General features: G+C 68.8%; 59 protein-coding genes, 1 tRNA gene and 1 pseudogene (1 of these 61 cut by a window edge). 33 read left to right on the top strand and 28 right to left on the bottom strand.

Going from position 1 to position 53,740, the window contains the following annotated elements; genetic code table 11:
• On the bottom strand, positions 1–11 hold the 5' end (the start) of the coding sequence (carB, locus tag BO64_RS02080; protein WP_496401614.1) for a carbamoyl-phosphate synthase large subunit. The gene continues 3,283 nt to the left of window position 1, outside the view; only the first 11 of its 3,294 coding nucleotides appear in the window; the start codon lies at positions 9–11; its stop codon lies off the left edge, out of view.
• 249 nt (positions 12–260) lie between these two features.
• Here carB and BO64_RS02075 point away from each other — a divergent pair, with 249 nt between their 5' ends.
• Positions 261–485, top strand: a complete 225-nt coding sequence (locus tag BO64_RS02075; protein ID WP_496401613.1) for a hypothetical protein — start codon at positions 261–263, stop codon at positions 483–485.
• Between the two features lie 100 nt (positions 486–585).
• Complete coding sequence (locus BO64_RS02070; RefSeq protein ID WP_496401612.1) at positions 586–993, top strand: cupin domain-containing protein; 408 nt, start codon at positions 586–588, stop codon at positions 991–993.
• A 32-nt stretch (positions 994–1,025) separates the two neighbouring features.
• Here the strand turns inward: BO64_RS02070 and rpoD are convergent, their stop codons facing one another.
• The 6 genes from rpoD to BO64_RS02040 all read right to left on the bottom strand — a co-directional run bounded on the left by rpoD (position 1,026) and on the right by BO64_RS02040 (position 8,022).
• Positions 1,026–2,930: an RNA polymerase sigma factor RpoD gene (rpoD, locus tag BO64_RS02065; protein ID WP_496401611.1), complete on the bottom strand. Its 1,905-nt coding sequence runs from the start codon at positions 2,928–2,930 to the stop codon at positions 1,026–1,028.
• Between the two features lie 427 nt (positions 2,931–3,357).
• Entirely contained in the window at positions 3,358–5,271 is a 1,914-nt protein-coding gene (dnaG, locus tag BO64_RS02060) for a DNA primase (RefSeq protein WP_496401610.1), read from the bottom strand.
• Positions 5,272–5,365: 94 nt separating this feature from the next.
• Positions 5,366–6,226 (bottom strand): RNA polymerase sigma factor SigJ, encoded by an 861-nt coding sequence (gene sigJ / locus BO64_RS02055; protein WP_496401609.1) that lies wholly within the window; start codon positions 6,224–6,226, stop codon positions 5,366–5,368.
• A 10-nt stretch (positions 6,227–6,236) separates the two neighbouring features.
• Positions 6,237–6,782 carry a hypothetical protein gene (locus tag BO64_RS02050; RefSeq protein WP_496401608.1) on the bottom strand — a complete coding sequence of 182 codons (546 nt, stop codon included), beginning with the start codon at positions 6,780–6,782 and terminating at the stop codon, positions 6,237–6,239.
• 13 nt (positions 6,783–6,795) lie between these two features.
• A complete protein-coding gene (locus BO64_RS02045) occupies positions 6,796–7,197 on the bottom strand; it encodes a hypothetical protein (protein ID WP_496401607.1) in 402 nt (133 codons plus the stop codon).
• A gap of 129 nt (positions 7,198–7,326) precedes the next feature.
• Positions 7,327–8,022 (bottom strand): HAD family hydrolase, encoded by a 696-nt coding sequence (locus tag BO64_RS02040; RefSeq protein WP_496401606.1) that lies wholly within the window; start codon positions 8,020–8,022, stop codon positions 7,327–7,329.
• Between the two features lie 182 nt (positions 8,023–8,204).
• Here BO64_RS02040 and BO64_RS02035 point away from each other — a divergent pair, with 182 nt between their 5' ends.
• Positions 8,205–9,314, top strand: a complete 1,110-nt coding sequence (locus tag BO64_RS02035) for a response regulator (protein WP_496401605.1) — start codon at positions 8,205–8,207, stop codon at positions 9,312–9,314.
• Positions 9,315–9,335: 21 nt separating this feature from the next.
• On the opposite strand, the gene BO64_RS02030 is transcribed toward BO64_RS02035, so the two are convergent.
• The gene (locus tag BO64_RS02030) at positions 9,336–9,581 is read right to left on the bottom strand and encodes a DUF1272 domain-containing protein (RefSeq protein ID WP_496401604.1); all 246 of its coding nucleotides are present in this window, start codon (positions 9,579–9,581) and stop codon (positions 9,336–9,338) included.
• 61 nt (positions 9,582–9,642) lie between these two features.
• Positions 9,643–10,074 carry a DUF1330 domain-containing protein gene (locus BO64_RS02025; protein WP_496401603.1) on the bottom strand — a complete coding sequence of 144 codons (432 nt, stop codon included), beginning with the start codon at positions 10,072–10,074 and terminating at the stop codon, positions 9,643–9,645.
• A gap of 77 nt (positions 10,075–10,151) precedes the next feature.
• Here BO64_RS02025 and carA point away from each other — a divergent pair, with 77 nt between their 5' ends.
• Positions 10,152–11,324, top strand: a complete 1,173-nt coding sequence (gene carA / locus BO64_RS02020) for a glutamine-hydrolyzing carbamoyl-phosphate synthase small subunit (protein WP_496401602.1) — start codon at positions 10,152–10,154, stop codon at positions 11,322–11,324.
• A gap of 94 nt (positions 11,325–11,418) precedes the next feature.
• Positions 11,419–13,035, top strand: a complete 1,617-nt coding sequence (locus tag BO64_RS02015; protein ID WP_496401601.1) for a M28 family metallopeptidase — start codon at positions 11,419–11,421, stop codon at positions 13,033–13,035.
• 49 nt (positions 13,036–13,084) lie between these two features.
• Here the strand turns inward: BO64_RS02015 and BO64_RS02010 are convergent, their stop codons facing one another.
• The gene (locus tag BO64_RS02010) at positions 13,085–13,705 is read right to left on the bottom strand and encodes a TIGR02466 family protein (RefSeq protein ID WP_496401600.1); all 621 of its coding nucleotides are present in this window, start codon (positions 13,703–13,705) and stop codon (positions 13,085–13,087) included.
• 132 nt (positions 13,706–13,837) lie between these two features.
• On the opposite strand from BO64_RS02010, the gene BO64_RS02005 reads away from it, so the two are divergent.
• Positions 13,838–14,701, top strand: a complete 864-nt coding sequence (locus BO64_RS02005) for a hypothetical protein (RefSeq protein ID WP_496401599.1) — start codon at positions 13,838–13,840, stop codon at positions 14,699–14,701.
• A gap of 83 nt (positions 14,702–14,784) precedes the next feature.
• A complete protein-coding gene (locus BO64_RS02000) occupies positions 14,785–15,234 on the top strand; it encodes a DUF6152 family protein (protein WP_496401598.1) in 450 nt (149 codons plus the stop codon).
• A gap of 56 nt (positions 15,235–15,290) precedes the next feature.
• Here the strand turns inward: BO64_RS02000 and BO64_RS01995 are convergent, their stop codons facing one another.
• Positions 15,291–15,776: a hypothetical protein gene (locus tag BO64_RS01995; RefSeq protein WP_496401597.1), complete on the bottom strand. Its 486-nt coding sequence runs from the start codon at positions 15,774–15,776 to the stop codon at positions 15,291–15,293.
• 88 nt (positions 15,777–15,864) lie between these two features.
• Positions 15,865–16,086, bottom strand: coding sequence for a flagellar basal body rod C-terminal domain-containing protein (locus tag BO64_RS01990; protein WP_496401596.1), 222 nt, complete (start codon positions 16,084–16,086; stop codon positions 15,865–15,867).
• 96 nt (positions 16,087–16,182) lie between these two features.
• On the opposite strand from BO64_RS01990, the gene BO64_RS01985 reads away from it, so the two are divergent.
• Positions 16,183–16,536, top strand: coding sequence for a hypothetical protein (locus BO64_RS01985; RefSeq protein ID WP_496401595.1), 354 nt, complete (start codon positions 16,183–16,185; stop codon positions 16,534–16,536).
• 4 nt (positions 16,537–16,540) lie between these two features.
• Here BO64_RS01985 and BO64_RS01980 read toward each other — a convergent pair whose 3' ends face one another.
• Positions 16,541–17,803 carry a serine hydrolase domain-containing protein gene (locus tag BO64_RS01980; RefSeq protein ID WP_496401594.1) on the bottom strand — a complete coding sequence of 421 codons (1,263 nt, stop codon included), beginning with the start codon at positions 17,801–17,803 and terminating at the stop codon, positions 16,541–16,543.
• A 356-nt stretch (positions 17,804–18,159) separates the two neighbouring features.
• On the opposite strand from BO64_RS01980, the gene panD reads away from it, so the two are divergent.
• Positions 18,160–18,516, top strand: a complete 357-nt coding sequence (gene panD / locus BO64_RS01975; RefSeq protein WP_423350322.1) for an aspartate 1-decarboxylase — start codon at positions 18,160–18,162, stop codon at positions 18,514–18,516.
• Positions 18,485–18,976, top strand: coding sequence for a hypothetical protein (locus BO64_RS01970; protein WP_496401593.1), 492 nt, complete (start codon positions 18,485–18,487; stop codon positions 18,974–18,976). Before panD ends, BO64_RS01970 begins: the two co-directional genes overlap by 32 nt.
• On the opposite strand, the gene BO64_RS01965 is transcribed toward BO64_RS01970, so the two are convergent.
• On the bottom strand, positions 18,973–19,710 hold the full coding sequence (locus BO64_RS01965) for an SIMPL domain-containing protein (RefSeq protein WP_496401592.1): 738 nt from the start codon (positions 19,708–19,710) through the stop codon (positions 18,973–18,975). The two genes, BO64_RS01970 and BO64_RS01965, sit on opposite strands and share 4 nt — an antisense overlap.
• 98 nt (positions 19,711–19,808) lie before the next feature.
• Between BO64_RS01965 and BO64_RS01960 the strand changes: the two genes are divergently transcribed.
• The 3 genes from BO64_RS01960 (at position 19,809) to BO64_RS01950 (ending at position 21,939) form a co-directional block, all read left to right on the top strand.
• A tRNA-Ile gene (locus BO64_RS01960) sits at positions 19,809–19,884 on the top strand.
• Positions 19,885–19,978: 94 nt separating this feature from the next.
• On the top strand, positions 19,979–21,649 hold the full coding sequence (locus BO64_RS01955; RefSeq protein WP_496401591.1) for a DUF6538 domain-containing protein: 1,671 nt from the start codon (positions 19,979–19,981) through the stop codon (positions 21,647–21,649).
• 101 nt (positions 21,650–21,750) lie between these two features.
• On the top strand, positions 21,751–21,939 hold the full coding sequence (locus BO64_RS01950) for a hypothetical protein (RefSeq protein WP_496401590.1): 189 nt from the start codon (positions 21,751–21,753) through the stop codon (positions 21,937–21,939).
• Positions 21,940–22,005: 66 nt separating this feature from the next.
• Here the strand turns inward: BO64_RS01950 and BO64_RS01945 are convergent, their stop codons facing one another.
• The 3 genes from BO64_RS01945 to BO64_RS01935 all read right to left on the bottom strand — a co-directional run bounded on the left by BO64_RS01945 (position 22,006) and on the right by BO64_RS01935 (position 24,845).
• Positions 22,006–22,356, bottom strand: a complete 351-nt coding sequence (locus BO64_RS01945; protein WP_496401589.1) for a hypothetical protein — start codon at positions 22,354–22,356, stop codon at positions 22,006–22,008.
• 186 nt (positions 22,357–22,542) lie between these two features.
• Positions 22,543–23,949 (bottom strand): hypothetical protein, encoded by a 1,407-nt coding sequence (locus tag BO64_RS01940; RefSeq protein WP_496401588.1) that lies wholly within the window; start codon positions 23,947–23,949, stop codon positions 22,543–22,545.
• A gap of 335 nt (positions 23,950–24,284) precedes the next feature.
• Entirely contained in the window at positions 24,285–24,845 is a 561-nt protein-coding gene (locus BO64_RS01935; RefSeq protein WP_496401587.1) for a recombinase family protein, read from the bottom strand.
• 523 nt (positions 24,846–25,368) lie between these two features.
• On the opposite strand from BO64_RS01935, the gene BO64_RS01930 reads away from it, so the two are divergent.
• Both BO64_RS01930 and BO64_RS01925 read left to right on the top strand, forming a co-directional pair.
• A complete protein-coding gene (locus BO64_RS01930) occupies positions 25,369–25,719 on the top strand; it encodes a hypothetical protein (protein ID WP_496401586.1) in 351 nt (116 codons plus the stop codon).
• Positions 25,720–25,764: 45 nt separating this feature from the next.
• Positions 25,765–26,184, top strand: coding sequence for a hypothetical protein (locus tag BO64_RS01925; RefSeq protein WP_496401585.1), 420 nt, complete (start codon positions 25,765–25,767; stop codon positions 26,182–26,184).
• Positions 26,185–26,654: 470 nt separating this feature from the next.
• Here the strand turns inward: BO64_RS01925 and BO64_RS01920 are convergent, their stop codons facing one another.
• Positions 26,655–27,038 (bottom strand): hypothetical protein, encoded by a 384-nt coding sequence (locus tag BO64_RS01920; RefSeq protein ID WP_496401584.1) that lies wholly within the window; start codon positions 27,036–27,038, stop codon positions 26,655–26,657.
• Positions 27,039–27,149: 111 nt separating this feature from the next.
• Here BO64_RS01920 and BO64_RS01915 point away from each other — a divergent pair, with 111 nt between their 5' ends.
• Positions 27,150–27,395, top strand: coding sequence for a helix-turn-helix domain-containing protein (locus BO64_RS01915; protein WP_496401583.1), 246 nt, complete (start codon positions 27,150–27,152; stop codon positions 27,393–27,395).
• A 93-nt stretch (positions 27,396–27,488) separates the two neighbouring features.
• On the top strand, positions 27,489–28,187 hold the full coding sequence (locus BO64_RS01910) for an AbiV family abortive infection protein (protein WP_496401582.1): 699 nt from the start codon (positions 27,489–27,491) through the stop codon (positions 28,185–28,187).
• A 121-nt stretch (positions 28,188–28,308) separates the two neighbouring features.
• Here the strand turns inward: BO64_RS01910 and BO64_RS01905 are convergent, their stop codons facing one another.
• Positions 28,309–29,412, bottom strand: a complete 1,104-nt coding sequence (locus BO64_RS01905) for a restriction endonuclease, SacI family (protein ID WP_496401581.1) — start codon at positions 29,410–29,412, stop codon at positions 28,309–28,311.
• On the bottom strand, positions 29,409–29,828 hold the full coding sequence (locus tag BO64_RS01900) for a helix-turn-helix domain-containing protein (protein WP_496401580.1): 420 nt from the start codon (positions 29,826–29,828) through the stop codon (positions 29,409–29,411). Before BO64_RS01900 ends, BO64_RS01905 begins: the two co-directional genes overlap by 4 nt.
• Between BO64_RS01900 and BO64_RS01895 the strand changes: the two genes are divergently transcribed.
• A complete protein-coding gene (locus BO64_RS01895) occupies positions 29,727–30,971 on the top strand; it encodes a DNA cytosine methyltransferase (RefSeq protein ID WP_496401579.1) in 1,245 nt (414 codons plus the stop codon). The two genes, BO64_RS01900 and BO64_RS01895, sit on opposite strands and share 102 nt — an antisense overlap.
• Before the next feature lie 14 nt (positions 30,972–30,985).
• On the opposite strand, the gene BO64_RS01890 is transcribed toward BO64_RS01895, so the two are convergent.
• The 3 genes from BO64_RS01890 to BO64_RS01880 form a co-directional block, all read right to left on the bottom strand.
• A complete protein-coding gene (locus BO64_RS01890; protein ID WP_496401578.1) occupies positions 30,986–31,609 on the bottom strand; it encodes a Cap15 family cyclic dinucleotide receptor domain-containing protein in 624 nt (207 codons plus the stop codon).
• Positions 31,609–32,583 (bottom strand): nucleotidyltransferase-like protein, encoded by a 975-nt coding sequence (locus BO64_RS01885; RefSeq protein ID WP_496401577.1) that lies wholly within the window; start codon positions 32,581–32,583, stop codon positions 31,609–31,611. Before BO64_RS01885 ends, BO64_RS01890 begins: the two co-directional genes overlap by 1 nt.
• A gap of 532 nt (positions 32,584–33,115) precedes the next feature.
• Positions 33,116–33,862: a TetR/AcrR family transcriptional regulator gene (locus BO64_RS01880; protein ID WP_496401576.1), complete on the bottom strand. Its 747-nt coding sequence runs from the start codon at positions 33,860–33,862 to the stop codon at positions 33,116–33,118.
• Positions 33,863–34,128: 266 nt separating this feature from the next.
• On the opposite strand from BO64_RS01880, the gene BO64_RS01875 reads away from it, so the two are divergent.
• The 12 genes from BO64_RS01875 (at position 34,129) to BO64_RS01820 (ending at position 45,127) form a co-directional block, all read left to right on the top strand.
• The gene (locus tag BO64_RS01875; RefSeq protein WP_496401575.1) at positions 34,129–34,593 is read left to right on the top strand and encodes a c-type cytochrome; all 465 of its coding nucleotides are present in this window, start codon (positions 34,129–34,131) and stop codon (positions 34,591–34,593) included.
• Between the two features lie 164 nt (positions 34,594–34,757).
• Positions 34,758–37,094 carry a TonB-dependent receptor gene (locus BO64_RS01870; RefSeq protein ID WP_496401574.1) on the top strand — a complete coding sequence of 779 codons (2,337 nt, stop codon included), beginning with the start codon at positions 34,758–34,760 and terminating at the stop codon, positions 37,092–37,094.
• 181 nt (positions 37,095–37,275) lie between these two features.
• Entirely contained in the window at positions 37,276–38,247 is a 972-nt protein-coding gene (locus BO64_RS01865; protein WP_496401573.1) for a LysR substrate-binding domain-containing protein, read from the top strand.
• Between the two features lie 115 nt (positions 38,248–38,362).
• Positions 38,363–39,538, top strand: coding sequence for an amine dehydrogenase large subunit (locus BO64_RS01860; RefSeq protein ID WP_496401572.1), 1,176 nt, complete (start codon positions 38,363–38,365; stop codon positions 39,536–39,538).
• 1 nt (position 39,539) lies between these two features.
• Positions 39,540–40,082 (top strand): MauE/DoxX family redox-associated membrane protein, encoded by a 543-nt coding sequence (locus BO64_RS01855; RefSeq protein WP_496401571.1) that lies wholly within the window; start codon positions 39,540–39,542, stop codon positions 40,080–40,082.
• The gene (gene mauD / locus BO64_RS01850) at positions 40,079–40,711 is read left to right on the top strand and encodes a methylamine dehydrogenase accessory protein MauD (protein WP_496401570.1); all 633 of its coding nucleotides are present in this window, start codon (positions 40,079–40,081) and stop codon (positions 40,709–40,711) included. The genes BO64_RS01855 and mauD overlap by 4 nt, the downstream gene beginning before the upstream one ends.
• Positions 40,712–40,725: 14 nt before the next feature.
• Entirely contained in the window at positions 40,726–41,262 is a 537-nt protein-coding gene (locus tag BO64_RS01845; protein ID WP_496401569.1) for a methylamine dehydrogenase light chain, read from the top strand.
• Positions 41,262–41,783, top strand: a complete 522-nt coding sequence (locus tag BO64_RS01840; RefSeq protein WP_496401568.1) for a c-type cytochrome — start codon at positions 41,262–41,264, stop codon at positions 41,781–41,783. The genes BO64_RS01845 and BO64_RS01840 overlap by 1 nt, the downstream gene beginning before the upstream one ends.
• 1 nt (position 41,784) lies before the next feature.
• On the top strand, positions 41,785–42,291 hold the full coding sequence (locus tag BO64_RS01835; RefSeq protein ID WP_496401567.1) for a hypothetical protein: 507 nt from the start codon (positions 41,785–41,787) through the stop codon (positions 42,289–42,291).
• A gap of 247 nt (positions 42,292–42,538) precedes the next feature.
• Positions 42,539–42,997, top strand: coding sequence for a (2Fe-2S)-binding protein (locus BO64_RS01830; RefSeq protein ID WP_496401566.1), 459 nt, complete (start codon positions 42,539–42,541; stop codon positions 42,995–42,997).
• Between the two features lies 1 nt (position 42,998).
• Complete coding sequence (locus tag BO64_RS01825) at positions 42,999–43,385, top strand: molybdopterin cofactor-binding domain-containing protein (protein ID WP_496401565.1); 387 nt, start codon at positions 42,999–43,001, stop codon at positions 43,383–43,385.
• Positions 43,349–45,127: a xanthine dehydrogenase family protein molybdopterin-binding subunit gene (locus BO64_RS01820; protein WP_496401564.1), complete on the top strand. Its 1,779-nt coding sequence runs from the start codon at positions 43,349–43,351 to the stop codon at positions 45,125–45,127. The genes BO64_RS01825 and BO64_RS01820 overlap by 37 nt, the downstream gene beginning before the upstream one ends.
• Here the strand turns inward: BO64_RS01820 and BO64_RS01815 are convergent.
• Positions 45,124–45,558 (bottom strand): Lrp/AsnC family transcriptional regulator, encoded by a 435-nt coding sequence (locus BO64_RS01815; RefSeq protein WP_496401642.1) that lies wholly within the window; start codon positions 45,556–45,558, stop codon positions 45,124–45,126. The two genes, BO64_RS01820 and BO64_RS01815, sit on opposite strands and share 4 nt — an antisense overlap.
• Before the next feature lie 134 nt (positions 45,559–45,692).
• On the opposite strand from BO64_RS01815, the gene putA reads away from it, so the two are divergent.
• Positions 45,693–49,322 carry a trifunctional transcriptional regulator/proline dehydrogenase/L-glutamate gamma-semialdehyde dehydrogenase gene (putA, locus tag BO64_RS01810; protein ID WP_496401563.1) on the top strand — a complete coding sequence of 1,210 codons (3,630 nt, stop codon included), beginning with the start codon at positions 45,693–45,695 and terminating at the stop codon, positions 49,320–49,322.
• A gap of 27 nt (positions 49,323–49,349) precedes the next feature.
• Here the strand turns inward: putA and BO64_RS01805 are convergent, their stop codons facing one another.
• Entirely contained in the window at positions 49,350–50,318 is a 969-nt protein-coding gene (locus BO64_RS01805) for an alpha/beta hydrolase (protein ID WP_496401562.1), read from the bottom strand.
• A 68-nt stretch (positions 50,319–50,386) separates the two neighbouring features.
• Complete coding sequence (locus BO64_RS01800; RefSeq protein WP_496401561.1) at positions 50,387–51,382, bottom strand: LysR substrate-binding domain-containing protein; 996 nt, start codon at positions 51,380–51,382, stop codon at positions 50,387–50,389.
• Between the two features lie 142 nt (positions 51,383–51,524).
• Between BO64_RS01800 and BO64_RS01795 the strand changes: the two genes are divergently transcribed.
• The gene (locus BO64_RS01795) at positions 51,525–51,671 is read left to right on the top strand and encodes a hypothetical protein (protein ID WP_496401560.1); all 147 of its coding nucleotides are present in this window, start codon (positions 51,525–51,527) and stop codon (positions 51,669–51,671) included.
• Between the two features lie 63 nt (positions 51,672–51,734).
• On the opposite strand, the gene BO64_RS01790 is transcribed toward BO64_RS01795, so the two are convergent.
• Complete coding sequence (locus BO64_RS01790) at positions 51,735–52,589, bottom strand: metal-dependent hydrolase (RefSeq protein WP_496401559.1); 855 nt, start codon at positions 52,587–52,589, stop codon at positions 51,735–51,737.
• Between the two features lie 52 nt (positions 52,590–52,641).
• Between BO64_RS01790 and BO64_RS01785 the strand changes: the two genes are divergently transcribed.
• Complete coding sequence (locus BO64_RS01785; RefSeq protein WP_496401558.1) at positions 52,642–53,235, top strand: TetR/AcrR family transcriptional regulator; 594 nt, start codon at positions 52,642–52,644, stop codon at positions 53,233–53,235.
• 410 nt (positions 53,236–53,645) lie between these two features.
• On the opposite strand, the pseudogene BO64_RS01780 reads toward BO64_RS01785, so the two are convergent.
• Positions 53,646–53,740 (bottom strand): annotated as a pseudogene (locus BO64_RS01780) (IS5/IS1182 family transposase); the annotation flags it as partial.

Raw genomic sequence — 53,740 nt, 5'->3', positions numbered from 1 at the left:
CGTTTGGGCATCTCTTCTCGCGCGCAAGGGCGGCCGCGCGATTTGGCGCGCCCGACACCGTGTGTGAACTGCAGGTTAAGCGGGCGATTTAGAGGGCAAGGCGAACGGACGCAAGCGCAGCGGCGTCGCGGCCAGGAAGATGAACGGGATTATCGCCGGGTTCCCAGAAATTTATCTTTTGAATCACGCAACTAACTCGCCGCTCAGGCTCTCTCTTTTCCAAAGCGCACTGTTACGTGCGAGACCGGAACGGAGGCCACATGACCCTGCTCGAGAGAATCCCCACCCTCAGCGACGACGAGGTCGTGAACCTTCTGGCCAACGCCCGGCGGCTGAGCGAACAGGGCGATGCCAAGCAGCAGGCGGCTGCGGCCGAGCTTCTTCCCTCGTTGGAGAGCGAGGCCGAGCAGCGCCGTCAGGCCCGCCTGGAACGGGCCAAGGCCAAGCGGGCGGCCTCACGCAAGCCGCGCAAGGTCGCCGCCTAGAACTGACTGAAGAGTTTGCCGGGAGGGCCGGGGCGCTAGCGCCTCGGCCCTTTGCATGGGCTGCGTTGCCGCAAGCCTCGCCGTGGGCCATCGTGGCGGGATGCGAAACGTCGTTCTTGCCGCCGTGGCCGTGCTGCTCGCCGGGCCGACCCTCGCCCAGCCGGCGCCGGTGACGCGCCCTCTGGCGACCCTGGACGCCACCCTGACGGGACAGCCGATCACGGTTCCGGGCGGCCCCCTGCGGGTGACGGTGTCGGAAACGACCCTGGCCCCGGGCGGACGGCTCGCCGCCCACAAGCATCCCTATCCGCGGGTCGTGCAGGTGCTATCCGGCCGCCTGCGGGTGACCAACCTCGACACCGGCGCGGTGTACGAGCCCCGGCCCGGCGAGTGGCTGGTGGACGCGGTGGACCAGTGGCACGAGGCCGTGGTCCTGGGTGACGAGCCGGTGCGGCTGATGACCATCGACCAGGCGCCGCGGGGGGCGGCGGTGACCATCCCCCGGTAAGCACTCCGGGACACGCCCGGTTTCGGCGGACCTCAGCTGTCGAGGAAGCTGCGCAGCTTCCGCGAGCGCGACGGGTGCTTCAGCTTGCGAAGCGCCTTGGCCTCGATCTGACGGATCCGTTCGCGAGTCACCGAGAACTGCTGGCCGACCTCTTCCAGGGTGTGGTCGGTGTTCATGCCGATGCCGAAGCGCATCCGCAGGACGCGCTCCTCGCGGGGCGTCAGCGAGGCGAGCACGCGGGTGGTGGTCTCGCGCAGGTTCGACTGGATGGCCGCGTCGATAGGCAGGACGGCGTTCTTGTCCTCGATGAAGTCGCCGAGGTGCGAATCCTCCTCGTCGCCGATGGGCGTTTCGAGCGAGATCGGCTCCTTGGCGATCTTCAGGACCTTGCGCACCTTTTCCAGCGGCATGGCCAGCTTCTCGGCCAGTTCCTCCGGGGTCGGCTCGCGGCCGATCTCGTGCAGCATCTGGCGGCTGGTGCGGACGATCTTGTTGATCGTCTCGATCATGTGCACCGGAATGCGGATGGTCCGGGCCTGGTCGGCGATCGAGCGGGTGATCGCCTGCCGGATCCACCAGGTGGCGTAGGTGGAGAACTTGTAGCCGCGGCGGTACTCGAACTTGTCCACCGCCTTCATCAGGCCGATGTTCCCCTCCTGGATGAGGTCCAGGAACTGCAGGCCGCGGTTCGTGTACTTCTTGGCGATGGAGATCACGAGGCGCAGGTTGGCCTCGACCATCTCCTTCTTGGCCTGACGGGCCTCGCGCTCGCCTTTCTGCACCGTCTGGACGATGCGGCGGTAGTCGTCGATCGGCACGCCGGTTTCCTGGGCCAGGGCCGCGATCTCGTTGCGGATCTCGGCGATCTGGGCGGCGTCGTTCTCGGCGAACTTGGTCCAGCGGACGCCCAGCTTCTTGACCTGTTCGGTCCAGTCGGGGGCCATCTCCTGGCCGAGGTAGGCCTTCAGGAACTCCTGGCGGCTGATGCCGTAGCTGTCGGCCAGGCGCAGCAGGCGGCCTTCCAGCACCATCAGGCGCTTGTTGATCGCATAGAGCTGCTCGACCAGAGCCTCGATGCGGTTGTTGTTCAGCTTCAGGGTCTTGAGCTGGCGGACGATGGCGCCGCTGGCGGCCTGATAGGCCTTGCGGTCCTCTTCCGACAGGTCTTCGCCGCGCAGGCGGGCGGCGACCAGCTTTTCCTGCAGGTGACGGAAGTTCTCGAACTCGGCGGCGATCACGTCGAGGGTCGCCATGACCCCCTCGCGCAGCTCGGCCTCCATGGCGCTGATGGTCGGGCCGGCGCCATCGTCAAAGTCGTCGTCGCTCTCGCCTTCGCCTTCGGCGCCCGCCTCGGCCTCTTCGGCCGGGGCCGCGTCGGCGGCCGGGTTCTGGCCGCCGTAGGTCTGTTCGAGGTCGATCACCTCGCGCAGCAGGATGCGGCCGCCCTCCAGCTCTTCGCGCCACACCATGATGGCCTCGAAGGTGAGGGCGCTTTCGCACAGGCCGCGGATCATGGTGTCGCGGCCGGCCTCGATGCGCTTGGCGATGGCGATTTCGCCCTCACGCGACAGCAGCTCCACCGAGCCCATCTCGCGCAGGTACATCCGCACCGGGTCGTCGGTGCGGTCGTAGGCCGGCTCCTTGGTCGTCTCGACGACGGCGCTTTCCTCGCGGACCGCGACCTCGTTGGTCTCGGCGTCCTCTTCGGACTCGACGACGTTGACGCCCATTTCATTGAGCATGGCCAAGGTGTCTTCGATGGCCTCGGAGGTGACCTCTTCCGAGGGCATCACCTTGTTCAGCTCGTCCATGGTGACGTAGCCGCGGGCCTTGGCCTGCTTGATGAATTTCTTGACTGCGGCGTCCGTCAGATCGAGCAGCGGGCCGTCGCCTTGAGTGGTTTCGGGCGTTTCGGCTTCGGCTGTGTTCGAGCTCATCGAGGTCTCCGACGTGGTTCCCGACCCTTACGGGCAGCGGGCCCCAGATAATGGGCGACGGTAAAATCCATAGGGGCCGCGACGTTACGACCCGGTATCCGCCAAATTCGTTCCGTTCTGATCGTGCGTGCTCAGGGTCTCGCCCGCTCGACATGGCCCGGCCACGTCCAAGCGACCGCGAAGGTCGCCCCCCGCAGCGCAAGCCCTGGGATCACCACGCATCGAGGGAGGCACCGGCTTCATCATGTGGGCGCGCCCGAAGGTCGCAGCGGCCCGGTGGATGCCTGTCGACAGCGCGCTAAATCCGCACGCCGCCACATGGCGTGCCGAGTCTTTCGAGTCAAGATGCCCCCACGCCGAGAAGGGGAATGTTTTCGCCCCGCCACCCGGCGGCCCTCACGGGACGGAACGGCCGGCGCAAGGGACGTCAGTGCGGCAGGACCGGCTTGTCGTGTGACTGGCCCGCCCAGTCTGAATTGATCAGCCGGCGGAGCTGGTCGCGCTCGGCCTTGAGGTTGATCAGGGCCTGGGCGGCGCTGGGGTCGCGGGCCATGTCGCCCACCGCCGACTCCACGGCCCGCTCCAGGGCTTCCAGGTTCATCAGCAGGTCGAAGGCCTGGCGCCAGAGGGCCCGGACCCGGTCGCGGGCGGCCCCGGCGTCGAGGAACGGCGCGGCGACCCCGGCCCGGCGGGCGTCCTGCTCCAGCTTGGCCAGGGTCTCCTCGGCCACGCCGCGGTCGCGCAGGCGGCGGACCACGGCGTCGAATTCGGCGTCCTCGGCCTCGTAGCGCAGGCTGACCAGCGCCTGGGCGATGGCGTCCAGCTTCTCGTCGCCGAAGCCGCGGGCGCCCACGAGCTCGATGGAGTCGTCGATCAGGCTGGGGTCCCGGAGCGCGGCCACGGCCAGGGCGGCGGCCAGGGGGCGGGGCGAGCCCTTGAGGGCCTGGGCGGCGCGCTTGACCTCGTCGGTGGCGCCGGCGACGGCCGGGCGGCGGTCCCAGCGCCGGCGCGCCAGTTCGCGGCCCGCCGCCCCCACGGTGTAGACCGGCTGGCGGGTGGGCCACAGCTGCTCGAAGCGGCCGAGCAGGTCCTCCTTGTAGGCCTGGGAGAGGTCCGGATCGCCGATGGTGGCGGCGAGCTTGCGCAGGCGCACCTTGAGCGAGGCCCGGCGCTCGGGGGTGTCGAGGGGCTCCAGGTCGCGCTCGCGGATGAACAGCGCCTCGACGAAGGGCGTGGTCTTCTCGATTTGGGCCTTGAGGGCGGCCGGGCCCTGTTCGCGCAGGACGTCGTCGGGGTCCTTGCCGCCCTCGACGATGGCGAAGCGGAAGCTGCGGCCCGGTTTCAGGAGGGGCAGCGCCCGATCGATGGCCCGGCCCGCGGCCTGGCGGCCGGCCCGGTCGCCGTCGAAACAAAGGGTGGGCTCGGGATGGTGGCGCCACAGCACCTCCATCTGCTCCTCGGTGAGGGCCGTGCCCATGGGCGCCACCGCGGGCACGCCCGCCCGCAGGCAGGCGATGACGTCCATATAGCCTTCCACCACCACCAGCGGCGGGTGTTCGTCAGCTCGGGCGGCAGCCAGGATCTTCCGGGCCTCGGACAGGCCGTAGAGGTTGTTCCCCTTGTGGAAGACCGCGGTCTCGGGACCGTTGAGGTACTTGGCCCGGGCCTCGGGATCCATGGCCCGGCCGCCGAAGGAGACCACCCGGCCCCGGGCGTCGAGGATCGGGAAGATGATGCGGTCGCGGAACCGGTCGTAGGGCGCGCCGCCGTCCTCGGGGGCCACCAGCAGACCCGCGTCCACCAGCTCGGCGGGCCGGGCGCCCTTGGCCACCAGATAGTCCTTCAGGACCGTGCGCCCGGGCGGAGAGAACCCCAGGCGGAAGCGGCTCCATTCGCTCTCAGGCAGGCCGCGCCGTTCGAGATAGGCCCTGGCTTCGCGGCCGGGCGGGCGGCGCAGTTCGGCCTCGAACCACTGGGCGGCCATCTCCAGCCAGTCGGCCAGGCCCTGGCGCCTCTTCTCCTGCTCGGCGCCGCGCGGATCGGCGGCGGGGAGGGCCAGGCCCGCCTCGGCCGCCAGTTTCTCCACGGCCTCGGCGAAGGACAGCCGCTCGGTCTCCTGGACGAAGGTGATGATGTCGCCGGTCTTGCCGGACGAGAAATCGAAGAACTGGCCCTTCTCGTCGTTCACATAGAACGAGGGGGTCTTTTCCTTGTTGAAGGGCGACAGGCCCACGTACTCGCGGCCCTGCTTGCGCAGCTTGACGGTCTTACCGATCACGTCCGACGGACGGAGGCGCCCCTTAAGCTCGTCGATGAAGCGTTCGTCGAACCGCCCGACCATGGATTACCGCTAGCACTTCGCCGCGCGACAGCCTGTGGATGAGTCGCGCCGGCCTGTGGATGATATCGCGGAAACGGTGCGACAGGTGCGGTCGTCAGCGCACGTGCGCCAGCTTGTCCGGGTTGCGCGTGACGTAGATGGCGGCGATGCGGCCGTCGTCGCCAGGCTCGAAGGCGATGGTCTGGGGGCCGTCCGGCAGGCGCAGGAGCAAGCCCGGGCAGCCATTGACCCGGACGGGCTCGAGGTCGGTCCCGGTGGGGAAGGCCCCGCGCCAGCGCAGGCCGCGCAGGAGGCCGATCACATCGTCCCGGCCCACCAGCACCCGCAGGGCCGCCTTCCGCTTGCCACCGCCGTCGCACACCATGATGGCGTCCTCGGTGAGCAGGGCCGCGAGGCGGGAGTCGTCGCCTTGGGCCGCGGCGGCGGCGAAGGCCTCGGCCAGCTCCCGGGCGCGCCGTTCGTCCACCGAGAAGCGCGGGCGGGCGTCCTGGACGTGAGCCCGGGCGCGGCTGGCGAGCTGGCGGACGGCGGTTTCGGAGCGATCCAGGGCCTGGGCCACCCGGGCGTAGTCCTGTTCAAATACGTCGTGCAGCAGGAAGACGGCGCGTTCCAGGGGCGAGAGCCGCTCCAGGGCCAGGAGGAACGCCACCGACACTTCTTCCGCCCGCTCCACGGGATCGTCGGTGAGCGGCTCGATCAGGGGCTCGGGCAGCCAGGGGCCGCGATAGGCCTCGCGCTCGGCCTTGGCCCGGCGCAGGCGATCGATGCACAGACGGGTGGTGGCGCGCACCAGCCAGGCGGCGGGATCGTCTACCTTCTGGGCGGCCCGGGTCCACCGCAGCCAGGCGTCCTGAACGGCGTCCTCGGCCTCGGACACCTGGCCCAGCATGCGATAGGCGAGGCGGATGAGGCGGGGGCGGTGGGCCTCGAAGGTTGCGGTGAGCGCCGGATCCATGGCCGCCATCCTAGGCCGCGAGCCGCTGCGGGGCGACGGCCTCCCCGTCGACGGTGACCTGGGAGCAGGCCTTGCCGTAGCCCAGGGCGTATTTGAGCGTCGGGTACATGCGCGCGGCGGTTATGGCGAGGGAGAGCGCCACCAGGCCCCGGTCGCCCCAGCGGCGGACGATCTCGTCGCGCAGCGGGTCGCAGGCCTCCATGTCGCGGGCGAGGCTGGCGCGGGCGAAGCGCCAGGCGAGAGCGGCGGTCTCGCCCATGCCCTGCTCGTCGCCGGCCAGGATGGACCGCAGCACCCCGGGGTCGACTCCGTGCTCCAGGGCGATGTCACAGGAGATCTGGGTGCAGGGGCCGCAGTCCTCGGCCATGGTTCCCACGAGCCCGGCGGCGACCATCGCCTCGGCAGGGGCGGCGCTAGCGTCGGCGGCGCGCGTACCGGCGGTGAACTTCAGCAGGCTGGCGGGGCTCGCCCGCAGGACATGACGCATGTAGCTGGCGTCGTAGCCGTAGCGCGCCTCGAAGCCGTCGATCCAGCGCGAGAGGTAGGCGCGGAGCATGAGCGTGGTCTCCTCAGTCATGGGATGGGGCCGGTTTGCGGAAGATGGCGAGCGCCAGGGGCGCCGCGGCGAACAGATGGACCCCGACCAGGTCGCGGCGGACGTCCGCCCAGGGCGTGGGGCTGCAGGCGGCGTCATAGACGTGGATGGCGGCGTGGAAGGTCAGGAACGCCGCGCCCGCCGCCAGGGCCGGCCAGCCCTCGCGGCGGCGCCAGGCGAACCAGGCCAGCCCCAGGGCGGCGACCAGATAGGCGGCGCCGACGTCACGAACGAAGTGGGCGTTGTAGGGGCCGGTGGCGGGGACGCCCGGTACGGCGTCGTACCAGGCCAGGCTCGCGAACAGCATGGCGAGGCCATTGGCCGCCAGGACCAGGCCCAGGGCCGCCGCCAGCCATCCATCCCAATTGCGAAGCATCCCGCCCCTCCGTCGTTCGTCCACAAGGACGGACGAGCCGGCGCGGCTGTGACATCGAGCCGTGGAAAATCGTGCGGGTCGCGCCGCGGAGCTCAGCGGCTGGGCGGCGCGGCGTTGGGGGTGCCCCGGTCAGGTGAGGCTGCGGACCCAGGCGGGAAGCTCGGAGATGCTGGCCAGTTCGGCAAAGCGCGGATGGCCCTGCGGGGCGTCGGCCATCTCATGCTCCCAGATCAGCGGATAGGGGACGTAGGCCGCATAGGCCCCCGCCTCCAGGGCCGGCAGGATGTCGGAGCGCATGGAGTTGCCGCACATGGCCGCCTGGGCGGCGCCCGTGCCGTGGCGGGCGAAGACCCGTTCGTAGGTGGAGGCGTCCTTCTCAGACACGATCTCCACGGCGGCGAACAGATCGCCGAGGCCGGAGGCGGCGAGCTTCTGCTCCTGGTGCAGCAGGTCGCCCTTGGTGATGAGCACCAGGCGGTAGGCCTCGGACAGCTCGGCCAGGGCCTTCTCGACGCCGGGCAGGGGCTCCACCGGTTCGGTGAGCATCTCGCGCCCGGCGGCCAGGATGTCGGCGATCAGACGGCCGGGGGCGTTGTTGCCGGTGAGCTCCATGGCGGTCTCGATCATCGAGAGCGTGAAGCCCTTCACGCCATAGCCGTAGAGCCGAAGGTTGCGCTTCTCCACCTCGCGCAGCTTGGCCTCGAGCACGGGGGCCTCGGCATGGTCGGCCATCAGCTCCAGGAACCTGGCCTGGGTCAGCCGGAAGATGCCTTCGTTGTGCCAGAGCGTGTCGTCGGCATCGAGGCCGACCGTGGTGATGCGCATGGCGCGGTCTTTATGAGGCGGGCCTCGGCTGCGCAATCGCCGGGCGCCGGCTGTGCGCGGGCAGGGCGCCCGGCCCCGATCGCAGCGGAGAGCAAGGCTCGGAGAGCGGCGTTCGAGATCTCGGGCCATGCTGAGCCCGGTCGATTCGGAGAATAGGTATGGCGGGCGGCCTGCGCGCATGGTTGGCGAAGCGCTTTGGCGCCCAGGCCCAGGCCCAGGCCCTGGCCGAAGCGCAGGCCGAGGCGCGGCTGGCCGAGGCGCGTCTGCGCGAGGCCATCGACGTGCTGCCCGAAGGCGTGGTCTTCCTCGACGCCGAGGGACGCTACATCCTCTGGAACCGGCGCTACGCCGAAATCTACCACCGCTCGGCCGACCTGTTCCGGCCGGGGGCCCGGCTGATCGACACCCTGCGCGAGGGCGTGCGGCGGGGCGACTATCCCGACGCGGTGGGGCGGGAGGAGGCCTGGCTGGCCGAGCGGATGGCCAAGCTGAAGGCCGCCACCGGCGAGCGCCACGAGCAGCAGGTGGCGGACGGCCGCTGGCTGATGATCGAGGAGCGGCGGACCTCGGACGGCGGGGTGATCGGCCTGCGGGTCGACATCACCGAGATGAAGCGCCAGGCCGCCGCCCTGGAGGCGGCCCTGGCCCACGCCGAGGCGGCCCACCGGGCGAAGACCGAGTTCCTGGCCGACATGAGCCATGAGTTGCGCACGCCGCTGAACGGGGTGCTGGGCCTGCTTCAGGCGCTGGACGCCACCACGCTTGATCCGCGCCAGCGGGCCCTGGTCTCGGAGATCCGCGACTCCGCGCGGCAGCTCGACCGGCTGGTGGCCGGGCTCCTGGACTATGGCGACGCCGACTTTGCCCCGGACGGCGACGGGCCGGCCCACCTGCCCGAGGGCGACCGGCCGCTGAGGGTGCTGGCCGCCGACGACAATCCCACCAACCGCAAGGTGCTGGGGCTGATGCTGCAGGCGGCGGGGGCCGAGGTGGTGACCGTGCAGAACGGTTTCGAGGCGGTGCAGGCCTGGCGGAGCGGCGGCTTCGACCTGATGCTGATGGACCTGCGGATGCCGGTGGCGGACGGCCTGGAGGCGATCCGTGTCATCCGGGCCGAGGAACAGGCCCGGGGCCTGGCCCGCACGCCGGCGGTGGTGCTGTCGGCCAACACCTCGCCCGAGGACCGGGCGGCGAGCGCGGCGGCGGGGGCGGACGGCCATGTGGCCAAGCCGCTGCGGGTGGAAGCGCTGCTCGGCGCCATTGAGGCGGCCCTGACGGCGTCGGTGAACTAGCCGGGGTCAGGCTGCCTGGGATCAGGCGAGGGCGGGGCCGTGGGGCTTCACCACCCGCTCGGCGGAGGCCGGGTAGCGGGCGAGGGCGGCCGGGGGGCGAATCGGTCGGCGCACCAGCTCGCCCCCGCAGTTGGGGCACAGGCCGCCGAAGCGGGTCTCGGCGCAGTCGGCGCAGAAGGTGCATTCGAAGCTGCAGATGCGCGCATCGGGACTGTCCGGCGCAAGGTCGCGGTCGCAGCACTCGCAATTGGGTCGAAGGGCCAGCATGGCCGAAGCATGCCTCGGGCCGCCTTCGGCCGAAAGGCCAGGCTTCCCTCGTTTCCGACCGCTATTCCCCAAAGCCCTCGCCGGGCTCCAGCGGACTCATGCGGATCAGGCGGCTGTCGGCCACCGCCGCCGTCCGGTGCTGGACGAGTTCGCGGTACTCGGGGTCGCGCACCATGGCGATGAAGGCCTCGGCGTTGGGATATTCGGCGATGAACGCCAGGTCCCAGGCCTCGGAGGCCGGGCCGGTGACGGTGACCTGCGGCTTGCCCACCCAGACCTGACGTCCGCCCAGGCGCTTGAAGATATGCGAGGTGGTGCGGCCGTAGGCGCGATAGGCCTCGAGGCCGCTCAGGCCCTGGCCGTGATTAGGGTGCCCCTCGGGATATTCCGCCACCGGCCGCAGCTTGATGAGATTGAGCATGTGAATGGGCTGGTCGCGGGGCAGGCTTTTAAAAACCTCCCAGGCCTCGCGTTCCGGATCGATGTGCGCCATAGCGTCCCCGCCTGATTGACCGCGTGGAAGTGAGTCACTACCTACGCGGCCGTTTGCCCACAAGGAGTCCCAACACCATGAGCCGTGACCTGCTGCCTGGCGTCACCGGAGTGCTGGTGTTGGCCGACGGAACAGTCCTGCAAGGCGTCGGCGTCGGCGCCGTAGGCGAAGCCGTGGGCGAGGTGTGCTTCAACACCGCCATGACCGGCTATCAGGAGATCCTGACCGACCCGTCGTACATGGCCCAGATCGTGGCCTTCACCTTCCCGCATGTGGGCAATGTCGGGACGAACGTGCAGGACATTGAGCAGATGTCGGGCTCGGCCGAGACCGCGGCCCGTGGCGCGATCTTCCGCGACGTTCCGACCCGTCCGGCCAACTGGCGGGCGGACAGCGACCTCGAGACCTGGATGAGCCGCCGCGGCGTGGTGGGCCTGGCGGGCGTCGACACCCGCGCCCTGACCCGCCGCATCCGCGAGCAGGGCATGCCGCACGCGGTGATCGCCCACAATCCCGAGGGCAAGTTCGACCTGGAGGCCCTGGCCGCCAAGGCGCGCGAGTGGAGCGGCCTGGTGGGCCTCGACCTCGCCAAGGAAGCCACCACCCTGCAGCCGTTCGTCTATGACGAGGGTCTGTGGAGCTGGGAGGACGGCTACGCCAAGCCCCTGGACAATCCGAAGTACGAGGTTGTGGTCGTCGACTACGGCGTGAAGCGGAACATCCTGCGGGCCCTGACCTCGGTGGGCGCCCGGGCGACGGTGGTGCCGGCCAACACTCCCGCCGAAGAGATACTGAAGCGCAATCCGGACGGCGTGCTGCTGTCGAACGGCCCGGGCGACCCGGCCGCCACCGGCCAGTACGCGGTGCCGGAAATCCGTAAGCTGGTGGAAAGCGGCAAGCCGGTGTTCGGCATCTGCCTCGGCCACCAGATGCTGGCCCTGGCCCTCGGCGCCAAGACCGTGAAGATGGACCAGGGGCACCACGGGGCCAACCACCCGGTGAAGGACCTCACCACCGGCAAGGTGGAGATCGTGTCCATGAACCACGGCTTCACCGTGGACCGGGACAGCCTGCCTGGGCCCGTGGTGGAGACCCACGTCAGCCTGTTCGACGGCACCAACGCCGGCATCGCGCTGAAGGACAAGCCGGTGTTCTCGGTGCAACACCACCCCGAAGCCTCGCCGGGCCCGACGGACAGCCTCTATCTGTTCCAGCGCTTCGCCGAGAACATGGACCGGGCCAAGGCCTGAGGACGTCGGAAGGCCGGGGCGCCCGCGACCGCCTGTCGCTGGCGTTCCGGAATGGCCACGCCTAGAACCGTCTCCCAGACGTCGGGGAGACTCCATGCGTTCCATCAGGTTCATGGCCGCCGCTGTGGCGGCGCTTTCGGTCGCGTCGGCCGCCACGGCGCAGACGGCGGGGGCCTCGTCCGCCGACCGCATCCGGGCCCACATGTCGTTCCTGGCCAGCGATCTGCTGGAGGGGCGTGAGGCGGGCACCCGGGGTTATGACATCGCCGCCCAGTACGCCGCCTCGCAGTTCGCCCAGCTGGGCCTGACGCCGGCCGGCGATGCGGGGACCTACTTCCAGAAGACGCCGATGACCTCGTTCCGGCCCGCGGACGAGGGGCGGATGGTGCTGCGTGACGCCAAGGGCCGCGAGACCGCCCTGGCCTTCGGTCAGGACTATATGGTCGCGAGCAATCCCCTGAAGGCCGAGCTCGCCGTCTCGGCGCCGCTGGTCTTCGCCGGCTACGGCGTGGTGGCGCCCGAGCGTGGACGCGACGACTACAGGGGCCTGGATGTAAAGGGGAAGATCGTCGTCGTCCTGGACGGGGCGCCCCGGGCGTTCCAGTCCGAGGAGCGGGCCTATTACCGCAACAACCGCACCAAGCGGCTCGAGGCCGAGAAGCGCGGGGCGGTGGGGCTGATCACCATCTATACCCCCGCCACCGAGAAGATGCGGCCCTTCGCCCAGTCGGCGAAGCACTGGCGCAACTGGAACATGACCTGGCGCGGGCCGGACGGCGCGCCGTTCGTGGTGGCCCCCAACACCCCGAGCCTGGGCACCCTCAGCGTGGAGGGCGCGCACAAGCTGTTCGCCGGCGCCAAGGTCCCGCTGGAGCGCATCTACGCCGCGGCGGCGACCGCGGAGGGCGTGACGCCGCGCTTCGACCTGCCGGCCAGCCTTTCGGCGCAGGTGCGGACCGAGCTGGTGGAGAGCGAGAGCCGCAACGTCGCCGCCCTGCTGGAGGGCGCGGACCCGACCCTGAAGGCCGAGACGGTGGTGCTGTCGGCCCACCTGGACCACGAGGGCGTGCGCGAGGACGCCAAGCCCGGCGAGGACCGCATCTACAACGGCGCCCTGGACAACGCCGGCGGGGTGGCCACGACCCTGGAGGTCGCCCGCGCCTTCGTCGAAAGCGGCCAGCGGCCCAAGCGCTCGGTGCTGTTCCTGCTGGTCACGGCCGAGGAGAAGGGGCTGGTCGGGGCGGAATACTTCGCCCGCAATCCCGGCGGCGTGACGGCGGTGGCCAACGTCAACCTCGACATGCCGATCCTGACCTACGACTTCACCGACGTGGTGGCGTTCGGGGCGGACCGGTCGACCATCGGCCCGGCGGTGCGCCGGGCGGCGGCCCGGGTGGGCGTGGCGCTCTCGGGCGACCCGCTGCCGGACGAGGGCCTGTTCACCCGCTCGGACCACTACCGCTTCGTGGAGGTGGGGGTGCCGTCGGTGTTCCTGATGACCGGCTTCCAGAACGGCGGCGAGGAGAAGTTCACCGGCTTCCTGAAGGGCTGCTACCACAAGGTCTGCGACGACCTCAGCCAGCCCATCGACTACGCGGCCGGCGCCAAGTTCGCGAAGATCAACTACGAGATCGCCCGCGAGCTAACCGACGGGGCCGAGCGCCCGGCCTGGAACAAGGGCGACTTCTTCGGCGGCAAGTTCGCCCGTTGACCGATGACGGGACCCCGGCGCTCGCGGGCGCCGGGGCCTTGGCCGCGCCTCAGCGCCAGCCGTAGTTGAAGCTGACCGACACCCGCGGGGTCTTGGCGCGGTTGGCCGGCACCTCGTGGCGCAGCCAGCTTTCCCACATGTAGATCGTGCCCGGGCTGGGCTGGAGATAGACGAAGGGCTGGGCCTCCTCGGGAGCGTCCGCGCGCCGGGGCGGGGCGGCCATCATCATCGCCAGGCGCGGGTCCTCGATCTTCAGGGCGCTCGCCCCCGGCGGGGTCTCCACATAGTAGGTGCCCGAGATCACGCTGTGCGGGTGGATGTGGCTCGTGTGGGCCGCCCCCGGCTTGAGGACATTGACCCACAGGCTGTCCAGCTTCAGCCGCCCGCGGCCGAGGTCGAAGTGCAGGGCCTCGGCGAAGGCTCGGGCATGGCGGTCGAGTTTGAGTTTCAGGTCCGCGAACACGCTCACCCGCTGGGGCAGGTCGTCCAGGGACGCGTAGGAGGTGTAGCCGCCATAGCCGTGCTCACGGCACCAGGCGCGACCGGCTACGTCCTCTTCCTGCAACATCCGGCAGGCGTCGAAAATCTCGGCATTGAAATTTTCGAAGCTTCGGTCTGTTGTAAGGCTTGCTTCGTAGATCGGGGTTACAAAAAGAGGTCGGATGGCCATGCCGTCCGCTACTCGCCGACGCCGGTCCTGTCAAAGCGCCCGCAGCCGCTGGCGCAGAGACTGAACGTTGATTAGGTTGGATGAAGAAAAGCCCCGCCGGCGGACCGGACGGGGTCAGGGGGAAACGAGCGCATGATCAGAGCAGCAGCAGCGGCTGTCGCGGTCCTGGCCCTGGCGACGGGCGCGGCGCCCGCAGTGGCCCAGCCCAAGGCCAAGGCGGCGGCGACCTACAAGGCCCCGCGCCTGCCGGGCACCAAGTTCCCCGACCTCAATGGCGTCTGGCAGGTGATGAACTCGGCCGGCTGGGACATCGAGCCCCACGCCGCGCGGCCGGCCCTGCAGATGCGGCCGGGGCCGGTGCAGCCGCTGCCGGCCCAGGAAGTCCTGGCCCTGGGCGCTGTGGGCGCCGTGCCGGGCGGCCGAGGCGTGGTGGAAGGCGGGGAGATTCCCTACACGCCCGAGGCCAAGGCCATCCGCGACGAGAACCGGGCGAACTACCTGGAACGCGACCCCGAGGTGAAGTGCTACCTGCCGGGCGTGCCGCGGGCGAACTACATGCACCTGCCGTTCCAGATCTTCCAGTCCGACAAGTCCATGCTGATCGCCTACGAATATGCGGGCGCGGTGCGGAACGTGATGTTCGACGATCCGGGCCCACCGCCGGTGGACAGCTGGATGGGCCAGTCCGTGGCCCGCTGGGACGGCGACACCCTGGAGATCACGGTCACCGGCCAGAACGACCGCACCTGGTTCGACCGGGCCGGCAACCACCACTCGGCCAACATGACGGTGGTGGAGCGCTACACGCCCACCGGTCCGAACACCATGCGCTACGAGGCGACCATCACCGACCCGGACACCTTCACCCGTCCGTGGAAGATGAGCATGAACCTCTACCGGCGCATCGGCGAGGACGCCCATCTGAACCAGTTCAAGTGCGTCGAGTTCGTGGAAGAGCTCATGTACGGCCACCTGCGGAAAGAACCGCTGAAGTGACCGGGCGGCGGCCCGCCCGGGCCGCCATCCGCAACGAGACGACGACAGGACATTGAACCGACATCCGGCGTTGGAGGCGCAAGATGGATAAGAAGCACTGGATCATTGGCGCGGTGGCCGGGACCGTCCTCGGCGGCGCGCTCGCCGGCGGGGCGGCCGTGGCCCACCACGCCTTCGCGGCGGAATTCGACGGCAAGGCCCCGGTCCTGCTGCGCGGCAAGGTCACCCGCGTGGAGTGGATCAACCCGCACGCCTGGGTGCACATGAACAACACCAACCCCGAATACGCCCAGGGCGCGTGGATGGTGGAGGGCGGCACGCCGAACACCCTGCTGCGGGCCGGCATCGACCGGAACTCGCTGAAGCCCGGCACCGAGATCGTGGTCCGCGGCTACCAGTCGAAGGACAAGCTCTGCAAGCCGGCCTGCAAGGCCAACGGCCGAGACGTGACCTTCGCGGACGGCCGCAAGATCTTCATGGGCTCGTCGGGCACCGGCGCGCCGAAGGACGGTTCGGACCCGACCGAACGGTAGGGCGCCGCGACCGGCGGATATGGAAAGGGGAGCCGCGAGGCTCCCCTTTTTCGTGCCTAGTGGCCGGCGGCCTTGTCGGCCTCTTCCAGCGGGTCGATGACGAACTTGTCGTGGCAGGCGACGCAGACCTCGTAGAGCCGTCCGCCCGTGTCGAAGACCGCCTGCTTGTCCTTGGCCTCGGCGGCCGCCTTGGCCTCCAGGGCCCGCTCGGTGAGCAGCTTGGCGTACTTGTTCCACTCGTCGGCCGGCTCGCGGGCCCGGCCAGGCAGCATCAGGAGGTTGCCGGCCTCGGCGACCATGGCCGCGCCGTCCTCGACCACTTTCCAGCCCTCCTCGGTGGTGGGCGACAGGTCGCGCTCGCCCTCCTCGGTGATTTCGTAGCCCGAGCCGCGCCAGAAGGCGAAGGCGGCCGGATCGATCACATGGACCATCAGCTCCTGCATATCGAGGCCGGTGTATTGCGGCTCCTCGGCCTTGGGCTGGCAGGCGGCGAGAAGCAGGGCCGCGGCGCTGAAGGCCAGGCCGGACGTGAGGCGATGCAAAGGCGTATCCCCCGGAGAACTGGCGCGCGGTCCTCAAACGCCGCGCGTGCGCGGCATTCTGCGCCAGGGCGCCGGCGCTGAGAAGGCCTCAGCGTACCTGAATTTCGAGAAGCGAGCGCCACATCTCGTCGGCGAACTGCACGACCTTGAGATTGGCGGAATAGTGATGCCTGGCCTGGATCAGCTCGACCATGCCCTCGGCGAGGTCCGAGTCGCCCCTGCTCGGCGCCTGGGCGATCTTGGTGGCCGCCGCCTCGAAGCGGCGCTCGGCGGCGGAAAGGCCGCCACGGGCGATGGAGAGCGCGTCCATGCCCCTTTCATAGCCCGACGGCGTTAAGGTGTCGCTGAAGGACATGGTGAACGCCCGCCGGGCGCTCGCCGGAGTCGAAGATCCAAGGAGACGACGATGCGCGCACCCCTCCTGACCGTCCTGGCCTTGATGGCGGCGTCGGCCTCGGCGTACGCCCAGCCCCTGAGCGAGCGCCCGCCGACCTGGACCATCCAGTGCATCGACGTAAGCGGGGCGGCGATCCCGGCCAGCTGCAAGGTCCCTGCGAGCCGGGTGGACCAGAGCGAATACCTCTGCACGTGCCCCGCGGGCGGCATGCGCACGCGCGTGCCTATCTGCGGACCGGGCGAGAGCCCGCCGCCCGAGAACCTGGCCCTGAACCGCGTGCGCCGCGAGGCCGCGCGGGACGGGACGCTGGAGGGCGACAAGGTCGGCGACCGGCCGATCTGCGTCGCCCCGCGCCAGCCCTAGACGCCTATTTGCGCAGGGCCCCGTAGACCATCTTCTGGAACACCGGCAGGGCGATGCGGCCCGTGGGGCGCTGGCCCTGCATGGCGGTGACCGCCTCGGGCCCGAGGGGCATGGAGTCCTGGATCAGGTAGATCAGGATCATGTCCTCGGTGGGGTCGGCCTGCCACCAGGTGCCGAAGGCGCCTGGCCAGCCGAAGGCCCCGACGCCGCCGGCGCCCATCCACTCGTGCTTCTCGGCGTCGAGGATCATCGAGACGCCGAGGCCGAAACCCTGGCTGAGCCAGAAGGGCATGCCGAGGAAGCCGTGGCTGCGCTGTTCCTCGGTAAGGCGGTTGGTGCGCATGAGTTCGATGGTTTCGGGCTTGAGCAGCCGCACGCCGTCGAGCTCGCCGCCAGCCAGCATCATGCGGGCGAATTTCAGATAGTCGTCGGCGGTGGAGATCAGGCCGCCGCCGCCGGCCTCGAAGGGCAGGCGGGCCGGCGGTTCGGGCCAGGAGACATCCTTCAGCGGACCGCCTTCGGGCGGCGCCTGGTAGAGATGGGCCATGCGCTCGCGCTGCACCGCCGGGTCGACCCAGAAGTCGGTGTCCGCCATGCCCAGGGGATCGAAGATCCGGGCCTTCAGCACCTCGCCCAGGCGCTTGCCCTCGATCCGCGCCACCAGGAAGCCCAGCACCTCCGTGGCGTGGCTGTAGTGGAAGCGCTCGCCGGGAGCGTAGCTGAGCGGCAGGGTTCCCAGCTTCGCCAGCCATTCGTCGGGGGTGATCCCGTGGCCGAGCGGCGGGCCCAACACATCCTCGTGCGCCTGGGCGATGGGGCCCTGGGACGTGAAGGCGTAGGCCAGGCCCGAGCGATGGGTCAGCAGGTCCTCGACGGTGATGTCGCGCGGGGCGGGATAGGTCTGGTCGATGGGGCCCGTCGCGTCCTTGAGGACCTGCATGTCGGACAGCTCGGGGATCCAGCGGGTGATCGGATCGTCGAGCTTCAGCTTGCCTTCCTCCACCAGCATCAGGGCGGCGACGGAGGTGACCGGCTTGGACATGGAGGCGATGCGGAACAGCGTGTCCCGCTGCATGGGGGCCTTGGCCGCGAGGTCTCGATAGCCGAGGGCGTTGACCTGGACCACCTCGCCCTTGCGCCAGACGAGGGTGACCATGCCGGCGAGGGCGCCCTGGTCGATCATGCCCTGCATGGCCGTCGGGATCTGCGCCAGGGCCTCGGCATCGAAGCCTTGAGCCTGGCCCTGCGAAACCTGAGCGCCGTCCATCCCCATTCTCCTTATCATTGTTCAGGTGGGCCATAGCGCCCGCTGTCGTGGCGCTCGTCAAGGCCGCGGCGAGGGCGTGGCGGGAGGCGGCGGGCGTGCTGCATTGCACCGAAGACCAGGGGCGAGGCCCGCGCCCGCAGCTCGGGTGGTCGACGCAATCGCTTACGGAGTAAGGCTTCGCAGGCTCTGGCTTCCCTTGCGACATCCACGCTGCATTGCCGCATTGAACAGGGGCCTTCGCGTGCGTATATGCGCCCAGCTTCCGTGCGGACCCGTGTTCGCGGGTTTTAGGCCATGTGCGTGGGCCTCCCGCGGCGACTGCGTTCCACGAGGACGATCCACGAGGACGACTGCGCATGCTGCTCACCCTGATGAAGTCCAAGCTGCACCGGGCCACGGTGACCCAGGCCGACCTGGACTACGAAGGCTCGATCGCCATCGACCGCGACCTGCTGGACGCCTCGGGCATCCTGCCGCACGAGCAGGTGGATGTGCTGAACATCACCAACGGCGCCCGCTTCACCACCTACGCCATCGAGGCCCCGCGGGGGTCGAAGGTGATCGGCGTAAACGGCGCGGCCGCCCGCCTCGTCCAGAAAGGCGACAAGGTGATCGTGGTGACCTATGGCATGCTGCCGGCCGAAGAGGCCCGGAACTATGCGCCCACGGTCGTGCTCCTGGATGATGGCAACGAGATCAAGAAGGCCGCCTAGCGTCCTCGCCGCCGCCGGCCTCGCGGCCGGCGCCCTGCTGCTGACCGGCTGTGCGCCCGACGCCCCGCCCGGGGTGGACAAGGCCGTCCTCGACGAGGCGGTCTCCCGCGCCGTGGGCGATCCCAACACCTGCGTGCTGATCGCCGCCAGGGGCGGGCGGACGCTGTACCGCTACAACACCGCCACCACCTGCGCGAAGCGCTACCCCGCCTGCGATGGCGGCGAGGAAATCGCCGTGGCCGACCTGCTGGCGGACGTGGCCAGGGACGGACAGCCCCGCTACCGGAGCTGCCCGACCACAGCCGACCGCTCGCGCGGCGTCGGCTGGGCGGCCGGGCCGGTGGCCGGCAAGGACCTCGTCTATGCCGCGGTGATGGAGGGCGACCGCGCCTTCCCGGGCCGGATGATGGCCGACCGCCTGGAAGGCGCCTTCCGGCGGGCCGGGGTGTCGGCCCCCTAGCGGGTCAGCTCGTAGAGCCCGCTGATGTCCACCCGGACCTTCAGCTCGCCGCCGGAGATCGAGGTCCCGGCGTCCATCTCCCGCTTGGCGGCGTAGGCCACCATGGGCATGGGCGGCGGAGCCGCGTAGCCGCCGCTTTCGCTGAGGTTGACCAGGCGGCTCACCCGGTGGCCGCTGGCCCGGGCGTAGAGCTCGGCCTTGGCGGCCAGGGCCTTCACGGCCTCTTCGCGGGCCGCGTTCTCCGCCGCCGTCGGATCCTTCAGGCCGAAGCTGATTCCCTGGACCTGGTTGGCGCCGGCGTTGACCGAGGCGTCCACCGCAGGGCCCAGCCGCTTGAGGTCGTTCACCGTGATGGTGACGTTGTTGGAGGCCTGGTAGCCCACCAGCTGGGGCGGCTGGTTCTCCTGATACCGGTACTGCGGGCTGAGGTTCAGGTTCGAGGTCTGGATGTCGCGTTCGGCGATGCCCGCCTTGCGCAGGCTGGCCATGACCGCGTTCATCCGCACGGCGTTGGCCTGCATGGCCTCGGCGGCGGTCTTGCCCTCGGTCATCACGCCGAGGGTGATCGTAGCCATGTCGGGGGCGACCCGGGTCTCGCCATAGGCGGACAGGTTCAGGGTGGTGGCGCGGAACATGCTGTCGGCGGCCGGGGCCGTCTGGGCCAGGGCCGCCGGGGCCGTGGCCGCGGTCGCCAGGGCCAACGCCAGGGCCGACGCGCGCATCAGGGTTTTCATCGGGGTCTCCATCGAAACTGGGCCAGAAACTCCCAGGCCCGATGTGAACACAAGCTTTAAGGGGCGTGCAGCCCGTGGTAACCGGCCAACCGCTGCTGGGGCCTGTAGCTCAATGGTTAGAGCCGGCCGCTCATAACGGTCTGGTTGCAGGTTCGAGTCCTGCCGGGCCCACCAGCGTTCCTTCAAGGCCTTGACCTTGCTGGGAGTTAAGCAAAATCAGCCTCTTACGACCGTGGACTGTGACACAGAGCTGTGACACAAAGGGGTCGTGAAAGCTGTGCCTGGGTACTCGCATCTTGCGCGGCGCGGGGCGGTCTACTGGATGCGCCGCCGGGTCCCTACGGACCTCCTGCCGCATCTTCCGTTCCGCGAATGGAAGGTTTCCCTCGGGACCAAGAGCCTGGAGGAGGCCAAGCGCCGTCTGCATCTGCGGCTGATTGAAACTGACCGCGAGATCGCAGCGGCTCGCGCTAAGGCGGCCCGTGAGGCTTCCCCGCCGCTCAGTCAGGAGGAAGCGCAGCGCATCGCCCAAAGCGAGCTTGCGGCGTGGCTGGCGGATGATGAGGCGGCGCGCCTGGAGGAGGGCGCTGCCGCGCACGAGAACGCCGAGGCGTGGCTTGAAGCCACCTGCGGCGAGGACCGTCAGGCGCTCGCCGAGGGCAACTGGCGGCTGGCCGCGAGGAACGCCGAGGCGGCCCTTGAGCGCGTTGGCCGGTGGTTCCCCGCCGACGCCCCGTCCATGCGCCTCCTCGCGACCGAGCTGCTCAAGGCACGGGTCCGGTTCGCTGACCTGATCGAGGAGCGCCAGCGCGGGGCGGTGGTCGAGCTTCCCGCTCCTGCGCCGCTGTCGCCAGTTGCGAGCCAGCGGCCCCTCCCCAGCGGCATGAGCCTGAGCGAGCTGATCCGTGAGTACCGGGCGGTTCGCGAGGCGGAGCACGGCGAGGAGAGCACGCGCCGGAAGTACTCCCACATCTTCAAGGCGCTGGAGGAGGTCCTTGGGGCCGACAAGCCCATTGCAGAGATCACGCGCGCCGACTGCCGGGCGGTGGTGGCGCTCCTGCGCGAGGTGCCCTCCAGCGCGCCGAAGAAGTACCCCGGCCTTAGCCTCAAGGAGGCGGTCGAAGCGGGCCGCCGTGATGGCGCGCCGGTGCTCGCGCCCAATACCGTCGCCTCCTACCTCCAGAACCTCTCGGCCATCTTCAACTGGGCCGTTCGGGAAGACCTTCTCCCGAAGAACCCCGCCCAAGGCATGGCCGGAAAGGGTCGCGCCAACGTCAAGCGGCGCGGGTTCACGACAGAGGAGCTGCGGACCATCTTCGCCGCGCTTGCGCCGTTGCGAGAGAAGACCCCATCGCGGTTCTGGGTGCCGGCCCTGGCGCTTTTCAGTGGCGCACGGCTCAACGAGCTGTGCCAACTTGCCGCGTCAGACATCGGGGAGGCGGACGGCATTCCCTTCATGGATTTTTCCGAGTTCGACGCGGAGACGGGGGAGCGCCTCCCGGACCGCTCACTCAAGACCAAGGCCAGCGACAGGCGGGTCCCTCTGCATGATGACTTGATCGCTGCCGGGTTCCTGGAGTTCGTCCAGGCCGTGCGTAAGCGCGGCGGCGGTCGCCTGTTCCCGGAGCTGCGGCTTGGGCCAGACGGGCGCTACTCGCACGAGTTCTCCAAGTGGTTCGGCCGGTTCATGGACCGCATCGACCTTAAGGCCCGCGCGCTGGTCTTCCACAGCTTCCGCCATGGGTTCACTGACGCTTGTCGCGAGGCGAGTGTCGCGGACGAGACGGCCGACGCGCTCGGCGGGTGGGTAACGCCTGGAGTCCGATCCCGGTACGGAAAGCGTGATCGCCTTACCGTGCTCGCGCGTGAGAGCGCCAAGGTCCACTTCCCGGGCTTCCGACTGGCGGACTTCACCACGGCCACGCAAAGAGCGGCCTAAGCCCCACACCGAACACCCGCCTCCGCAGCAGGGATGCCCGCGCGGAGCGGCGGCGGGGAGGAGAGCGCGCGGGCGTCCAACAGCACAGCATGAGGTGAGACATGAAGATCGAGTTCGCGCTGGACCGTGCGGGCCTCTGGTGGAGCGGCCTGGGCTTGTCGCTGCATGTGGCGAAGGACGCCCGCGCCGTTGGTGAGCCCGCCGTGTGGTGGACCCGCCAAGCGCCGGGGAGCCGTTCGTTCCGCGTCGGCGGGCTGGAGGGGTCCATCTCCCGTCTCGCCCGCGCCTGACGCCAGGGGGCCTCCTCCACGCCAGCTCTATACCGGTCCTGGGGGAGGCCCTTCGCTTGTCTGCGATCAGGCGGCTTTAGCCTTGCCCTTCGCGCGCCCGCCACTCGTGACGCGGAGGTTTCGGCGGCGGAGGTCCAGGTGGTCGCCGTTGCAGTAGCGCACGATCTCGCGCCGCCCCGCCCCAGTGATGACGCGGGCGACCACGACGAGGTTTTCCCGGCCCTGGGCGCGGACATAGGCGAAGCCGTTACCGCTGTCATTGAGCGTCCACTGCGGGGTGAGCCCGGCGCAGAGGAGGTCTTCCCAGTCGGAGAGATCGACCGTGGCCACGCGGCCGTTGGCGAGCGGCACGAGCACAATCGGGAGCCCATCGTTGTCGGTGGTGAACGTGGGTTGGCGCTTCGGTTGCTTGGTCATGATGCTAACTTCCAGACATGCAGAACCGGCGGCCGGTGAGGGTCGCTGAGCTTCGGTGAGAGTGATGGGGGGAGAGCCCGATTGGGGCTCAGAGGGGACGCCAGGAGGTCACGGGCATGGCCTCGGGCGGTGGGAGCTGGGGGATCGGCCTTATGCCTCCCCCTATTGGTAGGGTAGTGGGGTAGGTCAGTAGGTGGAGAGCTTGGCTGGGATCGGTAGGCCAATGACCTCCTTAGCCATTCCCTCCATGAGAGCGACCACCGCAGGTCCCACTGACCGAGGGACCATGAGGGCGTCATGCACGGGGAGCACCGTAAGCCCCATCTCGTGGGCCTTGGTCAGCACCCGCCGCATGATCTCGCTCTCCAGGAACATGAGCCGGTAGCCGATGCCGGTGCAGAGGACCCCAGCCAGGGCCGGGTAGTGGGCGGCGACGGCCTTGCGGACCCGAGCTGGCGTGAACTCCCCAGGGATACCCTCGAAGACCTCCCCGGTGTCGGGATCAGACCACATACACTCGGCGAAGTCGTCGGGCCAGCGGGTCCGGGTCTTGCCTTGGTCGAAGTAGAACATGTTCAGAGCGGACTTGATCTGCTTGCGACCGAGGCCCTCCAGGCCGGGGATGCGGTAGAGGTCGGCCACGGCTGGCGGCTCCACGCCCAGCAGCGCGAAGGCGATGTGGGTGAAGGCGGCGGAGTAGTCCACCTCGGCCACTGGCTCCCCACCTATGCGGATGTGCTTGCGGTCCCCCTTCCTGAGCCCCTGCCAGAAGCCGCCGAAGAACCGCCCGCCCAGGTCGAACCGCTCCTCCCCATCGGCCAGCACCGTGAAGTGTCGGCGGAGCTGGCGGTCGGCGGTGTCCACGTCGGCGGCGTTGCCGACGAAGCGGAGGTCTGCCTTGGCGAGGTGATCGTTGAAGGCGGCCACCTCTGCGCGGAGCCGGGCGGTCTCCAGGGTCTCCCGATAGTCCACCAGCCGCTTCTCCCGGCGTCCGCCCCTGCGGGTGGAGAGCCGCAGGACCACCAGCTCACGGTCTAGCCTACGGCCGAAGTCCTGCGGCTGGACGCCGTAGGCCCTCACCATGTCGGCGAAGATCGGCGACGGCGCGATGGTCGTGGCCTCCCCAACTCGGGAGCCCTTCACCACCACCGCCAAGCGCAGCGCGCTCAGGTGCTCCAGGAGGCGCGGCAAGGCTTCGCTCTGGGTCGGCCGCCGGTAGCGCGGCGGGAGGCTTTGCTTGTGGCTCATTGGCAGGACAAGGCGGCCCGTGGGCGGTGGAGAAACGACCGCCAGAGCCAGGGCGCAGACCACCGCCTCCACCATTTCCTCCCATCGGACCTGATCGGCATGGCGGCGGGCGCGGGTGCGGAGACTGTGGCTCTGCTCGTGGTTGGCGAGGGCGCGGCGGACAAACTCCAGGAGAGTCAGGGAAGCCTCACCACGGGCGATGCGCCACGGATCGAGGAACGACTCACGGTGAGGTTCAATGGGCTCCAGGGGGCTTCCCTGGGCCTTGGCGAGGGTCTTCAGCGCGTGCGCCACGTAGGGCGCGCTCGCACAGTCCCCCGCCACGTCTAAGGCGGTGGTGGTCATGATGTCGGTCTTTCGGTTGAAGAGGTGGGGCCGCTCCGGGGCGGCGGGCTCAATCGCTACAAGGAGGAAAGGGATAGAGTGGAGAGCACCCCGCGATAGACGTGTGCTTGGTGATCTATCTTCTAGGATGCCACCTAATCGAGCCTGTCTGGCCTACACGGCCCTTAGAGACAGGAGCGACACCCCACGCCGCCCGCGTGCGGCGGGCATCTCTGGGCGGAAGGTGGGGTGCGCTCCCTTAGATGCCACCTAATTGCCGCCCCCATGAAGCCAGCCAATTCGCGCGGCTGGGCGGCCCTCATCCACCATGTGGCAACTAAAATTCTTCGCCCCCATCAGGCGGCTCCACCCGCCTCCTTGAGCACCCGATAAACGCTCGCCCGTCCGATCCCGAGCCGACGCGCAATCTCTGCGGGGCCGATGCCCTCCGCCTTGAGCTTGGCGACCTCCGCCGCGTCGATACTCGCGGGCCGCCCCTTATAGACACCTGCCGCCTTAGCCTTGGCGATCCCATCCGCCTGACGCTCTTTGCGGATGTCCGCCTCGAACTCCGCGAAGCTCGCCAGGATGTTCAGCATCAGCCGCCCCTCAGAGCTGGTGGTGTCCATGCCGCCCTGCTGGAGAGCGCGGAACCCCACGCCCTTCGCGCTGAGGCGGTCCACGATCTGGCGGAGGTCGGTGATCGAACGAGCTAGGCGGTCGAGGCGGGTGACGATCAGCACGTCCCCTTCGCGGACCCACTCCAGGGCGGACGCCAGCTCCTCCCGGCCATCGGTGGTCCTGCCGCTCCGCTTCTCCGCGAAGACCTTCTCGCAGCCCGCGCCGCGCAGCAGCTCCTCCTGGACCTCCAGGCTCTGCCCCGCCGAACTCACTCGCGCATACCCGACCAGCGCCATCTCAAACGTCTCCTTTGGGTCTAAGACCCTGGAGAGCTACCGTCTCGGAATCCCCAAGTCAACCCGTATGAGACGCTGAGGGCTGGACCGCGAGACGCCTTGTCTGGGTTTACCCAAGCGATACGAGGGTGGTGGGGCTTAGAGCGCCGGTTAGGAGCGGAGGGCAGGAACGGATGCTCAGTTTCCAGACAAATAGCCCGCCTGTTCAGCCTGAGGTTGCTTACTCAAGTCTGTTTACCCTACTGTTCCGGCTGGCCTCAGCTGGAACGCGTAAGCGGCCAACGATCCTCCACCTGAAGATGCTTTAATGCGGGAGCTGATGATCAGGACCAGTTCGATCCTAATCGCCGTTAGTCTATTGGCTGCGTCCTGCCGTGCCCCCACGGTCGAAAATGCGGCGGCGACTACGCCCTCCGAGCATCCCGAAGTGGCGGCTGCCTCGGATGAGGTTCATACGAGCGAAGCTACGGCGTCAGTGCAAGACGCCGCTGTCTCCGCGAACTCACCAGGAACAGCGGTCCCGATGCTGCCGCTCAAGCGCGGGTATTACGTCGCTGACGGTACGCCCTGCGACAAGGCTTCCAACGCAACGACGGTTCTCTTGCGTCGTGACGGGATCGGCGGCTCCCGTGACTTCTGCGAATTCAAAAGTATCGAGGTGGCCGGTCCCAACACCTACCGGGTGACGGAAGCATGTGAAGCTCTGCAGGATGACGCGCCCCCCGAGGTCGACGTCGCCACCTATACCCTCATGGGTGACACCCGTTTTACCTCGAAGAGCGCACACGGCTGGACACTCAGCGCCCGGCTCTGCCCTCAGGGGAGCATGCCGCCCGAATGGCGCGAGAACGATATCAGTGACGCCATCCGCTAGGTCACGCGGCCCGGACCACCATTTCAACATCAAGGAGGGGGCGAAATGGCTCTTACGAGTCTCACTGGCCCAGTCAGCGGCATCCGACATTCGACAGAAACACGCGGCACCGTGGGGCGCAATGGCGGCTCGGTGAAGACGGGACAAGTCATCGCTTTCCGCGTCGGGGAACGATCCGCGCAAATCAAGCTGGCGGACGTGCCCGACATCCGAGACGGCGATCAGGTGACCCTCGCGGGCAGCGAGAAGAACGGAGTCTTCAGGGCGCTGGCTCTGCGCAATGACCAGACCCGCGCAGTCTACAGCATTCCGACGACAGTCGGCTATCTGATGGGCGGTCTGCTCTGCATCGTCGGTGTCATGCTGCTAGTCTTCATCGTCGGGATCCTCTTCCTCGCAGCCGGGGCGTGGACCCTCTACGAAGCCTCCAACTATACGCGAGCCGCAAACATGTTGAAGGGCTAACGCGTTCCGCGCCGGGGCCTCCCCTCTCCCCCGCTGCCTACTATTGGCAGGGGGTGCCGGGGGGGGAACCGCGCAATCCTGATCGGTCATGCCGCCTCGGAAATGTGCGCCAAATTATGCCCGGTCCCCAGCGCCTCGTCAGGGGGACACAGGAAACGGCTCACACGGTGGCCGTCGCGGGTGGTCACGGTGATCTCAGCCCATCCGCCATTGTGCGCGAGAGCCTGTGCGATCCGCCATGCGGTGTCCTCCGCGCGTCCGCCTGACCGGAACATCAGTGGCCCCTTGAGGGCATCCGTCTGGACCATCCAACCCCCCTGGGCGGGGCTCATGGTGACCGAGTGCAGCACTCCCCTTTCTCCTCCGTGGCTTGGTTGCCAGCTTGGCCGCAAGCGTCGGATTTGGGCAGCGGTCGGGGAGGCTGCAAGGATGGCCTCGGCGGTGCGCTCCGTAGGCCGGACCTGTGGCGCTTAGGCCAGCTGCTGAGCGCGCGCCACAATCTCGGCGAGCTGCCGGTCCACGGCGGGGTTCTCCTGATCCTTGAACTCGATGAACGCGGTGATCGCCTGGACCACCTCGGAGGTAGGGAAGCCACGGTCCCGGAGCGTCTGCGCTGTAAGACGCTGCTCCGAGGCGCTGAGCGTGTTGATGAACGCCCGCGCCTGTTCCCACGCCGCGATTGCCTTGATCTGGCGGAACTCGTCATCGGCCGCGTCTCGCACGGCGTTGACCGCCTCGATGGACGTTGCCTGGAACATGTTGGCCGCCTTCAACACCCGGCCCGTGCTGCCGAGCGCGTGAAGCACGAACCGCCCAACCACCAGCGCGCCGATGACGGCCAGCAGAAGCACCATGCCTTCCACGTCAGAACTCCCCTTCCGGTACTCGGGACAGTGTTATGACGCGACGCAAATGGGTCGTAAATGCCGTGGTCGTGAAAGCCGCATCGCCAGAGCTTACCGCCGATGGCGCGCGTGTCGGGGAAGACGGACAAGGACCAGCGGCTCAAGCTCCTTGGGCAGTCGATCCGCGCCCGTCGCGAAGAGCTGTCGATCAGCCAGGAGGCGCTCGCCGATGCCGCACAGATGGACCGGGCGCACATGGGCAAGGTGGAGCGCGGAGAGCGCAACGTCACGCTGCTCAACCTGCTCAAAATCGCGGCCGCCCTGCGGTGTCGCGCGTCGGAGATCATGGCGGCGGCCGGACTCTAGGCTCATCCCTAGCTCGCAATCTCAGGACTTCCCCGCCACCCGCTTGCGCTCGCCCGCGTCCCGACCAACTCTGGAGCCTGGGGATGGTGGTCAATGCCGAGCAACGGCGAACGGGCGCTGACGCAGTTCTGGGGCGACCTCGACGCCAGCAGCATCGCGGCGGGGATCAACTTGGCTCGGCGGAACGCGCGCCGACTGGCCGACGACGCAAAGGCCCTCCTGAACGCTGGAAGCGTCCCCTCGGCTGCGGCACTGGCCATCCTGTCCCTGGAGGAGAGCGGCAAGCCGATGGTCCTCCGTCGCCTCGCTCTTGCGGCGACCCCGGCGGCGCTCAAAGAAGCCTGGAAGGACTTCCGGCGACACACCGTGAAGAACCGCCATTGGGTCCTGCCCGCCATCGCGCAGGGCGGCGGTCGGTCTCTGGAGGACATGCGCCCCGCCGTGGAAGGCGGCGAGCACGCTCATCTCCTCGACGGGCTCAAGCAGATCGCCCTCTATGCCGACTGCCTGGGAACCGGCGGGAACTGGTCAGACCCGGAGGTTGTCGTCGACCGTGGCCTTGCCGAGCACATGGTTACGCTCGCCGACATGTTGGCCAAGGCGGAGGTGGTGACTGCCCGCGAGGTCGAGCTGTGGATCGAGCACGTTCGGCCCCACAACGGTGGCCCATACATGGGCCGCGCCGTGGTCGCTTATCAGACCGCACTCCATGCGGAGGGACTGTCCACTACACGACCGGAGGAGCTAGTGGCGTTCATGGGCGAGCTTCTCGGAGAGGAACCCGAACACTGAGACCCAGGGGGTAGAGGGGGGAAACCGCGCTTCCCCATTCGTCATGTCGCCTCGCAGATGCGCAATAAAAACATCCGGGGGGTGCGCAACCCGGCTGCGCGCCTGACTCGCCGGATCAGGACTATTGAACTGGCGTCCGCGGTTCGGAAGTGGTCAGTTTCGCCCACATCTCGACCGCCTCAGGAGACGCTTCGACTGCAATCAGCCGAGCCCGGATCATGCCCACGGCGAGGGTCGCGGCGTTGGGCTTGGGCTCGACCGCCCAGAAGAGTGCTTGATCGACGAAGTGCCGCCACCCGTAGAACAGCGTGAGGCCGATACCGAAGTCGTCAGCCCAGCGTTGGAGCGCAGCATCGTCGAGTTGTGGTTGCCGATCGGATGCCATGAGCACTGCCGCTTCGCGCACTCCTAGCTCGGCGCATCGCGTGGCGAAAATTTGCACGTCCGACTCAGAGACTGGCTTGTCACGCACCTCGACGGCTTTGGTCCACTGGTCGGCGCCTTCTTCCAGACGCACACACACGTCGCCTGGATAATGACGGCTTGGGTCGTTGATCCGGCCGCTCTCGACGCACGCCGGGCCGTAGACCACATCGAACATTCCTGCGGCGACAGCTTGGGCGCGCCGGCCCCCCTCGGAGTTGTCAGCGACCAAGGCGCTGATGGCGTCCGCCAACTGAGCGGGAGAGCCGATCTTGTCGTCACCGTGATCCGCATAGCTGACCCGATACTGGCGGCGCACGACGACAAAGGCGTGGAGAGCTTCTCTGGCCTCATTGACGCTGGCCTCCTGGAGTTCCTTCACCAGCGAGACCATGAAGTCGAAGGCGCGACGGCCGCCCGCGTGGACGGGCGTGTCGTCCCCTAGAGTGGTCATCCTGAAATAGGGTTGGTTGTTCAGCGGCTCGCGCCCAGTGACCCCCAGGTTGATCCCCAGTTCAGCGGCGAGCGGCACCAGGACCCCGTGACACAGGGATCGGGCGGAGTAGGCGTTCGGGTTGTTAGGGACGAGCTTGGGCTTGATCGCGAAGAGGTCTGCGTGCGCCTCGACGGCCCGCGCTAGGATCGCAGTCCCGAGAAACGCGATGTGGGTCTTTGAGGTACCGTCCTCGCAGAGTGCTGAGAGTTCGGTGATCTTAGCCGCCCACTCGGCAGAAACCTTGCCTTCATCAGCGCTGGCTGCCTCTCGAAGTAGCTCGCGCGCTTGGGCCGCATTGATCTTCATTCGCGCCGCAGCTCCAAGAGATCGCCGGGCGCGCAGTCGAGAGCCGCGCAGAGGCGTGCGATGGTGCTGAGACGTGGATTGTATTCTGGGCGAGCTGCCAGCGATTGGAGGGTCGCCTCAGAGAGGCCCGTGGCCTCTGCGAGTGCAGCATAGGTCAACCTAGTGCCAGTGCGCGCGCGGTGCGCCTCAATGGCCTCCCGGAGCTTGATCCGTATGTGCGCTTCCTGTATTGACAATACAGTTTCTTGTTGCTCGTTTCTACGAGTGCAACTCTTAGCATTGATTCGGCTTCGCCCGATCTGAACGGCGGTTTCATGTTCAAGACGATCAGCCTTTTCTCGGGCATCGGCGGCCTCGACTTCGGTTTTGAGGAAGCGGGGTTTGAGACCCGAGTGGCGTTGGAGCTTGACCGCCACTGCTGTCGAACGATGCGCCTCAACCGCAACTGGTCGGTGCTCGAAGGTGACATCAACTCAGTCTCGTCTGACGTCATTCTGGAGAGTGCAGGACTGCGCCGAGGCGAGTCCGACATGCTAATTGGCGGCCCGCCCTGCCAGCCTTTTTCGAAGTCAGGCTACTGGGCGCGGGGTGATGCGCTCCGGCTCGACGATCCCCGCGCCGACACCCTCACGGGCTATCTGCGAGTTCTCCGCGACACCCAGCCTCGGGCGTTCCTCCTCGAGAACGTCTACGGCCTCGCCTACCAGGGCAAGGACGAGGGGCTCCGTTACATCCTCGACGGCATTGCGCAGATCAACCGGGAGACCGGCTCCAACTACGACGTGTCCTGGAAGATGCTGAATACGGCGGATTTCGGGGTTCCCCAGGCGCGTGAGCGCGTGTTCATGGTTGGGTCGCGGGATGGCCGGAAGTTCCAGTTTCCTGAGCCCACTCATGTGCGCGCTGGGGCCGTGGACCCCGATCTTTTCAAGGGGGCTGAGCCGTACCGCACGGCGTGGGATGCTATCGGTGATCTCCCGGAGCCGCACCCCGACGAACCCGGCCTGAAGGTCGGCGGCAAGTGGGGAGATCTCTTGCCCTGCATCCCTGAAGGCGAAAACTATCTCTGGCACACGGCGCGCGGTGGGGGGGAGCCGCTCTTCGGGTGGCGGACGCGCTATTGGAGTTTCCTCCTCAAGCTCTCCAAGCGCCTTCCCTCCTGGACGGTTCAGGCTCAGCCCGGCTCCGCCATCGGCCCGTTCCATTGGAAGAACCGCCGCCTGACCTTCCAGGAGCTTTGCCGCATCCAGACGTTCCCCGACGGGCTGGTGGTCGATACCGGCCGGACCGAGATGCAGCGGATGCTCGGCAATGCCGTGCCATCGCTGATCGCCGAAGTACTTGCACGGGAAATCCGGCGGCAGTTTTTTGACGCGCCGCTCAACCGTCCGCTAGCCCTGCTGCCCCCGCGCCGGGAACCGGTTCCTCCCCCGGAACCTGTGGCAAAGCTTCCCGCCAAGTACCACGACATGATCGGCGAGCACGCGGAGCATCCAGGCACAGGCAAGGGCCGTCAGGCGGTAAAGCGCGCGACGAAGGTTCCACTCGCCGCCGAGTAAGCGCGGACCGTCGCTTAGGCGTCGATGATGTCCGCGCTGATGCGCTCCACGATGATGTCTCCATTCGTGCGGCGGGCCGTATAGTATTGGCCACTCAGCCGGTCCGCATTGCCATTGCGGCTGTGCTCAAGACGCGCGACCCCATCGTGCGGAGCTGACCGGTGGGAGACTGCCGCCTTAGGTTGGTTAACGTACGAGTACCAAAGGCCAAAACGCCCGGATTCTCCGTTCGCCTCTGGGAACACTCGCTGTGACCACGAGTCGGACTCATTGGTGCGTTGCTGGACGTGGATCGCAAAGAGCGATTGGCGCACCCAAATGGTCGACTCGATTGGTCCGGGGGTGACCCCGTCAGCGTCCTTCCAGGTCGTCTGCAGAGTTCCCTTCCAAGTGCCGTTGAGGTCAGGGAAGAGGATTCGGGAGAGGGCGGGGAAGCGCCGCCATAGGGGCCGCCAGCACCAATTCAGCGCCGCCACGATCACGGTTCCCAACAGGAACACGACAAGCGACACGAACTTCAGCGGCGAGACCGTTGTTCCGGTGGTCATCTCCGCGGCGCTCTCTAGCGCCCAGACCAACGCGGTGGTCGCGCCAACGACGAGGAGTAGCTGCGTTCGGCGAGGAAGCAGGAGCCACATCAGATGGCTTCCATCCGGTTGATGGCGGCGTCAACGAACCCCTGGGCCTCTGCCAAGGTCCACGCCTGCCCGTCGCGAAAGAGGTACTTGATCTCGTTGATCTCGGTCGCTTTTTGAGCCCACGCTGCGTCCTGGAGAAGCTCCTGGGCGCGGTAGAGTATACGCAGAAGCCGCCCGAAGCGGTCGTCCTCTTCAACGAGGAAGTAGCCGTCCTCGACGGCATAGACGAGGCACTCAACGAAGAACGAAGGGAGCCGCTTGGGAATGGCCCCGATCTCGGCCAGCTCGTAGTTGAGCCGCTTGAGCATCCGAACATTCTTCTTGAAGCGATGCGCGGTGCGGCCGCGCTTGGCCTTCCCATTCGCGTGGTGCTGGTCCGGGAAGTTCATTGTCCAAGTGCCATCCCGCCCGAGGATCGCCACCCCCTCGGTCGGGAAGGGCGACCCGCCGCCATTGTTGACAACGTGCAGCGTGAAAGCGGGAACAACATCGCAGTCCGCTCGGCTACCATCCAGGCCATCCACGCGGATTGCTTTGTTGCCAGACGCGTCGACGCGGTTCCGTCCGAAGACCGCGACAAGGTCGCGCTCCAGCTCCGCCCGCATCCTAGCCATGACATCGGTAAGGCTCTTACCTGTTACGCTGTAGCCGAGCGCTTTATCGGCTTGGGCTTCATCCACCCCCACGTGATAGATGACCTTCAAGCTAGGATGCTGAACCCGGACATCCATGTCCGCTTCAAGGCGCACGTTAGTGTTGTTGAAGTAGCTACCCTGGGCGCACACGCTTACGCCCTCGCCGATCAACCACTCATTGTCGGCGACTATGTCTCTTACCATGCGGGCCGCTCGCTCGATCTTGGCTTCTTCATGATCGCTCGCGGGCCGCTCCCAGTGCGTGAGCCGCTCGTTCCAGGAAGCCCGGCTGCGAGACTTCGCTAATGCTTCCTCTATGACTCGTCGCAGATCGCTCATGCGCGCTGGATAGCACAGTTCCGCGAGTCGCCGATCACGCGCGGAGGCGGAGTTATCCCCAGCTTTCGAGGGGGATGAGCAGCTTCAAGCTGAGGCCCATTTTTCAGGCATACTGAGGCCCATCGCGTTCACCGAGACAGGCCTAAGTGTCTGAATCGTATGGGGTCCACAACCATCCGAAAAGGATGGTGGAGCCGAGGGGAGTCGAATGTTCGGCGGACGGCTGCGCCAACTCCGTCTGCCGCCGTCAACGAGAATAACATAGGTGGTGGAAGCCCCGTGACGCGTCCTGCGCTGCCGAAGGGCTCCAAATCTTCTTCTCCTGCCATTCCGGTCGCGCCTTGAGAGCGGGATTGTCTGTCCTGTCCGGGTTGCGCGGTACACCAAAGGTGTGACACAAGGTCGAACGCAGTCCGCGCAAGCAACTGATTTTGCTAAGCTCTGGGAGCGCTCATGGCCCTCCTGCCGGGCCCACCAGCGTTACTGGTTTGCGCGGCGCTGAGCCGGCGCGGCCTCGCCTTTTCCTCAAACGTTAGGCCTTCGGTGCGTCCGACGCCGGGGCGGCTTCCCGCAGGGCGAAGGCGGGCAGGCGGGAGAGGTCCTTGGAGGCCTCGGCCCATTCGCGGCGCATGGCGATGATCTTCTCCGGCGTCGCCGTCTCGACCATGCGGGTGAAGGTGTCCATCGCCAGGGCGGCGAGGTCGGGCATGCGCCCGGCGTAGGGCCGGCCGTGGCCCGCGAAGATGGTGGTGCCCTCCACGAAGGCGGACATGAATAGGGCCAGGGTGTCGGCGTCGGTCTCGCTCAGGCCCGGGTTGATCCGCCGGATGAGCCGGGCGGCCGGCGCCCGCGCCTCCCGGTAGAATTCCTCGAGCTTGGCGGCGACCTCGGCGTCGTGGTTGGCCAGCGACCAGAGTTCGGGGAAGAGGTGGGTCGTCTGGAATGACTGGATGTCCCGGAGCGCATTGAACAGCGCCGCCTGCAGGCGGATCCGGTCGTCGAGCACCAGGCCCCGGTACACCTGCCGGGCCCGCTCCCGGTAGCCGTCCAGCACGGCGTCGAGAAGCGCGGTGACCAGGTCGCCCTTGGTAGGGAAGTGATAGGTGATGTTGCCGACCCGCAGCCCGCACTCGCTGGCCACGCGGCGCAGGGTGAGTGCGGCGTAGCCCTCGGTCATGAGGATCTGCAGGGTCGCGTTGAGAATCTGCTCGATCGTGTTTTCGGCGCGGGCGTAGCCCCCCTTCCGCGGGGCGATCTTCAACGGGACGATCTCGGGCAACGGAACTCCTTCGGCGCGCGGCGCTCACGGCGTCTTGCGCCTTCTTAAGCCTCATCGGGGTGGGCGAACGCCAGTCGGAAAGTCGACGGCAAATGGCTGCTTGTCAAAAATAGGTCATATGTCCTAAATCTGCGATCGGCGGTCGTCCAGTGGATGCGGTCGCGGTCAGGGTCCGCAGCACGGGCGGGGTCTGAGGATGTGTCCGTGCGTGGAGTTTCGAGCATGCGCTGCTCTTCGGTCGCGCCCGCCTCGGCAGAGGTCATGGCGTGACGGCTTTCCGTTGGCTGCCGGCGACGCTGGCGATCGCGCTTCTTGCCCCCGCCGCCGCCAAGGCCGGCGACGGCTCGAAGATCTACGGCGCGCAATGCGGCGCCTGCCACCAGGCCGGCGGCGCCGGGGTTCCCGGCCAGTTTCCGAAGCTTTCCGGTCGCCTGGCCAAGCTCGCGGCCACCCCGGAGGGCCGCAAGTATTCCGCCAGCGTCGTGATGTACGGCCTGAACGGGAAGATCATCGTCGAGGGCAAGCCGTACATCGGCGTGATGCCGGGTTTCTCGAACCTGTCGAACGCCGACCTGGCGGACCTGATGACCTACGTCACCCGCCAGGGCGCGACCAAGCCGCCGGCCCCGTTCACGGCCGCGGAGATCGCGAGCTACCGGCGCAAGCCGCCGCCCCCGGCGAAGGAGCTTCGCGAACTGCGCGCGAGCCTGGAAGCCCAGGGCCTGCTGTAGCGCGCCAGGGCCCGGCCGGATCGCGGAGTTCGGTGATTTTCGCTCACCAGCCCTGCGTCAGTCGACACCGGACCGGGCGAAAGGCCGCGCTGTAGACCCCCAAACGCATCATCAGCGACCCCGCCACACAGCAGAGACGGGGCGCGAGGAAACGGAGACTTCAGATGAATCCCAAGATGGGCTCGCGCTATCGGCGTGTGCTGCTTGCCGGCGTGTCTGCTTCCTGCGCGATCGGCGTCAGCCAGGCCGCCGCGCAGGAAGGGGCCGCGGTCGACGAGATCGTGGTGACGGCGACCCGTATCGCCACCCCCCTGGCGAAGGTGCCTGTGAGCGTCAGCGCCTATACCCAGGAAAAGATGGACATCAAGGCGATCCGGGACATCAAGGACCTCGCCCTCCAGACCCCGGGCCTGGACGTTTCGCCGGGCACGGGCACCGCGGGCGGCGCCCGGGTCTCGATCCGCGGCGTCGATTCCACCGCCGGCGCGGCCACCACGGCCACCTACATCGACGATACGCCGATCCAGTCGCGGAACTCGGCGCTGAACTACTCCTTCAACACCTTCCCGCAGATCTTCGACCTTGAGCGCGTCGAGGTCCTGCGCGGCCCGCAGGGCACCCTGTTCGGCGCCTCGGCCCAGGGCGGCGCGGTGCGCTTCATCACGCCCACGCCCAGCCTCACCGACTACAGCGGCTATGCCCGGGCCATGTACAGCGTCACCGATCATGGCGGCGCCAACTACGAGCTGGGCGCTGCGGTGGGCGGCCCCATCGTCACGGACAAGCTCGGCTTCCGGCTGAGCGCCAGCCACAAGCACTTCAGCGGCTACATCCAGCGCCAGAGCTGGCAGCTGGCCTCGAACCGCGACAGCGACACCAACTCCGACACCAGCGACATCCTGCGCGGCGCCCTGGTGTTCAAGCCCAAGGATTCGGTGACCCTGACGCCGTCGTTCTACTACCAGAACCGCAAGGTCGATGACTCGTCCTACTTCTGGGCCAACCTGTCGGACGTGGACAACCACCGCTTCATCAGCGGCGCCGCCACCCATGCCCCGGAAAGCGACCACTTCTTCCTGCCCTCGCTGAAGGCGGAGGTCGATTTCGGCGCGGTGCAGTTCACCTCGGTGACCGCCGCCTATCGGCGCAAGGTGCGCAACGAGCGCGACCTGACCAACAACAACGACCGGGTCGAGTACGGCGCCGCCTACCTTTATCCGCGCCTGCCGGGCACGGCTGAAATCTTCAGCACCATGCACGGCGACACCGAGCAGAAGGACTTCACCCAGGAGTTCCGTCTGGCCAGCACCGATCCGGAAGCGCGGGTCCGCTGGCAGGTCGGCGCCTACTATTCGCGCGGCAAGCTGCGGGCCAATCCGATGCTGGAGACCCGCCACTTCAACGCCCTGTACGAGTACGTGCACGGCCGCACCGTCGTTGAGGGCAAGGGCAGCGACAACATCGACGGCATCTACAACTACATCGGCGACGAGCGGACCAAGGAAACCTCCAAGGCCGTGTTCGCCAATGTGGACATCACCGTCATCGATCGCCTGACCCTGACCCTGGGGGCGCGGTATTCGGACAACAAGCTCGACTTCGACGTGCTTGAGCGCGGCCCCGACTACGGCGTGACCGGTCAGGCGCGAGCCAACGGCTCGGTGGGCGGCAAGCCGTTCACCCCGAAGATCGCACTGTCGTTCCAGGCCGACGACCGCAACATGTTCTACGCTTCGTACGCCCGGGGTTACCGGACCGGCGGCGTGAACAAGGCGGTTCCGCGGTCCTGCGCCGCCGACCTGGCCAACCTGGGCATCGACGCCCCCGAGACCTACGACGCGGACATCACCGACAGCTTCGAAGTCGGCTCCAAGAACCGCTTCCTGGGCAACCGGGTGCAGGTCGAGGCGAGCGCCTTCTACACCAAGTGGAAGGACATCCAGCAGCAGATCCGGCTGCCCTGCAGCTACAGCATCGTCGGCAACACGGGCCAGGCGGTCAGCAAGGGCTTCGACCTGTCGACCACCATCAAGCTGCTCGACAACTTCGAGGTGGCGGCGGCCGTCGGCTACACCGACGCCTACTACACCAACACCCTGCTGGTGGGCCGCTCGCCGCTGGTGTTCGAAGGCCAGACCCTGGGCGCTGCGCCGTGGACGGCCAACGTGTCGGCCCAGTACGACTTCCAGGTCGCCGGCCAGTACGACGCCTATGTTCGCGCCCAGTACAGCTACAAGGGCAAGAACGACGGCCCGTATCCCTACCAGAACCCGATCTCGTCCCAGTACGACCCCACCCGCTATCCGGGCCAGCTGACCAGCCAGCTCGACCTGCGGGCCGGGATCAGCGTGCGTGACGTCGACGTGGCGCTCTTCGCGGAGAACGTCCTCGACAACGCGCCGCTGCTGGACTTCACCCCGGCCTATATCGGCGCGCCGCTGCAGTACGCGCGGACCATCCGGCCCCGCACGGTCGGGATCATGGCCACGTCCCGGTTCTGATGGCGTCTCCGGCGCCGCGGCGCGGCGCCGGAACCCTTCAACCGGCAAGCAGGAGGCCTGCGTCACGCAGGCCTCCGTCCGGCCTCCGGCTGGCCTGTTACAGGCCGGCCCACCTGGCTTCGAACGGCCACGAGCCGAAACCTTTCAACAAGAACGACGACTTCCGGGAGCGAGGATCCTCATGGCGCAGGACGGCGCCACCAGCGGCACGGACAGGTTGCGCACGATGAGCGGGCAGGTGCTGCCCCCGTTCGTGGCGCTGCGCGCCTTCGAGGCGGTGGGATACCTTGGCGGCGTCCGACGGGCGGCCCAGGAACTCGGCGTCGACCACGCCGCCGTCAGCCGGCAGGTGCGGGCCCTGGAGGCCTGGGCGGGCGTGCGCCTTCTCGATCGCCAGCGTCGCGGGATGCTGACGGCCGAGGGCAAGAAGTATCACGCGCGGGTGTCCGCCGCGCTCAACGAGATCCGAAGCGCGAGCGTCGACCTCACGCGCCGGGGCGACGACAGCCGCCTGACCATCTGGTGTGTGCCGGGCCTGGCCTCCCGCTGGCTGGGCGGCCGGTTGGCCGAGTTCGCCTCCGCCCACCCCGAACTGACCATCGAGATTCGGCCGACCGATCATCCGCCGGACCTGACGCGCCACGAGGCTGACGCCGACATCCGCTTCGTGGGCGACCTCTCCGCCCCGCCCGAGCCGGACATCCGCCAGGTGACCATCGCCGTAGTCCCGCTGATCCCGGTGGCCAGCCCCGAACTTGCAGCCAAGCTTCCGTCGCCGCTTTCGCCGGCGGGCCTTCTCCATGCGCCCCTGCTCCATGAGGACGAGGATTCCGAATGGCGGCGCTGGTTCCTGGCCCATGGCGTGGAGCCGCCGGCGCGGCTCTCGGGCCCCCGTCTCTGGCACGCCCACCTGACCCTCGATGCGGCCCGGCGCGGTCAGGGCGTGGTGCTCACCAACCGGTTCCTGCTCGCCGACGAGGCCGCCCGTGGCGAACTCGTCCGCCTGCCGCTCGCCGCGGAAGCCTCGGACCTGGCGACGGGGGCCTATGTGCTGCGGATGCGGCGGGACCGGGCGCGGCTCGGCAGCATCCTCAAGTTCCGGAACTGGCTCGAACGCGAGGCCCAGAGGGATGAGCCGTCCCGTGCCCGCTAGAGCCCCCATCAGCCGCTGGACGAGGCCGCTCAGCGCCCGCGCCTCGGGCGCGCCGCGCAGGCCGTCCAGCTCGTTGCAGACCCCCTTGGCACCATTTGAAGTAGGAGAAGGCGCCATGTTCCACCGCCACAGGGCCCGCCTGCACAGCCTCGCTGCAGGCGTCGCGCTGGCCGTTCTCGCCTGCGCCGCCCCGACCGCGAAGGCGCAGGATCCGTCGCTCCCCATCCTTGAGGAAGAAGAGACCGACGTTGCGGTGCTGTCGCCGCCAGGCCCCCGCCGGCTGGTGGTCTTCGACGCCTATGTGACCGGCGGCACGGTCACCGAAGGCGAGGAACTGAAGACCCTCGGCATGATCCCGGGCGCCCGCATCTCAAGCTTCCGGGCCGCGCCGGACTTCAAGACCTTCTACATGGCCGAGACGATCTACAGTCGGGGCAACCGCGGCACGCGCCAGGACCTGATCGCCGTCTATGACGGCCTGACCCTGGAGCTGAAGCGCGAGATTCCGCTGCCGGGCCGGTTGCTGGCGGTGACCAAGTCCACGGCGTTCGACATCAACGCCAGCGGGACGCGCGCCTACGTCTACAACATGCAGCCGGCCTCGTCGGTGATTGTCACCGACCTGGTGAAGGGGCGGGTCCAGAAGGTCATCGACATTCCGGGCTGCGCCATGGTGCTGCCCTTCGGCGACAGCGGCTTCGCCAGCCCCTGCGGCGACGGCTCCCTGCTGAGCGTGGCGGTGGACGCGGCCGGCAACGGCAAGCTCTCGCGCACCGAGCCCTTCTTTGATCCCAACCTCGACCCGATTGTGGACGAGAACGTGGTCGACCGGGCCACCGGCAAGGCCTTCCTGATCAGCTATACCGGCCTCATCTACCCCGCCCAGCTCGGGCCGAGCAGCCAGGTGGAGACGCCTTTCAGCATCCAGGAGGCCGCCGGGCTTCCGCGCGCGAAGCCGGACGTCAGCGAACTGGCCTGGCGTCCCGGCGGCTCGCGGTTCGCCGCCTATCACGCCCAGAGCGGCCGGCTCTTCGTGCTGATGCACCCGGGCGTTCACTGGACGCACAAGGATCCGGGCCAGGAAGTCTGGGTGGTCGACACCGCCGCCAAGAAAGTGGTGAAGCGGTTCAAGCTGAGCGCGCCGGCCTCCAGCGTCGCCGTCAGCCCGGACGCCACGCCGCTGATCCATGTGTCGGGCATGGCGGGCACGCGCACCCTCGACGCCGAGACCGGCCGCGAGATCGCCCGGGCCCCGCACATGCGCGGCCAAGTCCACACGCCGGGCTCCTGAGATGGTCGCCCTCCTCGAGGTGACGATCAACGCGCTCACGGCGCTGGTGTTCGCCACGGCCGCCGTTGGCAAGCTGCGTCACGCGGAGACCTTCGAAGGCGTCGTCGCGAACTTCCGAATCCTGCCGGAGCCGCTGGTCCGGCCGTTCGCCCGGGCGCTGCCGTGGGCCGAGCTGGCGGTGGCGGTCCTGGTCTGGGCGCCCGGCGTCGTCGGCGCCGCGGCCCAGGCCGCCGGGGCGGCGCTGATGGTGGTGTTCGCCATCGCCATGGCGATCAATGTGGGTCGCGGGCGCCGGATCATCGACTGCGGCTGCTTCAAGACCGAAGGCCGCCAGCCGCTGGGCTGGCCGATGGTGCTCCGCAACCTGGTCTTCGCCGGCGCCCTGGCGCTGGCGGCCGGCCTCGACGGCGGGCGCCTCGACGCCCTGGTCTGGAGCAACGGCCTGGCGGCTGGCGTCGCCCTGTTCCTCCTCTACCTCGCGGCCGGGGAGCTTGCGGCCCTCCGGAGCCGCGTCCAATCCAAAACGGAAGGCCTGCGGACATGACCCTCCTCCTGATCTCACAAGGCCTGCTCTGGCTGGTCGTGCTGGCCCTGGCGGCCGTGGTGTTCGCGCTGATCCGTCAGGTCGGCGTGCTGCACGAGCGGGTGGCCCCGGTGGGCGCCCTCTCCATCTCCGGCGGCCCCGGCGTGGGCGATCCGGCGCCGCGCATCCAGATGCAGAACCTGCTGGGCGAGACCCTCACCGTGGGCGGCGCCCCGGCGAGCGGGCGCAGCCAGCTCCTGCTGTTCGTCGCGCCCACCTGCCCGGTGTGCAAGACCCTGATCCCGATCGCCCAGGACATGGCCCGGGACGAGAAGATCGACCTCCTCTTCGTCGGGGACGGCGACCGGGCCGAGCAGCGCGAACTGGCCGACCGGTTCCGCATCGATCCGGCCCGGTACGTCAACGGCTCCGAGCTGGGCATGACCCTGCGGGTCTCCAAGCTGCCCTACGCGGTGCTGATGGACGGGGCCGGCGTCATCGCCGGCAAGGGCCTCGTCAACAACCGAGAACACCTGGAGAGCCTCGTGGTCGCCCGCGACACCGGCTTCGGCTCGATCCAGACCTACCTCCGCGCCACGTCGAGCGCCCGGGGCGACGCCCCGAAGGCGGCGGACGCGCACGCATCCTGAGAGAAGGAACAGTCATGGGCCAGAATACCTGGGACCGGATGGCCGAGAGCCTGAGCCGCGGCGTCGCGCGCCGGACCTCGCGCCGCAGCATGTTCACCCGCCTGGGCGCGGCGATCGTCGCCGCTCCGTTCATCCCGCTGCTGCCGGTGGCGCGGGCCGAGGCCGAGGAGCCGAAGAGCCCCTTCGAGCTCGACGCCCAGGCCACGGATCCCACCAAGTGCAACTACTGGCGCCACTGCGCCATCGACGGCGTGCTGTGCAGCTGCTGCGGCGGCGGGCCTCACACCTGCCCGCCGGGCAGCTCGCCCTCGCCGACGGCCTGGGTGGGCACCTGCCTCAATCCGCAGGACGGCCGATCCTACCTGATTTCCTACCGCGACTGCTGCGGCAAAGGCTCGTGCAACGCCCCGGCGGACTGCCACTGCAAGTCCATGGACCGGGAGCTGCCGGTCTACCGGCCGCAGGGCAACAACGACATCGTCTGGTGCTTCGGCGCCACGACCATGAACTATCACTGCTCCACCGCGACCCTGGTCGCGCTGGCGGGGTGATGGCGGCGGTGCGGTCGCTCAGCATGGTGGTCGCGGCTGCGGCTGCGCTGTTGGCGCCCGCCCAGCCGAAGGCGGAGGTCCCGCAGGCGACCCGGGCGCAGACCAACTATCTGATCGGCTGCGCCGGGTGCCACGGCATCCAGGGTATCGCCGAGTCCAAGGTGGTGCCCCAGCTGCGCGACAAGGTGGGGCACTTCCTCTGTTCGGAGGCGGGACGCGCTTACGTCGTCCAGCTGCCCAACACCGCCTTCGCCGATGTGACCGACGCCGAGCTGGCGGACATGATGAACTTCGTGATGTTCGGCCTGGGCGGCGAGAGCAGCCGGGGCGGGCGGCCCTACACCGCGGAGGAGGTAGGGCGGCTGCGCAGGCAGCCCCTCGTCCGGGACCAGCTGCTGGCGACGCGGGCGTCGGTCATCGCCGGCCTGCCGGAGCGCTGCCGGGCGGTGGCGGACGCCTACAATCCGGACATGCCCGGCGTGGGGGCCAAGGTCGGCCCTGTGGCGATGCAGGACCGCTGACATGCCCCGTCGAATTCTGCTGGGCCTCGCCGTGGCGCTCGTCGGACATGCGGCGATGGCGGCCCCGGCGGATCCCTTCACTGGCGTCTGGGAGCTGGATTCCACCGCACGGCCGGCAGGCGTCGTCAGTCAGAAACTGACCATCTCCGTCGCGGGGGATGAGGAGACCTACCGCTCCGAACTGCTGACGACAAAGGGGCGGCGGCAGGTCACCGACTATGTCGCCCGATACGACGGCCGGGAGTATCCGAGCACCACCCGGCTCGCCGGCGGCGGCGAGGCGGAGGAGACGCGCGATGGCGGGGTGATCCTCCATCGGACCGACGATCTGACCCGGGAGCGCTTCTGGAAACAGGATGGCCGGGTGTTCCGCGTTCTTCGGCGCACCGTCGTGGCGGGCGGGTGCGAAATGACCTCCCAGCTCATCGACGTGGCGGCGGACGGGACGCAGAAGCGCGGCGCCGTGCTCCGCTTCCATCGCCGCGCTCCTGAATGTCCTGGTGTCTGACAGGCACCGACCTCGGCCTAGTTATCGCCTCCAGCGGAGGCCAGGCGAAGGCTAGGAAGGGGCGTTCCTCCCCGAACGTGCGCGGGCATAGAGCGCACCGCGCACTGACGCTGCACTCTCGCGGACGCCTGGCCTTTCTGCCGGCGTCCGCGACTCTTTTCTGCAGGCGCGGATCAGGTCTACAGGCAGACGCCGGGCATCCGCCGCCCGTCTTGAACAGGCCACGGGACCCGCAGCGAGGCTGACGATGACCTTTTCGCTCCATGTGAACGGCGAAAGCCACACCATCGACGCGCCGGGAGACATGCCCCTCCTGTGGGTGCTCCGCGACCTTCTGGGGCTCACCGGGACAAAGTTCGGATGCGGCGCCGGCCAGTGCGGCGCCTGCACGGTGCTGGCGGACGGCGCGCCGATCCGGGCCTGTCTGACGCCCGTGGAAACGGTCGGCTCGGCCAAGGTCACCACCATCGAGGCCATCGGTTCGACCCCGGAAGGCCGGCGCGTCCAGGACGCCTGGCTCGACGTGGATGTCGTGCAGTGCGGCTACTGCCAGAGCGGCCAGATCGTGGCAGCCACGGCCCTGCTGCAGAGCAATCCCAAGCCCTCGGACGAGGACATCGACCAGGCGATGGCGGGCAACATCTGTCGTTGCGGGACCTATCCGCGCATCCGCCAGGCGATCCACAAGGCGGCGGGGGCGCGCTGACATGGGCCAGTTGAAGATCGACCGGCGCGGCTTCATCGCCAGCGCCCTGGCCGGCGGCGCGGGCCTGCTGGTGGGCGTGTCCATTCCCTCGGCCAGGGCGAGCGAGCCCTCCTCGACGTTCGCGCCGAACGCGTTTCTGCGTATCACCACCGACGGGCAGGTGACCCTGGCGCTGCCGAAGACCGAGATGGGGCAGGGGGTGTTCACCGCCCTGACCATGATTGTCGCCGAGGAACTTGAGGCCGATCCCGCGACGATCGTGGTGGAGATCCCCAAGGGCGCGAACGGCCGGTTCGGCAAGGTCCGCCAAAGCACGGGGGCTCGACCTCGATCCGGGAATGCTGGCTTCCGATGCGGACCGCGGGCGCGGCCGCGCGCAGCCTCCTGATCGAGGCCGCGGCCCAGACCTGGGGCGTTTCCAAGGAGAGCTGCATTGCCCGCCTGGGGCGCGTGGAGCATCCGGCGAGCGGCCGCGCCCTGGCCTACGGGGACCTCGCGGCGGCCGCCAGCCGCCTCCCGGCGCCCGAGGCGCCTGAACTCAAGACGCCTTCGGAGTTCCGCCTGATCGGCCGGACGGTGCGCCGCCTGGATGCGCCGGGGAAGGTGGACGGCTCGGCCGTGTACGGGATCGACGTGAAGCTGCGGGGGCTGAAGGTCGCCATGATCGCCATCTGCCCAGTGGTCGGCGGAACCCTGGCCGGCGCGGACGAGGCCGCGGCCCTGGCGACGCCGGGCGTGCGTCACGTGGTGCGCCTGCGCGACGCCCTGGCCGTGGTGGCGGATCACACCTGGGCGGCCCGCAAGGGGCTGGAGGCCGCCGCGCCCAGGTGGGACGAGGGGCCGAACGCGGGACTATCCCAAGCGAAGATCATCGCCGATCTCGAGGCTGCTGCGGCCCGCAGCGGCGCCGAAGCCGCCCGACGCGGGGACATCGAACGAGCCATGGCCAGCGCGCAGCGCCACATCGAGGCCGTCTATCATCAGCCGTTCCTGGCCCATGCGCCCATGGAGCCGATGAATTGCACGGTGCATGTCCGCCCCGACGGCTGCGACCTCTGGCTGGGCACCCAGGTGCCCGAGAAGGCGCGCGATGTGGCCGCCCGCGCCGCCGGGCTGCCGGTGGACAAGGTGACGGTGCACAACTTCCTCATGGGGGGCGGGTTCGGCCGCCGGCTCGAGACCGACATGGTCGAGCGGGCGGTGGAGATCGGCAAGGCCGCGCCCTATCCGGTGAAGGTGATCTGGAGCCGGGAGGAGGACATCCAGCACGACCTGTTCCGGCCCTACTACGTGGACCGAATCTCCGCCGGTCTGGACGACGCCGGCTTCCCTGTCGCCTGGACGCACCGGATCGCGGGCTCGTCCATCATCGCCAGGCTCTACCCGCAGGTGTTCAAGGGCGTGGATTCCGACGCTGTCGAGGGGGCGGTGAAGACGGCCTACCGCCTTCCCAATACCTTGGTGGAATTCGTCCAGCAGGAAAGCCCTGTGACGACCAGCTGGTGGCGCGGGGTGGGACCGCTGCGCAGCACCTTCGTGGTCGAGAGTTTCGTCGACGAGCTGGCGCACGCCGCCGGCATGGACCCGCTTGAATATCGTCTGCGGCTCACGGACGACGCGCGCGCCCAGGCCGTCCTGCGGGCGGCTGCAGCCAGGGCGGGCTGGTCTGCGCCCGTCGGCAAGGGCGTGGGCCGGGGCGTCGCGCTGCTCTCCGCCTGGGACACCTACATGGCGCAGGTGGTCGAGGTGGAGGTCGGCGAGGATCTGAGCCCTGTGGTCCGCAAGGTCACAGCCGTGGTCGACTGTGGCCAGGTCATCAATCCCGACGGCGTCCGCGCCCAGGTGGAGGGCGGGATCATCTTCGGCCTGAGCGCAGCCCTCTGGGGCGAGATCACCGTGGCCGCGGGCCGGGTCGAGCAGTCGAACTTCCACGATTACCGGGCGATGCGGATCAACGAGGCGCCGAAGATCGACGTCCATATCCTAGAGAGCCAGGCTAAGCTCGGCGGGATGGGGGAGCCGCCCACCGCGACGGTTTTCCCGGCCCTGGCCAACGCGGTGTGCGCAGCCACGGGCGTGCGCGTACGGACCCTGCCGGTGGAACGGGCGCTGCAGGCGAAGCGCGCCTAGTCGGCGGCCTCGCGGACCGTCTCCATCGCCACGAAGGTCGAGGTGCTGGCCACGTAGGGCAGGGCGGAGATGTGCTCGGCGAGGACCAGCCGATAGCGGCGGATGTCCGACGTGCGCACCTTCAGCAGGTAGTCGAAGCCGCCGGCGATCATGTGGCATTCCTCCACCTCGGGAATGCGGCGCACGGCGGCGTTGAACTCGGCGAGGGCCGTCTCGCGGGTGTCCGACAGTTTGACTTCGGTGAAGGCCACGTGGTCCAGGCCGACCTTGGCCGGGTCGATCACTGCGCGAAAGCCGACGATGACCCCCTGATCGACCAGGCGGCGCACCCGTTGCTGGCACGGCGTCTTGGAGAGGCCCACCTTTCGGGCGAGGTCGGCGAAGGTGATGCGGCCGTCTCGTCGCAGTACGGCGAGCAGCTTGCGATCCATGTCGTCCACGTGGACTTCAGAAGGGCGGAATTTCATTCCGACAGCCTAGAAACGGCGTCAACAAAAGTCGACCAGCCTGTCGTCACCGGGCAAAACAGGCGGATGGGTGTCTGCGGCGCGCCTATATCTGCGTTATGCGCCAGACGCCCGATTTCTCCGCCTTCGCCCCGGCCGTTCGCCAGCCGACGCCGCTGCGCCGGGCGATCACCGCCGCCTACCGCCGCCCCGAGCCGGAGTGCGTGGCCCCCCTGCTGGAGGCCGCCACCCTGGACGCCGAGACCAAGGCGAGGGTGGCCGATCTCGCCGAAAGGCTGATCCGCACCCTGCGGGCCAAGCGCTCCGGCGGCGGCGTGGAGGGCCTGGTCCAGGAATTCTCCCTATCCAGCCAGGAGGGCGTGGCCCTGATGTGCCTGGCCGAGGCCCTGCTGCGGATTCCTGACGATGAGACCCGGGATGCCCTCATCCGGGAGAAGCTCGCCACCGGGGACTGGAAGTCGCACCTGGGCGGCGGGCGCTCGACCTTCGTGAACGCCGCGGCCTGGGCGCTGCTGGTGAGCGGCAAGCTGCTGGACAGCGTCGACGACCGGGGGCTTTCGTCAGCCCTGACGCGGCTGGTGGCCCGGGCCGGGCAGGCGGTGATCCGCCGGGCCATGGATGTGGCCATGCGGATGATGGGCGAGCAGTTCGTCACCGGCGAGACGATCCACGAGGCCCTCGAGCGCGCGGGCGCGATGGAGGCCAGGGGCTTCACCTACAGCTACGACATGCTCGGCGAGGCGGCGACCACCGCCGAGGATGCCCGGCGCTATCTGGCCGACTATGAGGCGGCGATCCACGCCATCGGCAAGGCGGCCAAGGGGCGCGGCGTCTACGCGGGGCCGGGAATCTCGATCAAGCTCTCGGCCCTGCATCCGCGGTATTGCCGGGCCCAGGCGGACCGGGTGATGGGCGAACTTCTGCCTCGGGTGCAGGGCCTGGCGGCGCTGGCCAAGTCGTACGACATCGGCCTCAACATCGACGCAGAGGAAGCCGACCGGCTGGAGCTGTCGCTGGACCTGCTGGAGTCTCTGGCCCTGGACCCGGCGCTGGCCGGCTGGAACGGCCTGGGCTTCGTGGTCCAGGCCTACGGCAAGCGCTGCCCGTTCGTGATCGACTGGATCATCGACCTCGCCCGCCGGTCGGGCCGCCGGATCATGGTGCGGCTGGTGAAGGGCGCCTACTGGGACGCCGAGATCAAGCGCGCCCAGGTGGACGGCCTGGCCGACTTTCCCGTTTACACCCGCAAGGTCCACACCGACGTGGCCTACATCGCCTGCGCCCGGAAGCTGCTGGCCGCCCCGGATGCGGTCTTCGCGCAGTTCGCCACCCACAACGCCCAGACCCTGGCCACGATCTACCACCTCGCCGGGCCGGAGTTCTCGCTGGGCCGGTACGAGTTCCAGTGTCTCCACGGCATGGGCGAGCCGCTGTACGAAGAGGTGGTGGGGCCCGGGAAACTCGCCCGACCGTGCCGCATCTATGCACCGGTGGGCACGCACGAGACCCTCCTGGCCTATCTCGTTCGCCGCCTGCTGGAGAACGGCGCCAACGCCTCGTTCGTGAACCGCATCGCCGATCCGGCGACGCCGGTGGAGGCGCTGACCCGTGATCCGGCCGATGAGGCGCGGGCGAGCGCCGGGCCGGGAACGCCCCTCGGCGCGCCGCATCCGGCCATCGCCCTGCCCGGGGATCTCTATCCGGACCGGCGCAACTCCGCGGGCCTCGACCTCAGCGACGAGGGCGTGCTGGCTTCCCTGAGCTTGGCCCTGCGCGAGAGCGCCCAGCGCAGCTGGAGCGCCGGCGAGGGGAACGCGGGGAGGCCGGTGGTCAATCCCGCCGACCATGAGGACGTGGTGGGCGTGGTCCATGAAGCGTCCGCCGAGGAGGCGCGTGCCGCGGTGGCCGGCGTGGCGGCGAGCGCCTGGCCCGGGACGCCGGCGCGAGAGCGGGCGGCGGTGCTGGAGCGCGCCGCCGATCTCCTGCAGGCGCGGATGGCGCCTCTGCTCGGGCTGCTGATCCGCGAGGCGGGCAAGTCCGCACCCAACGGCGTGGCCGAGGTGCGGGAGGCGGTGGATTTCCTTCGGTACTACGCCGTCCAGGCGCGCGAAACGCTCGGGGCCGAACAGCGACCGCTGGGGCCGTTGGTCTGCATCAGCCCCTGGAACTTCCCTTTGGCGATCTTCACGGGCCAGGTCGCCGCCGCCCTGGCCGCGGGCAATCCGGTGGTGGCCAAGCCCGCCGTGCAAACGCCGCTGGTGGCCGCCGAGGCCGTGCGGGTCCTGCACCAGGCGGGCGTGCCGCGCGATGCGCTGCGGCTGGTCTGCGGCGACGGGGCGGTGGGCGCGGCGCTGGTGGCGGCGGAGGCGACTGCGGGCGTGATGTTCACCGGCTCCACCGAGGTGGCGCGGCTGATCCAGAAGCAGCTAGCGGAGCGCGTCTCCCCGGGAGGCCGGCCGATCCCGCTGATCGCCGAGACCGGCGGCCAGAACGCCATGATCGTCGACTCGTCGGCTCTGGCCGAACAGGTGGTGGCCGATGTGATCGCCTCCGCCTTCGATAGCGCAGGCCAGCGCTGTTCGGCGGTGCGCATCCTGTGCCTCCAGCGCGAGATCGCCGAGCGGACGCTCGCCATGCTCAAGGGGGCGCTGAAGGAGCTTCGCGTGGGCTCCACGGACCGCTTGGCGAACGACATCGGCCCCGTGATCGACGCGGCCGCCAAGGCTCGGCTCGAGGCGCACGTCCAGGCGATGCGGGAAAACGGCCGCGCCATGGAGCGGCTGGCCTTGCCCGAGGCCACGGGGCGCGGGACGTTCGTGGCGCCCACCATCATCGAGATCGAGAGCATCCGGGACCTTGGCCGCGAGGTGTTCGGGCCGGTGCTGCACGTCGTCCGGTACGACCGCGAGGCCCTCGGAGAACTGATCGCCGACATCAACGCCACCGGCTATGGCCTGACGTTCGGCCTGCACAGCCGGCTCGACGAGACCGTCGACGAGGTCACCCGCCGGGTGGACGCGGGCAATCTCTACGTCAACCGCAACACCATCGGGGCGGTGGTGGGCGTGCAGCCGTTTGGTGGGCGGGGCCTTTCCGGGACAGGTCCCAAGGCTGGCGGGCCGCTCTATCTGCGGCGCCTGGTGGCCAATCCACCCCGGGCATTCCTGGGGGCGCCGGCGCCGGCTTTCGGCAGTCCCCTGGCCGAGTTCGCGGACTGGCTTGCCGCCCAGGGGCAGGACGCGGCGGTCGAGATCGCGCGCAGCTATGGCGCGGCGTCGCCCCTGGGCCGGTCCATGGAGCTTCCCGGGCCGGTGGGCGAGCGCAACCTCTACGAGCTGCGCCCGCGCGGGACCATCTTGCTGCTGCCACAGACGCAGCGTGGCCTTTTCCAGCAGATCGCGGCGGTCCTGGCCGCCGGATGCACCGCGGCGATCGAGGGCATGGCGCGGCCGGAGGGGCTGCCCCAGCGCGTGGCCGAGCGGCTGGCGGAAAGCGCCGACGGGCCGCTGGCGGGCGTGCTGGTGGAGGGCGACGCCCAGGCGGTCCTGCGGGCCGCGCGGGCGATGGCTGAGCGCCCCGGGCCGATTGTGCCGGTCCACGCCGCGACGCCCGAGGAATGCGCCGTCGACGCCCCTGCCTACACCGTGGACTGGCTGCTTGAGGAGGTCTCCATCTCGATCAACACCACGGCCGCCGGCGGCAATGCCAGCCTGATGGCCTTGACCTAGCCGCGGTGGTGCGGGCGGTCCCTTGGGTCAGCGTCGCACGAACCGGGCGATGGCGTCGGGGACTGTCGCCGGGAGCGGCAGGCCCGGATCGGCGTAGGTGGCCGCATTTGCCCCACGGTCGGCCGGGGCGGCCTTGAGGACGTGGTTGATCCCCTCCAACCGCACGAGTTCGACGCCCTCACGGGCGGCGGCCAGCCGTTCGGCGTCGGCCGTGGATACCTGAAGATCGTTGGCGCCCTGCATCACCAGCACTGGCCCTGGGTAGCTGCGGACCAGATCGGCGGGGTCATAGGCGAAGGCGTCGATCAGGAAGCCCTGCACCTCGGGCCGGAAGAGCAACAGGAGCGGCGGCGGCAGGCTTGAAGCCTCCACCCGGCGCCCGGCCTCGAGCGCCTCAATGGCGGCCATGGCGGCCGGCAACAGCGGCCCATTGGCCGGATTGGCCTCGAGCTGTCCGCGCAGCACGTCCGAGAGGCGGCGGCCGGCGCCGGCGACGAGGATCAGGCCGCACAGGCCCTCGGGCTCGCGCGCCGCGGCCAGGGCCACCAGCGCCCCCTCGCTGTGCCCGAGCAGCCAGATGCAGCGCGCGCCGGTGAGGCGCCGCGCCTCCGCCGCCCAGCCCCGGGCGTCCGAGGCGTAGTCGGCGATGGTCACCTGATTGGCGTCCGCCACCGCAGAGCCGCTGGCGAACATGCCGCGCTTGTCGATCCGCACCGACGCGATCCCGCGCTCAGCCAGGGCCTCGGCCAGCAGCCGGTAGGTGGACGCCTTCACGCCCAGCGGATTGTTCCCATCCCGGTCCGTCGGCCCCGATCCCGGCAGGATCAGGACGACCGGCGCCTCCGCCGGTTCGGCCGGCGTGAGCATTGTGCCCTTCAGAGGCCCCTGAGGGCCATCGATGCTGATGAAGCGCTCCTTCGCCTCGGCCGCCAGGCCCAGGCCGGGGAGAAGGAGCAACGCAAGGGCGGCCGAGGCCAAGGCAAGACGCGATCGCATGCCGTCGCTGTCTCATACCCGCCAAGCCGCCAGCAAGCCTGCGTCGGCCGAACGCCAGCGTCCTGCGATCAGGCGGCGAGGTCGCGGGGATTGATCGCCGCCTGCCAGGCCCGCCAGTCGAGGGGCCGGGCTGTGAGTCGGCTGGCCCCCGGCTGAAGGGCGCGCAGGATTGCCCGCCGGGAGACGTGGGGGGTCACCTCGTGCAGGAGGTCCAGCACATAGGTCCGGGGCACGCGGTCGCGCGGCAGCAGGGCGTAGGCCGTGCAGTTCGGCAGGCCCGCCACCGGCATCTTGGCGAGATCAGCGTCGGCGTCATCGTCGATGGTCATCTCGGCCAGCAGTCCCACGCCGAAGCCTGAGCGGACGAAGGTCTTGATGACCTCGGCGTCGTGGGCGGCATAGGCGAAGTTGGCGGGGGTGTTGGCCCGGGCGAAGGCGTCGGCCACCCGCGCGTGCGAGCCGAGGGCCGACTCGTAGCCGATGAGCGGGTGGGCGGCGAGGTCATGCAGAGTCAGCCGACGGCCGAGGGCGGCCAGGGGATGATCCACGGGCGCCACCGCCACCCGGTCCCAGTTGTAGAGCGGCACCACCAGGTCCTGGGTCTGCGGCCATTCCACCGAGCTGGCGATGAGGATGTCGGCGTCCTGCTTGGCCGCCTCGGCGCCGCTGGCGTTGGCGAACAGGTTGATGCGGACGCTCACCTCCGGATAGCCGACCTTCAGGGCCTTCAGCGCCCGGGGCAGGACGAACCGGGCCTGGGTCTGGGTGGTGGCGATGACCAGTTCGCCGCGTGGATCGCGGCGGTGGTTCTCGGCCAGGGTGCGGATGTTGTCCGCCTCGGCCAGGATGCGGCGGGCCCGTTCCACCACCTGGGCGCCGGCGGCGGTGAGGTGATCGAGGGCCTTGCCCCGGCGCACGAAGATCTGGAAGCCGAGCTCCTCCTCCAGCGCCTTGAGCTGCTTGGAGAGGCCCGGCTGGGTGGCGTTCACCCGCTCGGCGGCCAGGGTGATGTTGAGGTTGGCGTCGATGATCGCCGCCAGGTACCGGAGCTGGGCGAGCGTCATGACCGACCCGCCGTCCAGGCGAAAACGAATGTACGGATACGCATCAGTCACCCCCGATATGAAGCCCTATCGGTTTTGTGGGTTTTTGACGCGAGCGAGATTTTCTAGCGGGGCTGTTAGCCGGCGCGCCCGGCGAGGGGCGGTGGAGAGCGCCTGCAACAAGACCAACCTGGACGCCGAGCACATCAGCCCGGAGGCCGGCGTCATCGGGCCTGACGCCAACCGTGGATTCGGCTGCAAACGCGCCGTTGCCCGAGACGCCGCCGGGGCGGAGGCCTACGAGCGTTAGCCCTTGGGACCTGGAGAGCGAGGGGCGGACCGGTTGGTCCGCCCTTTTGCTTTCCGCGTGCGGTCAGGCGGCGGCCGCGAGGCCGGCCTGGGCGTCGAACTCGGCCCGCCAGGCGGCCACCTGCGGCGGCACCTTGTGGTCCCAGGGATGGAAGCCCGGGCGGTACCAGGACAGGTAGGCGCCCACGCCCCGGCGCAGGATTCCCGGCTTGATCCAGAGGTAGCGGGCGGCGGCCCGACGCGCCGCCTTGGGCGAGAAGCCGTCGGCCGCCAGCAGCTTCGTGGCCCGTTCGATGGTGGACTGCACGAAGCTGTGGGTGATGATCGCCATGCCGATGCAGCGGCGCAGGTAGCGCTTCAAGGGCGACCAGCCACGGGTCGCCTCCATGTAGACGTCGTAGGCGACGGCCTTGTGCTCCATCTCCTCCATGGCGTGCCAGCGCCACATCCGCTCGATGGCGGGATCGACGTTCACGAACTGGTCGTCGGACTTGATCCGCAGTTCGGCCATCATGGCGGTGAAGTGTTCAAGGCCGATGGTGGCCACCAGCATCCGCATGGGGCCGCCCGCCCGGGTGCGGCCGATCTTGCTGCGGATCTCGGCGAGAATCTCGTCGACTGGATAGTGCTCGGGGTCGATGAGGTCGTTCAGCCCCACATGCTCGCGCGAGTGGATGGCCTCCTGGGCGATGAAGTTGCGGACGTCCTCCTGCAGCTTCGGCGAGAGCTGCGAGCGGTAAGCCTTCACGGCGTCGATGAACATCCGCTCCCCGTCCGGGAAGGTGAGGGACATGGCGTTCATCACGGCCGTGGCCACTGGATCGCCGTTCATCCAGTAGCGGCTGTGGCCGTCGGCCACCCCGAAGCGGATGTCCCGCGGCTTGACCTCGATATCGGCGGGCCTGACGCTGGCGCTCATGGCGATCTTCCTCCTAGGAAACGCGACCCATAGCGTGAGCTAATCTACAAAAATGTCAACTAACCCGGTTCGGTCGCGGCGGTCCCAGGCGGCGTCGCGGGATCACATCCTGTCGGCGGCGCAGCGGCTCCTGGAGGAGAAGGGCGTCGATCGCCTGAAGCTGACCGAGGTGGCTGCGGCCGCCGGGGTCAGCCATCCGACGGTGCTGCATCACTTCGGCTCGATCGCCGAACTGCACATGGCCCTGATGGAGCGGATGATCCGGGCGCTGGTGGACCGCATCACCGAGGCGCTGGCCGACGCCATGCCGGAGAGCGGCCTGCACGCCCTCTTCGACGCTTTCGGTACGCCCAGCGTCGCGCGGCTGGCCGCCTGGATTGAGATCACCGGCGAGGCGCCGCGGCTGATGCCGGTGGTTCGCGACGCCGTCCGCGACGTGGTCATCAAGCGGATGGAGCCGGCCGGCTGGGATCCGCGCCACGCCGAGGAACTGGTGGTGCTGGCCGCCACACTGGCCCTGGGCGTCGGCCTGTTCGGGCGCTCGTTCGTCCAGCATCTGGGCCATGCGCCGGATATGGCCCGCAGCCTGGCCCTGGACCTCCTGATGCAGGCCATCATCGCGCGCCGGCCATCCGCCGCAGGCTAGGGCGGCTTCTCCGCAGCCCTTGGGCGTCCGGGTGAAGCAGCCGCCCGTTGCAAACAGAATGTGGCGCAAAAAGCAATATTGGCGATAAACGCAGAATCGCTTAAGGGAGCGGAGTGCGGGTCTGCGACTTCGCGATGCGGTCAAACCATGTTTTGCCTCAGGGGGTGACCACCGCATCGCGACCGGCGGCGTGGCCTTGGCGCAAGCCTGTGGCGGCGTGTTTCCTGCTACTCCACCGACTTCGCTGATGCCGCCTGTCGCGCGCAGACCCGCCTCCAGGCGGCGAGGCGGTCGTGCGCAGTTGGCGCGAGCAATACCGTTCCCCGCCCGCTGGCGGCGCACAGCCCACCTCTAAGCCGGTCGCTCGTGGCTGCGCCGGATTCACCAACCTCGCTTTCGACGTTCCAGCGCTAGGTCGTGGACTCATAAGCTCTGAGCCACAGGCGGGTTGAGGCGAGCAGGACGGCGGCGAGGAAGTTCCTGGCGAGCTTGTCGAAGCGCGTTG

The sequence above is a fragment of the Phenylobacterium composti DSM 19425 genome (assembly GCF_059568645.1).
The sequence above is the reverse complement of the archived record's forward strand: the minus strand, read 5'-3'. Positions and strand labels throughout refer to the sequence as shown.

Bases quoted from the DNA above. Each gene is read 5' to 3' on its own strand.
- BO64_RS02075 (WP_496401613.1), top strand. From the start codon at position 261: ATGACCCTGCTCGAGAGAATCCCCACCCTCAGCGACGACGAGGTCGTG.
- BO64_RS02070 (WP_496401612.1), top strand. From the start codon at position 586: ATGCGAAACGTCGTTCTTGCCGCCGTGGCCGTGCTGCTCGCCGGGCCG.
- rpoD (WP_496401611.1), bottom strand. From the start codon at position 2,930: ATGAGCTCGAACACAGCCGAAGCCGAAACGCCCGAAACCACTCAAGGC.
- dnaG (WP_496401610.1), bottom strand. From the start codon at position 5,271: ATGGTCGGGCGGTTCGACGAACGCTTCATCGACGAGCTTAAGGGGCGC.
- sigJ (WP_496401609.1), bottom strand. From the start codon at position 6,226: ATGGATCCGGCGCTCACCGCAACCTTCGAGGCCCACCGCCCCCGCCTC.
- BO64_RS02050 (WP_496401608.1), bottom strand. From the start codon at position 6,782: ATGCTCCGCGCCTACCTCTCGCGCTGGATCGACGGCTTCGAGGCGCGC.
- BO64_RS02045 (WP_496401607.1), bottom strand. From the start codon at position 7,197: ATGCTTCGCAATTGGGATGGATGGCTGGCGGCGGCCCTGGGCCTGGTC.
- BO64_RS02040 (WP_496401606.1), bottom strand. From the start codon at position 8,022: ATGCGCATCACCACGGTCGGCCTCGATGCCGACGACACGCTCTGGCAC.
- BO64_RS02030 (WP_496401604.1), bottom strand. From the start codon at position 9,581: ATGCTGGCCCTTCGACCCAATTGCGAGTGCTGCGACCGCGACCTTGCG.
- BO64_RS02025 (WP_496401603.1), bottom strand. From the start codon at position 10,074: ATGGCGCACATCGATCCGGAACGCGAGGCCTGGGAGGTTTTTAAAAGC.
- carA (WP_496401602.1), top strand. From the start codon at position 10,152: ATGAGCCGTGACCTGCTGCCTGGCGTCACCGGAGTGCTGGTGTTGGCC.
- BO64_RS02015 (WP_496401601.1), top strand. From the start codon at position 11,419: ATGCGTTCCATCAGGTTCATGGCCGCCGCTGTGGCGGCGCTTTCGGTC.
- BO64_RS02010 (WP_496401600.1), bottom strand. From the start codon at position 13,705: ATGGCCATCCGACCTCTTTTTGTAACCCCGATCTACGAAGCAAGCCTT.
- BO64_RS02005 (WP_496401599.1), top strand. From the start codon at position 13,838: ATGATCAGAGCAGCAGCAGCGGCTGTCGCGGTCCTGGCCCTGGCGACG.
- BO64_RS02000 (WP_496401598.1), top strand. From the start codon at position 14,785: ATGGATAAGAAGCACTGGATCATTGGCGCGGTGGCCGGGACCGTCCTC.
- BO64_RS01990 (WP_496401596.1), bottom strand. From the start codon at position 16,086: ATGGACGCGCTCTCCATCGCCCGTGGCGGCCTTTCCGCCGCCGAGCGC.
- BO64_RS01985 (WP_496401595.1), top strand. From the start codon at position 16,183: ATGCGCGCACCCCTCCTGACCGTCCTGGCCTTGATGGCGGCGTCGGCC.
- BO64_RS01980 (WP_496401594.1), bottom strand. From the start codon at position 17,803: ATGGACGGCGCTCAGGTTTCGCAGGGCCAGGCTCAAGGCTTCGATGCC.
- panD (WP_423350322.1), top strand. From the start codon at position 18,160: ATGCTGCTCACCCTGATGAAGTCCAAGCTGCACCGGGCCACGGTGACC.
- BO64_RS01970 (WP_496401593.1), top strand. From the start codon at position 18,485: ATGATGGCAACGAGATCAAGAAGGCCGCCTAGCGTCCTCGCCGCCGCC.
- BO64_RS01965 (WP_496401592.1), bottom strand. From the start codon at position 19,710: ATGAAAACCCTGATGCGCGCGTCGGCCCTGGCGTTGGCCCTGGCGACC.
- BO64_RS01950 (WP_496401590.1), top strand. From the start codon at position 21,751: ATGAAGATCGAGTTCGCGCTGGACCGTGCGGGCCTCTGGTGGAGCGGC.
- BO64_RS01945 (WP_496401589.1), bottom strand. From the start codon at position 22,356: ATGACCAAGCAACCGAAGCGCCAACCCACGTTCACCACCGACAACGAT.
- BO64_RS01940 (WP_496401588.1), bottom strand. From the start codon at position 23,949: ATGACCACCACCGCCTTAGACGTGGCGGGGGACTGTGCGAGCGCGCCC.
- BO64_RS01935 (WP_496401587.1), bottom strand. From the start codon at position 24,845: ATGGCGCTGGTCGGGTATGCGCGAGTGAGTTCGGCGGGGCAGAGCCTG.
- BO64_RS01930 (WP_496401586.1), top strand. From the start codon at position 25,369: ATGCTGCCGCTCAAGCGCGGGTATTACGTCGCTGACGGTACGCCCTGC.
- BO64_RS01925 (WP_496401585.1), top strand. From the start codon at position 25,765: ATGGCTCTTACGAGTCTCACTGGCCCAGTCAGCGGCATCCGACATTCG.
- BO64_RS01920 (WP_496401584.1), bottom strand. From the start codon at position 27,038: ATGGTGCTTCTGCTGGCCGTCATCGGCGCGCTGGTGGTTGGGCGGTTC.
- BO64_RS01915 (WP_496401583.1), top strand. From the start codon at position 27,150: ATGGCGCGCGTGTCGGGGAAGACGGACAAGGACCAGCGGCTCAAGCTC.
- BO64_RS01910 (WP_496401582.1), top strand. From the start codon at position 27,489: ATGCCGAGCAACGGCGAACGGGCGCTGACGCAGTTCTGGGGCGACCTC.
- BO64_RS01905 (WP_496401581.1), bottom strand. From the start codon at position 29,412: ATGAAGATCAATGCGGCCCAAGCGCGCGAGCTACTTCGAGAGGCAGCC.
- BO64_RS01895 (WP_496401579.1), top strand. From the start codon at position 29,727: ATGTTCAAGACGATCAGCCTTTTCTCGGGCATCGGCGGCCTCGACTTC.
- BO64_RS01890 (WP_496401578.1), bottom strand. From the start codon at position 31,609: ATGTGGCTCCTGCTTCCTCGCCGAACGCAGCTACTCCTCGTCGTTGGC.
- BO64_RS01885 (WP_496401577.1), bottom strand. From the start codon at position 32,583: ATGAGCGATCTGCGACGAGTCATAGAGGAAGCATTAGCGAAGTCTCGC.
- BO64_RS01870 (WP_496401574.1), top strand. From the start codon at position 34,758: ATGAATCCCAAGATGGGCTCGCGCTATCGGCGTGTGCTGCTTGCCGGC.
- BO64_RS01865 (WP_496401573.1), top strand. From the start codon at position 37,276: ATGGCGCAGGACGGCGCCACCAGCGGCACGGACAGGTTGCGCACGATG.
- BO64_RS01860 (WP_496401572.1), top strand. From the start codon at position 38,363: ATGTTCCACCGCCACAGGGCCCGCCTGCACAGCCTCGCTGCAGGCGTC.
- BO64_RS01855 (WP_496401571.1), top strand. From the start codon at position 39,540: ATGGTCGCCCTCCTCGAGGTGACGATCAACGCGCTCACGGCGCTGGTG.
- mauD (WP_496401570.1), top strand. From the start codon at position 40,079: ATGACCCTCCTCCTGATCTCACAAGGCCTGCTCTGGCTGGTCGTGCTG.
- BO64_RS01845 (WP_496401569.1), top strand. From the start codon at position 40,726: ATGGGCCAGAATACCTGGGACCGGATGGCCGAGAGCCTGAGCCGCGGC.
- BO64_RS01840 (WP_496401568.1), top strand. From the start codon at position 41,262: ATGGCGGCGGTGCGGTCGCTCAGCATGGTGGTCGCGGCTGCGGCTGCG.
- BO64_RS01835 (WP_496401567.1), top strand. From the start codon at position 41,785: ATGCCCCGTCGAATTCTGCTGGGCCTCGCCGTGGCGCTCGTCGGACAT.
- BO64_RS01830 (WP_496401566.1), top strand. From the start codon at position 42,539: ATGACCTTTTCGCTCCATGTGAACGGCGAAAGCCACACCATCGACGCG.
- BO64_RS01825 (WP_496401565.1), top strand. From the start codon at position 42,999: ATGGGCCAGTTGAAGATCGACCGGCGCGGCTTCATCGCCAGCGCCCTG.
- BO64_RS01820 (WP_496401564.1), top strand. From the start codon at position 43,349: ATGCGGACCGCGGGCGCGGCCGCGCGCAGCCTCCTGATCGAGGCCGCG.
- BO64_RS01815 (WP_496401642.1), bottom strand. From the start codon at position 45,558: ATGGATCGCAAGCTGCTCGCCGTACTGCGACGAGACGGCCGCATCACC.
- putA (WP_496401563.1), top strand. From the start codon at position 45,693: ATGCGCCAGACGCCCGATTTCTCCGCCTTCGCCCCGGCCGTTCGCCAG.
- BO64_RS01805 (WP_496401562.1), bottom strand. From the start codon at position 50,318: ATGCGATCGCGTCTTGCCTTGGCCTCGGCCGCCCTTGCGTTGCTCCTT.
- BO64_RS01800 (WP_496401561.1), bottom strand. From the start codon at position 51,382: ATGACGCTCGCCCAGCTCCGGTACCTGGCGGCGATCATCGACGCCAAC.
- BO64_RS01790 (WP_496401559.1), bottom strand. From the start codon at position 52,589: ATGAGCGCCAGCGTCAGGCCCGCCGATATCGAGGTCAAGCCGCGGGAC.
- BO64_RS01785 (WP_496401558.1), top strand. From the start codon at position 52,642: ATGTCAACTAACCCGGTTCGGTCGCGGCGGTCCCAGGCGGCGTCGCGG.